51 protein-coding genes and 3 pseudogenes (1 of these 54 running past the window's edge) are annotated in these 57,671 nt (G+C 36.0%); 41 read left to right on the top strand and 13 right to left on the bottom strand.

Features of this window, described 5'->3' with window-relative positions; translation table 11 throughout:
• From hpaI to C7Y47_RS20150, 16 genes are all read left to right on the top strand, one after another.
• Window positions 1-293, top strand: partial view of a 2,4-dihydroxyhept-2-ene-1,7-dioic acid aldolase gene (gene hpaI / locus C7Y47_RS20225; RefSeq protein WP_142510397.1) — the end only. 634 nt of this gene lie to the left of the window's left edge; only the last 293 of its 927 coding nucleotides appear in the window; the start codon falls outside the window, past its left edge; it ends in the stop codon at window positions 291-293.
• A gap of 70 nt (window positions 294-363) precedes the next feature.
• A complete protein-coding gene (hpaE, locus tag C7Y47_RS20220; protein ID WP_142510396.1) occupies window positions 364-1,881 on the top strand; it encodes a 5-carboxymethyl-2-hydroxymuconate semialdehyde dehydrogenase in 1,518 nt (505 codons plus the stop codon).
• A 28-nt stretch (window positions 1,882-1,909) separates the two neighbouring features.
• Window positions 1,910-3,382, top strand: a complete 1,473-nt coding sequence (hpaB, locus tag C7Y47_RS20215; RefSeq protein ID WP_142510395.1) for a 4-hydroxyphenylacetate 3-monooxygenase, oxygenase component — start codon at window positions 1,910-1,912, stop codon at window positions 3,380-3,382.
• Between the two features lie 26 nt (window positions 3,383-3,408).
• Window positions 3,409-4,392: a 3,4-dihydroxyphenylacetate 2,3-dioxygenase gene (gene hpaD, locus C7Y47_RS20210; protein ID WP_142510394.1), complete on the top strand. Its 984-nt coding sequence runs from the start codon at window positions 3,409-3,411 to the stop codon at window positions 4,390-4,392.
• 17 nt (window positions 4,393-4,409) lie between these two features.
• A complete protein-coding gene (locus tag C7Y47_RS20205) occupies window positions 4,410-4,883 on the top strand; it encodes a flavin reductase family protein (protein ID WP_142510393.1) in 474 nt (157 codons plus the stop codon).
• Between the two features lie 21 nt (window positions 4,884-4,904).
• Window positions 4,905-5,801, top strand: a complete 897-nt coding sequence (locus C7Y47_RS20200) for a cytidyltransferase (protein WP_142510392.1) — start codon at window positions 4,905-4,907, stop codon at window positions 5,799-5,801.
• A 33-nt stretch (window positions 5,802-5,834) separates the two neighbouring features.
• Window positions 5,835-7,277 carry an aldehyde dehydrogenase family protein gene (locus C7Y47_RS20195; protein WP_142510391.1) on the top strand — a complete coding sequence of 481 codons (1,443 nt, stop codon included), beginning with the start codon at window positions 5,835-5,837 and terminating at the stop codon, window positions 7,275-7,277.
• 63 nt (window positions 7,278-7,340) lie between these two features.
• The gene (locus C7Y47_RS20190; protein WP_185903548.1) at window positions 7,341-7,694 is read left to right on the top strand and encodes a DUF485 domain-containing protein; all 354 of its coding nucleotides are present in this window, start codon (window positions 7,341-7,343) and stop codon (window positions 7,692-7,694) included.
• Between the two features lie 4 nt (window positions 7,695-7,698).
• The gene (locus C7Y47_RS20185; protein ID WP_142510389.1) at window positions 7,699-9,255 is read left to right on the top strand and encodes a solute symporter family protein; all 1,557 of its coding nucleotides are present in this window, start codon (window positions 7,699-7,701) and stop codon (window positions 9,253-9,255) included.
• Window positions 9,256-9,288: 33 nt separating this feature from the next.
• The gene (locus C7Y47_RS20180; RefSeq protein WP_142510388.1) at window positions 9,289-10,047 is read left to right on the top strand and encodes a fumarylacetoacetate hydrolase family protein; all 759 of its coding nucleotides are present in this window, start codon (window positions 9,289-9,291) and stop codon (window positions 10,045-10,047) included.
• A gap of 34 nt (window positions 10,048-10,081) precedes the next feature.
• Window positions 10,082-10,870, top strand: coding sequence for a fumarylacetoacetate hydrolase family protein (locus C7Y47_RS20175; RefSeq protein ID WP_142510387.1), 789 nt, complete (start codon window positions 10,082-10,084; stop codon window positions 10,868-10,870).
• Between the two features lie 13 nt (window positions 10,871-10,883).
• Entirely contained in the window at window positions 10,884-11,270 is a 387-nt protein-coding gene (locus tag C7Y47_RS20170) for a 5-carboxymethyl-2-hydroxymuconate Delta-isomerase (protein ID WP_142510386.1), read from the top strand.
• A gap of 174 nt (window positions 11,271-11,444) precedes the next feature.
• Entirely contained in the window at window positions 11,445-12,938 is a 1,494-nt protein-coding gene (locus tag C7Y47_RS20165; RefSeq protein WP_142510385.1) for an aldehyde dehydrogenase family protein, read from the top strand.
• A 728-nt stretch (window positions 12,939-13,666) separates the two neighbouring features.
• Complete coding sequence (locus tag C7Y47_RS20160; protein ID WP_255505282.1) at window positions 13,667-14,482, top strand: helix-turn-helix transcriptional regulator; 816 nt, start codon at window positions 13,667-13,669, stop codon at window positions 14,480-14,482.
• Between the two features lie 775 nt (window positions 14,483-15,257).
• Window positions 15,258-16,562 carry an APC family permease gene (locus C7Y47_RS20155; RefSeq protein ID WP_185903547.1) on the top strand — a complete coding sequence of 435 codons (1,305 nt, stop codon included), beginning with the start codon at window positions 15,258-15,260 and terminating at the stop codon, window positions 16,560-16,562.
• A gap of 186 nt (window positions 16,563-16,748) precedes the next feature.
• The gene (locus tag C7Y47_RS20150) at window positions 16,749-18,128 is read left to right on the top strand and encodes an aminotransferase family protein (protein WP_142510382.1); all 1,380 of its coding nucleotides are present in this window, start codon (window positions 16,749-16,751) and stop codon (window positions 18,126-18,128) included.
• A 446-nt stretch (window positions 18,129-18,574) separates the two neighbouring features.
• Here C7Y47_RS20150 and C7Y47_RS20145 read toward each other — a convergent pair whose 3' ends face one another.
• Both C7Y47_RS20145 and C7Y47_RS20140 read right to left on the bottom strand, forming a co-directional pair.
• Entirely contained in the window at window positions 18,575-18,730 is a 156-nt protein-coding gene (locus C7Y47_RS20145; protein WP_142510381.1) for a YjcZ family sporulation protein, read from the bottom strand.
• Between the two features lie 382 nt (window positions 18,731-19,112).
• Complete coding sequence (locus tag C7Y47_RS20140) at window positions 19,113-19,739, bottom strand: exosporium glycoprotein BclB-related protein (protein WP_142510380.1); 627 nt, start codon at window positions 19,737-19,739, stop codon at window positions 19,113-19,115.
• A gap of 517 nt (window positions 19,740-20,256) precedes the next feature.
• On the opposite strand from C7Y47_RS20140, the gene C7Y47_RS20135 reads away from it, so the two are divergent.
• The gene (locus C7Y47_RS20135) at window positions 20,257-20,988 is read left to right on the top strand and encodes an alpha/beta hydrolase (protein ID WP_142510379.1); all 732 of its coding nucleotides are present in this window, start codon (window positions 20,257-20,259) and stop codon (window positions 20,986-20,988) included.
• A gap of 182 nt (window positions 20,989-21,170) precedes the next feature.
• Here C7Y47_RS20135 and C7Y47_RS20130 read toward each other — a convergent pair whose 3' ends face one another.
• A complete protein-coding gene (locus C7Y47_RS20130) occupies window positions 21,171-21,695 on the bottom strand; it encodes a SpoIIIAH-like family protein (protein WP_142510378.1) in 525 nt (174 codons plus the stop codon).
• A 311-nt stretch (window positions 21,696-22,006) separates the two neighbouring features.
• On the bottom strand, window positions 22,007-23,041 hold the full coding sequence (locus tag C7Y47_RS20125) for a YdcF family protein (RefSeq protein ID WP_142510377.1): 1,035 nt from the start codon (window positions 23,039-23,041) through the stop codon (window positions 22,007-22,009).
• A gap of 645 nt (window positions 23,042-23,686) precedes the next feature.
• Here C7Y47_RS20125 and C7Y47_RS20120 point away from each other — a divergent pair.
• Window positions 23,687-24,130 (top strand): annotated as a pseudogene (locus C7Y47_RS20120) (GNAT family N-acetyltransferase).
• A 249-nt stretch (window positions 24,131-24,379) separates the two neighbouring features.
• Here the strand turns inward: C7Y47_RS20120 and C7Y47_RS20115 are convergent.
• The 3 genes from C7Y47_RS20115 to C7Y47_RS20105 form a co-directional block, all read right to left on the bottom strand.
• Window positions 24,380-24,793 (bottom strand): GNAT family N-acetyltransferase, encoded by a 414-nt coding sequence (locus tag C7Y47_RS20115; RefSeq protein WP_255505281.1) that lies wholly within the window; start codon window positions 24,791-24,793, stop codon window positions 24,380-24,382.
• A 318-nt stretch (window positions 24,794-25,111) separates the two neighbouring features.
• Window positions 25,112-25,246 (bottom strand): hypothetical protein, encoded by a 135-nt coding sequence (locus C7Y47_RS25860; protein WP_255505278.1) that lies wholly within the window; start codon window positions 25,244-25,246, stop codon window positions 25,112-25,114.
• Between the two features lie 134 nt (window positions 25,247-25,380).
• Window positions 25,381-26,253: a cation diffusion facilitator family transporter gene (locus C7Y47_RS20105; RefSeq protein ID WP_142510376.1), complete on the bottom strand. Its 873-nt coding sequence runs from the start codon at window positions 26,251-26,253 to the stop codon at window positions 25,381-25,383.
• Window positions 26,254-26,662: 409 nt separating this feature from the next.
• Here C7Y47_RS20105 and C7Y47_RS20100 point away from each other — a divergent pair, with 409 nt between their 5' ends.
• On the top strand, window positions 26,663-27,415 hold the full coding sequence (locus tag C7Y47_RS20100; protein WP_142510375.1) for a GNAT family N-acetyltransferase: 753 nt from the start codon (window positions 26,663-26,665) through the stop codon (window positions 27,413-27,415).
• A gap of 9 nt (window positions 27,416-27,424) precedes the next feature.
• Here C7Y47_RS20100 and C7Y47_RS25065 read toward each other — a convergent pair whose 3' ends face one another.
• A complete protein-coding gene (locus C7Y47_RS25065; RefSeq protein ID WP_185903546.1) occupies window positions 27,425-27,586 on the bottom strand; it encodes a hypothetical protein in 162 nt (53 codons plus the stop codon).
• Between the two features lie 107 nt (window positions 27,587-27,693).
• Between C7Y47_RS25065 and C7Y47_RS20095 the strand changes: the two genes are divergently transcribed.
• The 3 genes from C7Y47_RS20095 (at window position 27,694) to C7Y47_RS20085 (ending at window position 30,043) form a co-directional block, all read left to right on the top strand.
• On the top strand, window positions 27,694-28,032 hold the full coding sequence (locus C7Y47_RS20095) for a cupin domain-containing protein (protein WP_142510374.1): 339 nt from the start codon (window positions 27,694-27,696) through the stop codon (window positions 28,030-28,032).
• Between the two features lie 86 nt (window positions 28,033-28,118).
• Complete coding sequence (locus C7Y47_RS20090) at window positions 28,119-28,802, top strand: VOC family protein (protein WP_142510373.1); 684 nt, start codon at window positions 28,119-28,121, stop codon at window positions 28,800-28,802.
• 248 nt (window positions 28,803-29,050) lie between these two features.
• Window positions 29,051-30,043, top strand: coding sequence for a zinc-dependent alcohol dehydrogenase family protein (locus tag C7Y47_RS20085; protein WP_142510372.1), 993 nt, complete (start codon window positions 29,051-29,053; stop codon window positions 30,041-30,043).
• 78 nt (window positions 30,044-30,121) lie between these two features.
• Here C7Y47_RS20085 and C7Y47_RS20080 read toward each other — a convergent pair whose 3' ends face one another.
• Window positions 30,122-31,117 carry a PLP-dependent cysteine synthase family protein gene (locus C7Y47_RS20080; RefSeq protein ID WP_142510371.1) on the bottom strand — a complete coding sequence of 332 codons (996 nt, stop codon included), beginning with the start codon at window positions 31,115-31,117 and terminating at the stop codon, window positions 30,122-30,124.
• 449 nt (window positions 31,118-31,566) lie between these two features.
• Between C7Y47_RS20080 and C7Y47_RS20075 the strand changes: the two genes are divergently transcribed.
• From C7Y47_RS20075 to C7Y47_RS20055, 5 genes are all read left to right on the top strand, one after another.
• The gene (locus tag C7Y47_RS20075) at window positions 31,567-32,325 is read left to right on the top strand and encodes a formate/nitrite transporter family protein (protein ID WP_142510370.1); all 759 of its coding nucleotides are present in this window, start codon (window positions 31,567-31,569) and stop codon (window positions 32,323-32,325) included.
• Window positions 32,326-32,629: 304 nt separating this feature from the next.
• Window positions 32,630-32,932: a hypothetical protein gene (locus C7Y47_RS20070; protein WP_142510369.1), complete on the top strand. Its 303-nt coding sequence runs from the start codon at window positions 32,630-32,632 to the stop codon at window positions 32,930-32,932.
• A 102-nt stretch (window positions 32,933-33,034) separates the two neighbouring features.
• Window positions 33,035-33,460 carry a GatB/YqeY domain-containing protein gene (locus C7Y47_RS20065; protein WP_132356853.1) on the top strand — a complete coding sequence of 142 codons (426 nt, stop codon included), beginning with the start codon at window positions 33,035-33,037 and terminating at the stop codon, window positions 33,458-33,460.
• 150 nt (window positions 33,461-33,610) lie between these two features.
• Window positions 33,611-34,183, top strand: a complete 573-nt coding sequence (locus C7Y47_RS20060; protein ID WP_142510368.1) for a TetR/AcrR family transcriptional regulator — start codon at window positions 33,611-33,613, stop codon at window positions 34,181-34,183.
• Between the two features lie 81 nt (window positions 34,184-34,264).
• Window positions 34,265-35,221 carry an SDR family NAD(P)-dependent oxidoreductase gene (locus tag C7Y47_RS20055; RefSeq protein WP_142510367.1) on the top strand — a complete coding sequence of 319 codons (957 nt, stop codon included), beginning with the start codon at window positions 34,265-34,267 and terminating at the stop codon, window positions 35,219-35,221.
• Between the two features lie 89 nt (window positions 35,222-35,310).
• Here C7Y47_RS20055 and C7Y47_RS20050 read toward each other — a convergent pair whose 3' ends face one another.
• Complete coding sequence (locus C7Y47_RS20050) at window positions 35,311-37,017, bottom strand: methyl-accepting chemotaxis protein (RefSeq protein WP_255505277.1); 1,707 nt, start codon at window positions 37,015-37,017, stop codon at window positions 35,311-35,313.
• Window positions 36,986-38,635 carry a pyridoxal phosphate-dependent decarboxylase family protein gene (locus C7Y47_RS20045; protein WP_142510365.1) on the bottom strand — a complete coding sequence of 550 codons (1,650 nt, stop codon included), beginning with the start codon at window positions 38,633-38,635 and terminating at the stop codon, window positions 36,986-36,988. The genes C7Y47_RS20050 and C7Y47_RS20045 overlap by 32 nt, the downstream gene beginning before the upstream one ends.
• 515 nt (window positions 38,636-39,150) lie before the next feature.
• Between C7Y47_RS20045 and C7Y47_RS20040 the strand changes: the two genes are divergently transcribed.
• The 3 genes from C7Y47_RS20040 (at window position 39,151) to chrA (ending at window position 42,842) form a co-directional block, all read left to right on the top strand.
• Window positions 39,151-40,341, top strand: coding sequence for a DHH family phosphoesterase (locus tag C7Y47_RS20040; RefSeq protein WP_142510364.1), 1,191 nt, complete (start codon window positions 39,151-39,153; stop codon window positions 40,339-40,341).
• A 383-nt stretch (window positions 40,342-40,724) separates the two neighbouring features.
• Window positions 40,725-41,570: a DUF4179 domain-containing protein gene (locus C7Y47_RS20035; protein ID WP_255505276.1), complete on the top strand. Its 846-nt coding sequence runs from the start codon at window positions 40,725-40,727 to the stop codon at window positions 41,568-41,570.
• A gap of 111 nt (window positions 41,571-41,681) precedes the next feature.
• Window positions 41,682-42,842 (top strand): chromate efflux transporter, encoded by a 1,161-nt coding sequence (chrA, locus tag C7Y47_RS20030; RefSeq protein ID WP_142510363.1) that lies wholly within the window; start codon window positions 41,682-41,684, stop codon window positions 42,840-42,842.
• 685 nt (window positions 42,843-43,527) lie between these two features.
• Here the strand turns inward: chrA and C7Y47_RS26165 are convergent.
• Window positions 43,528-43,620: pseudogene (locus C7Y47_RS26165) on the bottom strand (hypothetical protein); the annotation flags it as partial.
• Window positions 43,621-43,825: 205 nt separating this feature from the next.
• Between C7Y47_RS26165 and hemW the strand changes: the two are divergent.
• The 11 genes and pseudogenes from hemW (at window position 43,826) to C7Y47_RS19970 (ending at window position 56,877) form a co-directional block, all read left to right on the top strand.
• Window positions 43,826-44,971 carry a radical SAM family heme chaperone HemW gene (gene hemW / locus C7Y47_RS20020; RefSeq protein ID WP_142510409.1) on the top strand — a complete coding sequence of 382 codons (1,146 nt, stop codon included), beginning with the start codon at window positions 43,826-43,828 and terminating at the stop codon, window positions 44,969-44,971.
• Window positions 44,972-45,060: 89 nt separating this feature from the next.
• Entirely contained in the window at window positions 45,061-46,089 is a 1,029-nt protein-coding gene (gene hrcA, locus C7Y47_RS20015) for a heat-inducible transcriptional repressor HrcA (protein WP_142510362.1), read from the top strand.
• A gap of 17 nt (window positions 46,090-46,106) precedes the next feature.
• Window positions 46,107-46,673, top strand: a complete 567-nt coding sequence (gene grpE / locus C7Y47_RS20010) for a nucleotide exchange factor GrpE (protein WP_142510361.1) — start codon at window positions 46,107-46,109, stop codon at window positions 46,671-46,673.
• A 75-nt stretch (window positions 46,674-46,748) separates the two neighbouring features.
• Window positions 46,749-48,587, top strand: coding sequence for a molecular chaperone DnaK (dnaK, locus tag C7Y47_RS20005; RefSeq protein ID WP_142510360.1), 1,839 nt, complete (start codon window positions 46,749-46,751; stop codon window positions 48,585-48,587).
• 233 nt (window positions 48,588-48,820) lie between these two features.
• Entirely contained in the window at window positions 48,821-49,939 is a 1,119-nt protein-coding gene (gene dnaJ / locus C7Y47_RS20000) for a molecular chaperone DnaJ (protein ID WP_142510359.1), read from the top strand.
• Window positions 49,940-49,960: 21 nt separating this feature from the next.
• The gene (prmA, locus tag C7Y47_RS19995; RefSeq protein ID WP_142510358.1) at window positions 49,961-50,902 is read left to right on the top strand and encodes a 50S ribosomal protein L11 methyltransferase; all 942 of its coding nucleotides are present in this window, start codon (window positions 49,961-49,963) and stop codon (window positions 50,900-50,902) included.
• A gap of 82 nt (window positions 50,903-50,984) precedes the next feature.
• Window positions 50,985-51,722 carry a 16S rRNA (uracil(1498)-N(3))-methyltransferase gene (locus C7Y47_RS19990; RefSeq protein WP_142510357.1) on the top strand — a complete coding sequence of 246 codons (738 nt, stop codon included), beginning with the start codon at window positions 50,985-50,987 and terminating at the stop codon, window positions 51,720-51,722.
• A 478-nt stretch (window positions 51,723-52,200) separates the two neighbouring features.
• A pseudogene (locus C7Y47_RS19985) lies at window positions 52,201-52,623 on the top strand (transposase); the annotation flags it as partial.
• Between the two features lie 457 nt (window positions 52,624-53,080).
• The gene (locus C7Y47_RS19980) at window positions 53,081-53,902 is read left to right on the top strand and encodes a CsxC family protein (RefSeq protein WP_142510355.1); all 822 of its coding nucleotides are present in this window, start codon (window positions 53,081-53,083) and stop codon (window positions 53,900-53,902) included.
• 507 nt (window positions 53,903-54,409) lie between these two features.
• Window positions 54,410-55,954 carry a BC_2427 family protein gene (locus C7Y47_RS19975; protein WP_142510354.1) on the top strand — a complete coding sequence of 515 codons (1,545 nt, stop codon included), beginning with the start codon at window positions 54,410-54,412 and terminating at the stop codon, window positions 55,952-55,954.
• A 137-nt stretch (window positions 55,955-56,091) separates the two neighbouring features.
• The gene (locus tag C7Y47_RS19970; protein WP_142510353.1) at window positions 56,092-56,877 is read left to right on the top strand and encodes a CsxC family protein; all 786 of its coding nucleotides are present in this window, start codon (window positions 56,092-56,094) and stop codon (window positions 56,875-56,877) included.
• 356 nt (window positions 56,878-57,233) lie between these two features.
• Here C7Y47_RS19970 and C7Y47_RS19965 read toward each other — a convergent pair.
• The coding region (locus C7Y47_RS19965) for an IS30 family transposase (RefSeq protein WP_142509085.1) at window positions 57,234-57,671 on the bottom strand (438 nt) is incomplete at its 5' end.

Here is a 57,671-nt window from a genome sequence, read left to right as displayed (position 1 = left end):
CTATTAGCGCCACAGCAAACGTTGCGCCAGCGAAAGTAGCAGAAATGCACAATGCTTGGGAGGAAGGCGACGCTGAAAAAGCTTTAAATCTTCATTATGAATTGATGACATTAAATGATGTGTTATTCAAAGAAACTAACCCTGGACCAGTAAAAGCAGCGCTGGGCATGATGGGTAAAATTACGCCAGTTTTACGTAAGCCAATGGATTTACCAGCTGAGGCACTTCAAAACGAAATTCGTGAAGTTTTAAATCAATATGGTATTTTATCAAATGCGATTGTCACTAAATAATCATTCAAAATCTAAAAAATTCTCTTACTCCTCGTGACAGGAGTAAGAGAAGAATGGGGAGTGTAATAACATGCAAGTTCAAGTATCTGAGACTCAAAAAAATCACGAACACAAGCAAGTAGCAAATGTAAAACTTTATATTAATGGACAGTTTGTCGACAGTCAATCAGGTGCTTCTTTTGAAAATAAAAATCCATTTACCAATGCAATAAACAACTATATCGCTGAGGGGCGTGAAGCGGATATAAATCAAGCTGTTCTTTCAGCAAAAGAAGCGTTTGTGAATGGTCCGTGGGGCAAGATGAAATTGAAAGAAAGAATGAATTATATTAATAGAATTGCAGATATCATCGATGAGGAGATTGAAGAAATTGCTTTCTTAGAATCATTAGACACAGGTTTGCCAATTAGCCAAACAAGAAATCAAACCGCACGTGCTGCAGAGAATTTCCGTTTCTACGCACGAATGGTTGAGACAAAATTGCATGGCGAATCTTATCCAATGGATGATGAATTCATTAATTATACAGTTTATAAACCATTAGGTGTTATAGGGTTAATTACGCCATGGAATGCCCCATTCATGTTAGAGACTTGGAAAGTAGCGCCTGCATTAGCAACTGGAAATACGGTTGTCCTAAAACCAGCTGAACTTTCACCATTGACTGCAAATAAATTAGCTGAAATTATTCATAAAGCTCAAGTTCCGGATGGCGTCTTTAATATCGTGCATGGCTTTGGAGAAACAGCAGGGGCTGCACTTGTTGCTCACTCAGATGTGAAAGCGGTTTCATTTACAGGTGAAACGACTACAGGCTCCACTATTATTAAAAACGCTGCGGATACTTTAAAGAAAACATCGATGGAGCTTGGTGGGAAATCACCTTTAATTGTATTTGATGATGCAGATCTTGAACGAGCTCTAGATGCAGCAATATGGGGGATTTTCTCATTTAATGGGGAACGTTGTACATCCAATTCTCGCGTATTCTTGCATAAAAATATTAAAGATCAATTTGTTGAAAAATTAAAAGCACGTGTCGCTAACATTAAAATCGGTGACCCAATGGATTCATCAACTGAGCTTGGTCCGCTAATTGAAAAAGGTCACTACAACAAAGTAAAAAAATATATAGAAATCGCTAAAGAAGAAGGTTGTGAAGTAGTTCAGGGAGTGGTTCCGGAAAAGGTAAAGGCAGGTAATTTTGTACCACCGACCCTTTTATTGAATGCAAAAAATGACATGAGAGTATGTCAGGAAGAAATTTTTGGTCCCGTTATGGCCGTAATCGAATTTGAAACAGATGAAGAAGTACTTCATATGGCAAATGACGTATCTTACGGACTAGCTGGTTTTGTATGGACAAAAGATTTAAAACGAGCACATCGTATGGCGGATGCTATTGAAGCAGGTATGCTTTGGATTAACGCTCAAAACGTACGAGATCTTCGAATTCCATTTGGCGGTATGAAAGATAGTGGAATTGGAAGAGAGGGTGGTCATTACGCAATGTTTGAATTCTATACAGAACCAAAGGTAATCCATGTTGCTATAGGTGACCATCATATTCCGCAATTTGGGAAGTAAATAACTATATTTTTAGGGGGAAACAATAATGCCAGCAAAAACAGGAGAGCAATATATTGAAAGAGTTGATCATGCACAGGCAAATATATGGATTGATGGCAAACGAGTAGAAGGGAAGATTTCTGAACATCCAGCTTTTAAAGGAGTTATGAAAACTCAGGCAGAACTTTACGATTTGCAACATGATCCAGACAAAAAGGATTACATGACATATGAATCTCCGACAACTCGTGAACGGGTTGGTACATCTTTTATTCAGCCAAAAACACAAGAAGATTTGGTGACACGTCGCAAAATGATGCAAGAATGGGCGAAATATAATGGTGGCATGATGGGGCGTTCCCCTGATTACATTAATGTCGGGATGATGGCGTATGGTTCAGCTGCAGAAATGTTTGGGAAACAAGACTCCATCTATGCCGAAAATATGACCAACTACTACGAGTATTGCCGTGAAAATGATTTATCTTTAACACATACGTTGATTCAGCCTCAAGTCAATAGGGGCGTAAATTCAGCACAGCTTCCTGATCCGTTTATTGCAGCGCGCATTAAAGAGAAAACGTCTGAAGGGGTCGTTATTAAAGGGGCAAGATTACTTGCTACTCAAGGTGGTATTACCGATGAAATCATGGTATTCCCATCTACTTTGTTAAAACAATCAGCTGAAGAAAATCCATATGCGTTTGCATTTTCTATTCCTAATAACACACCGGGCTTGAAATTTATTTGTCGAGAATCTTTTGATTATGGTAAGTCTCATTTCGACCATCCGTTAGGATCTCGCTTTGAAGAAATGGATACCATTGTTGTGTTTGATGATGTTGTCGTTCCATGGAATCGAGTTTTTGCACTTGGTGATGTTAATGTGTGCAACCAGGCCTACAATGAAAGTAATGCAGTTGTTCATATGACACATCAAGTTGTATCAAAAAATATCGCGAAAACAGAGTTTGTACTTGGTATTCTTCAACTAATGGCAGAGACAATTAATATTGGCCAATACCAACATATACAGGAAAAAATCTCTGAGGTAATTATTGCACTTGAAACGATGAAAGCATATGTCGTTGCTGCCGAAGCAAATGCAAAAGTGGATAGATGGGGCACTATGACACCAGATTTTGCACCGTTAAATGCAGCACGTCATTACTTCCCAAAAATTTACCCTCGCTTTACAGAAATTATGCAATTAATGGGTGCAAGTGGCTTAATGGCGATCCCTTCAGAATCAGACTTTCATTCTGAAATTCGTCCTGATCTTGATAAATATTTACAATCAGCCACTGGAGATGCTTATGATCGTGTGAAACTTTATCGTTTGGCATGGGATGTATGTATCAGTTCATTCGGTACTCGACAAACACTTTATGAGCGCTTCTTCTTCGGTGATCCAATTAGAATGGCTAGTACGCTTTATAACGGGTATGACAAACAGGAATATGTTGATCGTGTGAAGGAATTTTTGAATCGATCAGAAGCGTTAGTTAAAAATAACTAATTAATCGACTAAGGGAGATGAGGAGTATGGATTTCAATATCATTCGTATTGCCAGAACGGTTATAAACGTGAAGGATTTAGACCGTTCAAAAGATTTTTATGTAAAAGCGCTCGGGATGATTGAAACGGAAACAAAGGATGACTGTGTTTATTTGAGAGGGCTTGAAGAACACACACACCACAGTTTGGTTCTTAAAAAGTCCGAGACGTTAGGGGTACACGCACTCGGTTACAAAGTAGAAAAAGAAGAACATCTTGACCGTCTAGCTGAATTATTTCAAGCAAAAGGCTTTAAAACAAAGTGGCTTAAGGAAGGTACTCAGCATGCTCTTGGACGTGCACTGCATGTACATGATATTTCAGGGATGCCCCTTGAATTTTTCTGCAAGATTGAAAAAGCAGAGCGCTTACTTCAGCGCTACGATTTATACAGCGGTGCCCGCATTCAGCGGATTGACCACGTAAACTGTGCTGTACCAGATGTAGAAAAAGCTTACAACTTCTTTATCAACGAGTTAGGCTTTGCATGTTCTGAATATACAACGATAGAAGATGGAAGTATCTGGGCTGCGTGGCTCCACCGCAAACAGACTGTGCATGATCAAGCCTTTATGAACGGAGATGGTCCGCGTCTTCATCACTTTGCTTACTGGCTACCTGATCCACTTGCTCTAATTCACTGCTGCGATGTTTTAGCTTCTCTTGGCTATTCACAGAACATTGAAAGAGGGCCAGCACGCCACGGCTTATCCAATGCGTTCTTCTTGTATTTAAGAGATCCAGATGGATACCGCATTGAGCTGTATAACGGAGATTACTTAACAAGTGACAATGATTTCGAGCCAATTCGATGGGATTTAAACGACCCACGTCGTCAAACATTATGGGGTGCAAAAGCACCGGACAGTTGGTTTAATGAAACATCTCCGTTTTTAGATATTGAAACCAATGAACAAATTCAATCCAAGGCACCAAACCTTGCACAGCGTAAACCAGAACTTGTTATTTAAAGAATGGAGGAATTTTAATGGATGATCGTACATTTCGAGATGCGATGGGTAAATTTGCAACCGGCGTAACAGTTATTACAACGGACATTGATGGAGAGCCTCATGGCATGACAGCAAATGCCTTCATGTCAGTGTCGCTAAACCCAAAACTCGTACTAATATCAATTAAAGAAAATGCAAAAATGCTCGATAAAATTAACCGCTCCGGTAAATTTGCGGTAAATATTTTATCGGAAGATCAGCAAGAAGTTTCTATGTTATTCGCTGGTCAAATCAAAGAAAAGCGTGAACCTGAATTTGACCGCCTAAACGAAATCTCGGTAGTAAAGGATGCGCTAGCAAATATTGTGTGCAATGTATATGGAAAGCAAGTAGCTGGTGACCATACGCTGTTCCTTGGAGAAGTAGAAAATATTGTCCTTCGTGAAGGAAATCCTCTGACATTCTTTGCAGGAAAATATGGCCAGATCATTGCACCGCAACTAACTTAACATAAAAGGGGAGGGCAAACGATGCAGACAATTACTATCAAAAGTTCAATTGATAAATCAACATTCACTGAAATGGAAGCTTGTGTTTTGGCTCTCGGTTTTTTTGATGGCGTTCACATCGGTCATCAAAAAATTCTTGAAACAGCAAAACAAATTGCTTTGCAAAAACAATGCGCCTTTGGTGTTATGACGTTTTATCCGCACCCAAAAGATATACTCTTTCCTCATATGGAGCCAATGACTTATTTAACTCCGCTTCCTTTGAAAGAAGATCGATTTGAAAAGCTGGGTGTTGAGAAGTTATTTGTTGTTGAGTTTAGCCCTGATTTTGCCCGTCTCTCTCCTAACGATTTTGTTGAACAATACATTATTGGACTTGGATGTATACATGTTGTAGCCGGCTTTGATTATCATTATGGCTATAAAGGACTCGGTAATATGAAAACGTTAACAGAGTATAATCCCGGAAGTTTGGACGTAACGACTGTTCCAAAAATCCAACATTCTGATGAAAAAATTAGTTCAACAGCAATCCGAAAATTGCTTGATGAAGGTCATGTGCAAATGATTCCTATGTACCTTGGTGATTTTTATGAAATTAATGGGGAAATGAATCAAAGTTCTCTTTTTCACAAAAAACATCAGTTTCTTAACTTAATAGTAAAAAAGAGATACCGAATGCCTAAACCTGGTATTTACCATATTCAAGTTGAAATAGATGGTATTAATTATGATGGAACTTGCCACCAAATATCTAGTAATGAGCATCACGCTTCATTGTTAATACAATTAAAAGATTGTTCTGTATTCCCATCCAAGAAGCGGATGAAGGTAAAGTGGCTAGATTATAAATATGGCAAGCAGAATGAGTCATACGGCATGAATGAATACATGAAAAAAGATGAGCTAGTGATCTAATTAATAGTAGGCTATAACAGAAAGGAGTAGACTATGAATTTAAAAGTACAAGTAAGAAAGAAAAACTTATACATTGATGGTCAATGGCAAGAAGCCACTGAACAGGCAGCTCTAACATCTCCATATTCTGGAGATGTTATTGCATATATTCCTAAGGCTAATGAAAAAGAAGTGAATGAGGCAATTGAAGCTGCAGTTCGTGCAAAAACAGTAATGGCGAAAATGCCAGCTCACGAACGTGCAGCTATTTTGGAGCGTTTGGTAGCTTTGTTAGAGAAGCGTTTAGATGAAGCGGCAGAAATTATCGCTTTAGAGGCAGCTAAACCAATTGCTACTGCAATCGAAGAAGTGAAACGGACAATACAAACGTATAAATTTGCAGCTGAAGAAGCAAAGCGAATTCATGGAGAAACACTTCCATTGGATGCTGCACCAGGTGGAGAAAAACGAGTAGCATATACGGTGCGTGAACCTATTGGGGTTATTGGAGCGATTACTCCATTTAATTTTCCAATGAATTTAGTTGCCCATAAAGTTGGTCCTGCCATTGCCGCAGGAAATACAATTGTATTAAAACCAGCAAGTCAAACGCCACTATCTTCTTTCTTTTTAGCAGAGTTGTTACAGGAGGCTGGTTTGCCGAATGGAGCTCTTAATGTTATTACTGGAAGCGGAAGAGTCGTGGGGGATAAAATCGTGACCGATGATAGAATTGCAGCCATTACATTTACGGGAAGCCCAGCTGTTGGGATTGGTATTCGAAACAAAGCAGGACTGAAGCGTGTGACATTAGAACTGGGTTCAAATGCAGCCGTTATTATTGATAAAGGGATCGATATTGATTCGATTATTAATCGTTGTGTGAAGGGAGCCTTTTCTTTCCAAGGTCAAGTATGTATATCATTACAACGAATTTATATTCATGAAAGTTTGTACGAAACATTTGTGCAAAAATTCGTTGAAGCAACTCAACAACTCAAAATTGGTGACCCTTTAGATCCACGTACAGATGTTTCAGCGCTTATTTCAAAAGAAGATGTGGAACGTACTTTAGATTGGATTCATGAGGCGACACAACATGGTGCAGAAGTAGCAACTGGGGGAATCGCCAAAGGAAATATTCTATTGCCAACGGTCATAGTAAATGCAGCGTCTTCTTTAAAAGTTTCGTGTCAAGAAGTGTTTGCTCCAATTGTTATCATCAATAAAGTTCAAGCAGTAGAGGAAGCAATTGAGCAAGTAAATGATTCGCGATATGGTCTTCAAGCGGGGATTTACACGGATAATGTTCATACAGCGTTAACTGCAGCTGAAAACCTTCATGTTGGAGGCGTAATGATTAATGATATTCCAACGTTTCGTGTAGATAATATGCCTTATGGAGGTGTGAAGGAAAGTGGAATGGGAAGAGAAGGAATAAAATATGCTGTAGAAGAAATGACAGAGCTAAAACTAGTGGTTTTTAATAGAAATTAAAAATCGAAGAATTAGAAGCATTTAAGAACCCTATTGAATTATTAGGAAAGAGGTGCTATCAATTTGGAGCTAGTAAAAGAACAGAATAGTGTAAAAAAAGACATCGAACAACAAGATAACAAACAAATAGATTATGACAAAATTTCCACTTCAGAGGATTTTAAACAACTACTTTTAGATAAGAAAAAGTTTATTATTTCATACACAATTTTTTATTTGGCTTATTCACTAGCTTTACCATTCCTAGCCTTGTTTACAAATATATTAAACGTTCAAGTAATAGGAGACATTACGTTGGCGTGGATTTACGGTATTTCAATTATCTTTATGTCATTTGGGGTATGCAGTGTTTATGTAAAGAAGTCTGCCGAATTTGACGAAAAAGTAAAGCAAATCCTAGTAAAAGAGGGGCTGTAGACATATGGGATGGGATATTATTCTTCTTTTTGTACTCATGTCAATAGGGGTACTTTTCATTACGTACTATGCTTCCAAAAAAACAAAAACGGCAGGTTCTTTTTATACAGCTGGAGGTGGTCTGACTGCTAGGCAAAATGGACTTGCTTTAGCTGGAGACTTTATGTCTGCATCTACCTTTTTGGGGTTAATTGGAGCCTTTTCTTTAACGGGATATGACGGATTTTTCCTCATGTATGGTGCCCTAGTTTCGTTTCTAGTCATTTTATTTTTAGTTGCAGAACCATTAAGAAATCTTGGGAAATATACGTTAGGTGATATGATTACTGCTCGATTTAAGTTTAAACAAGTACGAGGTGTAACTGCCTTCAATACAATAATCATTTCAGTTTTTTATATGCTTGCACAGCTCGTTGCTGCAGGAGCTTTATTCAAATTATTATTAGGTATTCCGTATAATATTTCAGTCCTTATTGTTGGTGTTGCTATGTTAGCTTTTGTTTTATTTGGAGGAATGACCGCAACAAGCTGGGTTCAAATTATTAAAGCAGTTCTTTTAGTAGGTGGAACCTTTATTTTGTTTGTCATGGTTATGTGGAAATTTAATTTTAATTTTATTGGCATTTTTACGGATATGAAAACCGCCACTCCTTTTGGAATTGATTTCTTAAATCCAGGTTTAAAATATAAAAACGGTTGGGATGCAGCTTCTTTAACACTTGGGCTCATTCTTGGGACAGCAGGCCTACCCCATGTATTAGTTCGCTTTTTAACTGTACCTAATGCTCAGGTTGCCAGAAAGTCAGTTGTTTGGCTTATGTGGATTATGGGCATGTTCCATATTATGGTCATTTTCCTTGGGTTTGGCGCAGCGAAGCTAGTTGGAACTTCGAGTATTATAGAGGCTAACCCAGCAGGGAATATGGCAGCGCCATTATTAGCAAAGTATATTGGCGGAGATTTTATGTTTGCTTTCATTTCTGCGGTTTCTTTTGCTACTATTCTCGCAGTGGTTGCGGGAATTGTAGTTACGGGAGCAACAGCATTTTCCCATGACTTTTATAACGAAATTTTAAAAGACGGGAAAGCAACCGAAAAACAGCAAATGTTTATGGTACGTCTTGCATCGATTGTCATCACTGCTATCGCCATTGCTGTATCACTATTTTTGCAAAATTTTAATGTTGCCTTTGTAGCATCAATCGCTCTTACATTAGCAGCGAGTTCGAACTTACCAGTTATTTTATTAACTATTTTTTGGAGAAAGTTCAACAAAACTGGAGCAATCTTTGGGATGCTTATTGGATTAATTAGCACGATTGGTCTAGTAATGTTAAGTCCAAATGTTTGGAATCCAGAACCAGGTGTAGCCTTATTTACTGGTAAACCTATTTTCCCTCTTGCATCACCAGGAATTCTTTCAATACCATTAGGTTTCTTAGGTTGCTATATTGGTACATTAATAGGGGCCAGTAAGTCAAAAAATGTAGAGGATAATTTTTCAGAAATTATCGTTAAGGCAAATATAGGTAATGATGTTAAAGGTGTAGCTAATCATTAAGAATTTACGAATTTAAGAGAGGAGTGAATCGTTATGAGTAAGGCAATTATTAAATTTAGTGAAACCCTTCATACAAAAGGAGTGGAAGTAGATCCTCAAAGCAATACAATTATTCTCGGTGATAGAAATTTAACCTTAGGGCAGTCCTCTTTGGAGGCGCCAATTTCGGGTACAGTATATGGGGCTTTATTAAATTATAGTGGCGAGCTTAAGGCATTAGGTTCATCGTTAACGAAAGAACCTTATAACCAGCCTCCCAAAGCGCCTGTCTTATATATAAAACCGGTGAACACCATTACTGGATTTAAATCTTCCATTCCATTACCCAAGGATACATCACATCTGCAAATAGGTGCCTCATTAGGCATTGTCATTGGGAAAAAGGCTACTCGTGTAACAGAAGAAAAAGCTTTAGATCATGTATTAGGATACACCATTGTAAATGATGTGAGTATTCCGCATGAGAATTTTTATCGACCAGCTGTTAAACAAAAAGCGAGAGATAATTTTTGCCCTGTAGGTCCATGGATTATTGAACGCGATGCAATCTCTGACCCTAATAACTTGACGATTACTGTATTCGTTAACGATGAATTAAAACAAAAGAATACAACGGCCAATTTAATTCGTCCTGTATCACAATTAATTTCTGAAATTTCGGAATTTATGACGCTATATGGGGGAGATGTTTTACTGGTTGGGGTACCTGAAAATCCCCCGCTTGTGAAAGAGGGAGACCTGGTACGAATTGAAATCGATGGAATCGGTTATTTAGAAAATACAGTTAAATGAGAATCTCATTGTTTGGTAAAGGAGCGCGATTATTATGAAACATGCACGTGTAGTATTTCAGGATGTTATTCATCACGCAATTGAAACAAATGATGGTCACCTGAAACTAGATAATGGACAAATTGTTTCTGAAGAGGAAGTTGTCTGGCTACCACCTGTCCAACCTAGAACCATTTTTGCTTTAGGACTAAATTATGCAGATCATGCAAAGGAACTTGCTTTTCAAGCACCAACAGAACCTTTAGTTTTTCTAAAAGGTCCTAATACTTTTATTGGTCATCGAGGTCAGACTTACCGACCGGCTGAGGCTACCAATATGCATTATGAATGTGAACTTGCAGTTGTCATTGGTCGTTCCGGGACAAACATTAAACAAGAAGATGCTTATGATTATGTAGCAGGATATACCGTTGCAAATGACTATGCCATCCGTGATTATTTAGAAAACTATTATCGTCCGAACTTAAAAGTAAAGAATAGAGATACTTGTACACCGATCGGTCCATGGCTAGTCGATGCAAAAGATATTGAAGATCCTATGAAGCTTACATTGCGTACTTATGTAAATGGAAAAGTGACGCAGGAAGGCACAACGAAAGATATGATTTTTAGTATTCCGCAATTGATTGCGTATTTAAGTAGTTTTATGACATTAAATAAAAACGATATTATCCTTACTGGAACGCCTGAGGGCTTAGTTGATACAAAGGAAGGAGATGAAGTCATTACTGAAATTGAAGGGGTAGGACGACTAGTAAATACCATTATTAGTGAAAAACATTTCTTAAGAACTGAAAGTGATAACGCCATTTTTAGTCAGTGAAAGGGATGAAAACATGCCGCATTTTATTGTTGAGTATACCGATAACATAAAGAAAGAAGCAGACATTCCAAATTTGCTAAAAAAAGTGAATGATGTTTTGATTAGCCGTAGTAATCTTTTTCCGACTGGAGGGATTCGATCAAGAGCAATTGAACTTCAAGATTACCGAGTAGCAGATGGAGCAGAAGATGATGCATTTGTTCATGCTATATTAAAAATTGGGGCGGGAAGATCGACTGAACATAAGAAAGAAACTTGTGACGAACTTTTCGAAGTAATCAAGGATCACTTTGCTGATCTATTTACTAGTCGATATCTGGCATTATCGATGGAATTGATTGAATTCAGTGAGGAAGGAACTTACAAGTATAACAATATTCATAAGCGTTTTAAAAAGTAAGAAGGCTGTTAGCCCTATCTGTAATTCGTTCCCATTCTTTTGTTTTTTTCTATTAGCCATTTTCATCCTGATAAGGGTAGTTCCGCTTTTTACAATAAAAAACAATTAACACCACCTACAATTTAGATTACATCGCGTTAAGTATAGATTTTCATTTCTGGAAGGGGACTTTAAATGACAAAGAACCAGGCTTTAGATGTGAACTGCATTGAATGGGCAAGTAAACTAAACAAAAGTTATATTGGAGGTCAATGGGTAGAGGGGGGGAGTAAAAGAACGTATTCAATAAAGGATCCATATGATCAGTCAACTATTACATCTGTAGAATTAGCGAATGTAGAGCAAATAAAAGAAGCTTATCACAAAGCAAAAGCAGCACAAAAGAAATGGGCTAAATTTACTTCAGAACAAAGAAGAGAGGTTTTAACGAAAGCATTAGACTATTTAGAGAAAAATAAAGAATATATTTTGGAATTAATTACACGAGAAACAGGTGGAACACTACTTAAAGCTCATATTGAGTTTGGCTTTGGGGTTAGTGACATTAAAGATTCTATTAAGATGGTTGATGAAATATACACACCCAAAAATTATGCATCTACTACACCAGGAAAGGTTAGCCGTGTATATCGATTACCTTTAGGTGTTATTACGTCCATCACACCTTTTAATTTTCCATTTAACATGGCAACAAGAACAATTTTCCCTGCCATTGCTCTCGGGAACAGTGTTGTTCATAAGCCAGATCTCCAAGTTGGAATAGTTGGTGGGCAAGTTTTTGCAAAGGCTTTCGAAGAAGCAGGACTTCCTGCTGGAGTGTTTAATTCAATTTTAACCGATCTTCAAGAATCAGGAGATGAATTCCTGTTAAATACGAATTCTTCGTTTATCAGTTTTACAGGATCAACTGCAGTAGGAAAACATATTAATAAGGTAACAGGCGGAACATTAAAACAAATGGCATTAGAACTAGGAGGCAATAATCCTTTAGTAGTTTTAGGAGATGCCGACGTAGAACAAGCAGTGAGAGTCGCCATCTTCGGGAAATTTTTGCATAGTGGCCAAATCTGTGCGATTACAAACCGAATTATTGTTAATCGAAATATTTATGATGAATTTGTTGCTAGATACGTAGAAAAAGTAAAGGGATTAACAGTAGGAGACCCCAAGGACCCTAACACAATTATTGGACCTGTTATAAATGAAAAACAAGCTGATAAAATTATGGATTTAGTTAATAAAGCAAAGGAAAGTGGATTAAAAGTTGCCGTAGAAGGTGACCGTACAGGGAATGTTATTTCTCCATTTGTATTTGTTGATGTACCTAATGATTCATGTCTTGCATCTTGTGAAATCTTCGGTCCTGTTGCACAAATTATTCCGGCTGAAAATGATGAAGAGGCCATTCGTTTTGCTAATGACACGGAATATGGATTATCCTCTGCCATTATAACTAGTGACTTAGAAAGAGGGGAAAGATTAGCCCTTGAGATCGAATCTGGTACAACACATATAAATGATATGCCTGCAGTGTTAGAAGGAAATGTACCATTTGGTGGAGTGAAACAAAGTGGAATTGGGCGTTTTGGATATGAATGGATTGTAGATGAGTTTACTGTTGCGAAATGGGTATCTGTACAGACGAGTAAATTAGATTATCCGTTTTAGGATGGCAGCGAACTTCAAATTACTTACAGCTCGAATTAAAGATTTGAAGATATTTCTCAATAAATTATAGAACCGGTAATAAACCTGTTGTTAGAAAAGCCTGTAACCTTGAGTTGATAAGGAATACAGGCTTTTAAATTAGTGATCGATAATGTTTATGAATGGGAAAGCGCTCTTAATGGCTGTTTTAAAATTTTCCTGCTATTTGTTTTTGGATATTCATCTAAAGAATTAAAGAATTTTATATGGAGTCAAATGTAATTTACAATATCTATTGGAATTTTTTATCGAATAAAAGGCCTTTAATTGGAACAGGAACTCCAAAACATTTGCTTCAAATACATTGGGGTATGAAGAAAGAACTTCTTCAATTATTGAGTCTACCTCTAGATTTACAATAAAGAAATAGCCATCTTCAAATAAAAAATTAGAAACAATGAGGGAGGATGATTAATTATCGAAATTTTCTAAAAGTCCCGTTGATTATTTTTCCTTTTTTATTACACTAATTTTTACGAACGTTCGTAAAGAGGTTTTTTTTCAAGTTATGAATTAGGTAATCCAAGAAGAAATTTCTTTTCTGAAAGAAATCTTTCAACAACATTAGCAACTTTCATTCAAAGTAAACCGTTGATTTAGCTGTTCTTCGATTAACCGAGGAAATTATCACATATTAAGCATCGATTTGTAAGCGTTTACTAATTTGTGTTAAAGGTGGTATAAAGTTGATGAATCCTTTAAATTCGAAAATAATTAGTTACTTGCCGTCTCAGCCTGACTTTGAATTTCAGACAAATTACTATACTGAACAAAAAGTTAGAATTAAACCAAATCAACCATCTATTCTGTTTTACCAATTTAAAATGGGAGGGATAAGTAATCAAATTTCTGTTATCCCGGATGGGTGTATCGATATTCTCATTAATTGTGATCAGCATTACGGTAATATTTGCGGAAGCGTTACTAAAAGTAGAGTGATTAACCTTCTCCCAAACAGTACATACTTTGGTATTCGTTTTCTGCCATGCCTAGATATTAAGAAACTAAAATTCGGTATAAAAGACCTTACAGATAAAGAAATTTCCTTAAATGAAATGTTTCCTGTAAATACGAATATTTTAGAACGGGTAGTAACCGGCGAAAGTTTTATGGAGAGAGTCAATATATTCAATGAAATATTGGGAAGTCAAATTTTTGAGATTGATAAATCATCTAAACTAATAAAACAAGCATTATATAATATATACGCGACAAGAGGTAATATTACTATAACTCAACTGGCAGAAGAAGTAGGATATTCAACTAGATATTTAAGAAAACAATTCGAAGACCATATTGGTATTTCCCCAAAATTATTTAGCCAAATAGTAAGATTTCAATCATCCCTAAATATGCTTCTGAGGACAACCCACTTTACGTTAAATGATGTTATTCATGAGAATGGTTATTATGACCAAGCCCATTTAATTCATGAGTTTCGAAACTTTGGATGCATGACACCTTATCAATTAACTGGGCAAAAAAGTTGCCTGAAAACCAGCTAAATAATGTTTGTAAAGCTAAAGCAATTACTTATGTAGTAATTGCTTTTTTTAGTGCACCCGGTATGCGCATAGTTGAAGAATTGGTGGATAAAAATTTGAAATGTTCCGATTTTTACAATATCAAATTATCTTAATCTGATAATCTGTAATTAATATAAAGAGTGCTTATTTTTCCTACTACAGCTCAAAGGAAAAATTGGCAATCAACCAAACAAAAGAGGGGAGTCAGATAAATGAAAAAATACGAACTGTTTATAAGTGGTAATTGGGTTGAGGTTGTATTAGGCAGAACGTAAATGCCGTATTACCCGAGTCCTAACCAGAAGTTGTGGACCTTACAGAGCTCCTAGGAAGGCTTTAGGCCGAGATGAAGCGGATGCCCTGGAAAAAGCAAATGACACTTTTTATGGGTGCTAGCATCTGGGGTTTGGATCAATGATTTAAAGCGTGCTATCGAATGGCCCGTGTTATAAAAGTAGAAACAGTTTGGGTAAATGTATACAGTTTTTTTAAACCATGCAACATCTTTCGAAGGGATAAAACAAAATGGTTTCGAACGTGAACTAGGAGTGCCGGCTATGGGAATGTACAGTTAGACAAAACATACCTAGGTTGATGTGAATAAAAAAGTTTTGAATTGGTATGGAGGGTAACGCTTTGTATAAATAACAAAATTATAATAACGCCAATGGGGGTAGGGATTATAGAAACACAAAAGTCAAGAGAGAACATTCAAATTTTATCAGATGGGCAAAGTCTAAAAAGAAGTTTAAAGATGCGAGATTTAGTTATTTTTGGTCTTGGCTTTATGGCACCAGTTGCAGCGATGTCAATGTTTGGAATTATCACATTGGTATCTCAGGGCCATTCTGTCCTCTCATATGTTCTTGGTTTTGTTGCAATGTTATTTACGGCGTACAGTTTCGGTAAAATGGTTGAAGCTTACCCAGTTGCGGGCTCAACCTATACCTACGCCCATCAAGCGCTACACCCTAAAATAGGATTTATAGCTGGATGGGGAATGCTCCTTGATTATTTGTTGATACCCATGCTAACTTTTTTGATCAGTGCAAGTTTTGCAAACGCCCTTGTACCAAGCATCCCGGTTTGGGGTTGGGTTCTCATCTTTGCTATCCCAATCACGTTTGTAAATATAATTGGAATTGATATAGCTACTAAGTTGAATTCAGTTTTAGTGCTCTTCATGATTATCGCGGTGATTGCCTTCGTTTTCAGCGCAAGTCACTTTATTATAACGGGTGATTTATCGTTCATAAACTATAAGGCAATTTATGATGGTGATACATTTTCCATAGGAGCAGTTATTGGCGGGGCAGCTATAGTTATTGTCGCTTACTTAGGTTTTGATGCTATTACAACCTTGGCTGAAGAGACGAACGTAGAGGGAAATAAAATTGGTTTGGCCATTATGTTTACCTGTGTCATTCAAACGGTATTTTATGTTTCCGTCACTTATTTAGCAGTGATTCTTGTAGGAAACTATTTAGCTATTGATAATCCCGACACAGCCTTCTTCAACGTTTTAGAGAAGATAGGGGGAGGGTTCCTCCAGACTTATATTACACTTACGATTATCGCATCTGGAATTGCAAGCGCTTTAGCTAGCCAATCAGCTTCAAGTCGTCTGCTTTTGGGGATGGGACGTGACAATGTCATCCCTCAAAAATTTTTTAGCTTTATCCATTCAAAGTATAAAACACCGATTAATAATATTTTATTAATGTCAATAATCGGAATTATTGGTGCAGTATCTTTGAATTTGCAAATTGTATCCGACTTAGTTGCATTTGGTGGATTATTAGGATTTGCTTTCGTGAATATTTGTGTAATTAATCATTACTATTTAAAAAATAAGCAAAAAAATATCGTTAAATATTTGATTATTCCGTTAATTGGGATGTCGGTTTGTCTTTATATCTTGTGGGGGCTTTCAACAGCTGGGAAAATGGTCGGATTTATCTGGATGGGAATTGGTGTTTGTTATTTAGCGATACGATCTATGTATTCAAAAGAATCCAAGAAACTCATAACAGATATAGAAGGGCAGAATATTAGTTAAATAAAATAACAATCTTTATACCCATTCAGAAAATATCGTGAGCAAGGAGAGAGACAAATAATTATTGGTGTACCAAAGGAAATGAAAAAATGTGGCTATTTATATATCCCTATTCTTGGAAAGATTTGTTGATATCGCAACTTAGGAAAGCTTGATTATATTAGTCTATTAAAGGAGGAATAAAATATGCAATACGTTACAAAGCGAAAAAACCTAAGCAAATTGGAATTATCAGAACTTGATAAAAAACATTATTTGCATCCAACTACACCGCCGAGAGCTCATTATTTATTAGGGCCTTCAACAATCTTTACAGAAGGCAAAGGAATTTATTTGAAAGACATAGAGGGGAAAGAGCGTATTGATGGGGTTTCGATGCTTTGGAATGTTAACCTTGGCTATGGAAATGAAGAGCTTGCTGAGGCAGCAAAACAGCAGATGTTAAAACTTTCTTACAGCTCTTCATTCAGCGGACAATCCAATGAGCCCGCTATCCTTTTAGCACAAAAAGTGGCCTCATTAGCACCTGGTGATTTGAATGTTTGCTTCTTCACATCGGGAGGCTCGGAATCTAATGATACAGCATTTAAATTAGCCCGTTTTTATTGGAAAGTAAAAGGCCAGCCAGAGAAAACTAAAATTATTTCTCTTGAACAATCATTCCATGGGGTTACAGTAGGTGCCACAAGTGCTACCGGAATCGAGGGATTCAACAAATTTACGACTTCCAATGCTCCGAACTTCCTTACAGCTGCAGCGCATGTTTTGAATGCAGAACTTGGTGACAAAAGTGATCCAAATTACTCGCGTTCTATTCGTGGGATAATTGAATTAGAAGGATCCGACACTATAGCAGCTGTCATTCTGGAGCCAATCCAAGGTGCAGGCGGGGTAAGGTTCCCTCCTGACGGATACCTTCAAGCTGTTCGCAAACTTTGTGACGAACACAACATTTTGCTTATTGCAGATGAGGTGATTTGCGGGTTTGGAAGAACCGGAAAGACCTTTGGTGTAGATAATTGGAACATTGTTCCGGACTTTTTATGTGTTGCAAAAGGAATCTCAAGTGGCTACGCTCACCTAGGGGCTGTAATTATGAGAGAGCATGTAAGAGAAGCATTTATTCAATCAGATGAAATGATGTTCCATGGATTCACATATAGTGGACATCCGATGGCTTGCGCGGTTGGCTTGAAGACACTTGAGATATTAGAAAGAGATCAAATTATTGAGAATAGTAGGCTTCGCGGTGAACAGTTATTAAAAGGACTTAAGTATCTCGAAAGCAATCATAAACATATAACGAATGTAAGAGGTCTTGGACTACTGGCCGGTATTGAGCTAATTAAAGATCCAGAAAACGGCATCTCATTTGACCCTTCGGTACATGCCGCAGCTCTGTATACTGATATATGCATGGACTTAGGGCTGCAATTACGTTACTTCGATTGGAAGGGAACAAATACGGTTGCTCTTGCTCCACCGCTTATTATTACAAGCCAACAGGTTGAAGAGATTATTAACAGAATGTCTGAGGCTCTTAAAAGGTTCGAAAAACAAATTTAATTCACCCTAGCTAAATCTATTAAGACTATTAATAGTAAAGTACTATATCTAACTTCCTGAAGAGTTCAATGCTCATTTTATCAATGCTGTTACTTAACAGATAATAGAAGTTGATCATTATTCAATTATAGGACGCTTTTCCTAAGTATAGGAAGTGTCCTTTTTCATGTATTTTAATAATTACATAATTCAGTAATTTATTATTACCCATGATCCGATCCTTGAATATCCGCGTATGAGAAACACTCTCCTCGAACAGAATAGATTCTAGATTAATAGAATTCGACAGCTGAACGCCAGTAATGGTCATGTAAACATCGACTATGTTAATGCATAGATCCTAAAAAGTAACTGCACAAGATGAGGAAAGAAACGATTAAAGGGTCACTAGGCAGGAAGCGACCCTTTAAAGAGGTGAGAAAGACTGATAGTTTTGTACGGATATGCTAACAGTTTTCATTATTTATGAAAGTAGCGCCGATAATAATTAGAAGAATGAATAGAACAACAATCAGCGTAAATGATGAACCGTTGCCACGGCTATAGCCACCATAACAGCCACAGGAGTAATTAAAATTACCTACATTTCCATAGTATCCCATAAAAATCCTCCTTTCTACAATATATAGTATGTAGGCTGTAGAGAAGGAGTGGGGTATTCATCCAGTCAAATAAAGCTAGCAATATTTTTGTGGGATAAGAAAAAAAAGGTCACTTGGGATTGGAGTGACCCTTTATACAAAAGGAGGATAATTGCTTTACATTACTATTACTATGAAGTAAAAGTTATTTTGCATAGTGAATAGCCTGTGAAATATATTAAAAATAAACACTGTAATGAAATAAGATACTGCAGCTTAGCTTCTGCTGAAAGAAGTTAAATTTCTTGTTTATATATATGAAATCGCAGCACCCCAGCTACTAATATAGGAATGGAGATAGCATGTTCATTTGTAAAACTTCCACTTCATCCAATTAGAAGTTTTAAACAATAGTAATTCCTGCACTTGCAGTACCAAGAATAAGGTCAACTGTAGTATCTCCTGGTAATGAAGAAATATAAAATACCATTAATAATTGGTCACCTGGAGCTACTGGTACTGGTGGAATATTAGCGGATGCAAATACTAAAAGACCTAAAGGTATAGGTTCTGTAATTGTTGGCGCTAAATCAACACTAGCACTTGTACCTGTAAAACTATTACTTCCTATAGGGGCACGAAAAATTTGAGCACGGATTGTGACAGATCCTGATTCAACCTGTCCCCCTAATGCAGTATATGAGGCTGAAATAGCAGTAATATTTCCTGCACGTGGGACGGTGAAGGCTTCAGTTAATAGTCCAGTTAAATTAATTGTATTATTTGCAATAGGTACAAGGTCTATAGCAGTACCAAACCCTATAAGACTAGCAAGATTATTGCCGAGTATATTTTCAACTACAGTTTGTGTATTTCCGGAGGAAAAGGGAATTATTGAACCGCCGTTGTTTTCTTCGCTGTTCTCGATTTCTAAATTTATACAATTTAAATTTTTAGCCACAAATGGTCCAAAGTTATCACATTCTTTTCTCGTTGATAAACAATTACAATTATCTTTATTAATACACATAAATTTTTCTCCTTTCATCGCTATGATATGTCCGAGAAAGTAAGGGAGGAGGGCTATTAACTTGATAATAATACTCTTGTAATGCATCTCTTGCGGTAGGCGTTTATCGAACTAAATGAACAAGAAGATGCCTCTGTAGTTGTATTAATCGTTTATAGAAATAGATAAAGCATCTACTTTTTCTACTATAGCTACTTTAACATTAAGAGCTATATTTGTTATTTGTAGGGGCATAAGAATGTTGAGCGATTCTGTGAAGAATAAAGCGCACAGTGAACGTCCAGTACGGTTTTAAACTGGCTGAATGAGCGAAATACACAGACATATAAAACCCCTTATAGGATTTTCATGAGCTAGTTCCAAACACTAAGAGCGTTTTAGCCATTTTCTAATTGCCATATTGAAATTAGTGTGATGGTCTTCCACAATCTAAAAGACAGGTACTTTAGATAATTGGCTACTTGGGTAAAGTATCTTTATACTGAGAATTAGTATTTATGTAGAAAGGTTTGGTTTTATGATAAAGATACTTCCTGCTAAAGAAATTTACCTAAAAGGCAATAATCACGCTGTATTACTTTTACATTCGTTTACAAGCCATACTAGAGATATGAAAAAGGTTGCTATTGAAATTCATAAAAAAGGTTACACATGCTATGCACCACTTTACCGAGGACATGGCTGTGCTCCAGAACAGTTACTACAATATAATGTAAATGACTGGTGGCAAGATGTTGTGAATGCATATCAATTTTTAATTAGCGAGGGATGCCAAAAAATTTCTGTTATAGGTTTGTCTATTGGCGGGATATTTACATTGAAACTTGCAGAGATAGAAAAAATAGAGCGAGCAATTGTATTATCAGTACCGATCGATAGAGAGCCAGAACGACTAAAAAAAAGAATTATAAATTACGCATACAATTACAAAAAAGTAGAGGGGAAGTCTACATTTCAAATTTCTCAAGAAATTGATATGTTTAATCAAATGCCCTTAGATACATTAATTGTATTTCAACAATTCATTAAGTCTACCATTCAAAATCTTGATAAAATATTAGTTCCAATTGCAATTTTTTATGGTGAACAAGACGATGAATTGTACTCACATAGCGCTAATGTTTTTTATAATAATGTCAATTCAAATGTAAAAAAGATAAAAGGTTATAAAGAATCCAAGCATTTAATGACATTAGGTAAAGATCAAGAAGAACTAGTAAAGGACATTTTGGAATTTTTTAATTGTTGAAGTGTAATCTTTATAAAAAGACCACTTCAAATGATGTCATATCCCAAGCTATATGTAGAAAATACAGCTCGATGTTATTACTGAAGAGGGGGCTGTAGTCTTTGAACAGTATTTCCACTAAAAAAGATCCCTTCGTGGCGCAGTTTTTCGTAAATAAAATGAAGACCCCCTTTTTCCATTTTTTAATAATTATTTGCACCGAATTTTACTTGCACATTGGCATCCTCGCATTCTTTTTTTACCAGATAAATAATTTCATTTGCTCGAGATTTTGATAATTTATTTGCCACCACAGTTACGGAAATGTTTGCTCCTTCTATTCGTACTAAAGCATCGGGAAAGCCTAATGATTTGATTTGCATCTCAAGTATTGCCTCTGTAGATTCTTCCTTATGGAGAGTATCGATTTCCATAGACGCTGTATTTTGTTCGTCAACAAAATACTCACCTGACGTTATTTTTTGCGTTAACTTTTGGCGAAGTTGATTTCTTTCGTTACTAACTTGTAGGCGAGTTTCTTCAAATAAAGGGCTAGAAGAAGATACTTCCTTCGAAACAGTCTGTATTGCAGCTTTTTGATCAGCTTCTTCTGTCAAGGTAATAGCCTCTTTTGATTGTTTTGGTGAATCCAACAAAGAAAACACTGAAATAACCGCTACTAGAGTTAATAATGCAAGAAACCAAGACGATTTTTTTTGTAAGTGCATTCACTGTCACTCCCTCAATAATCTAGTTAAACACCACTATGCAACTTTTCAATGTCTGTTTTATGAGAAATTTATTTATAAATATGCTGACAGTTAAATGAAAACAACTCATTTTGTCTATCCGATTTGTCGAAGCAGTTTAAATTATCAAAATGAAGTTTGGTCTTCGCATTAAAATAGGTGTTATGTACGAAAGTATTGTTACATGTTCTATTTATGGCTACAGGAGGAAAACATCTACTGTCAACGACAAATAAAAGGGTACTAGAAATTACAATTCAGTACCCTTTGTTGATCATTTTTTTATTTAACTATAAGAATAATAAGCCAAATAAAGAAAGGAGTAGAGAAATTCCAAGAATTGTCCCAACAATTTTCATATGTCTTTTTCGCCCCATTACAATAATTGCAACATATTCACGAACCATTGCGTTGGGCCAATAATAAAATGCTGTTTTTGAGCCGATACCTTGGCTATTCAAGCCAGCTTGTCTAGCGTATAGACCAGAACGGAAAAGGTGGAAATTATTCGTTGTAAAGATGCTGTTGTATTTACCATCTGGTTTTAACGTATCCATAATCCGTTTCGAAAATAACATATTTTGATAGGTGTTTACAGAACGATTTTCTTGCACAGTATGCTCAAGAGGAATGCCTTTTTCAACAGCGTATTTTTGCATCGCTTCCGCTTCAGGCAGATTTTCATCGGGACCTTGTCCTCCAGAGAAAATAATTGTTGGTGGTGCGTTAACCGCTGCTTGTTTTTGATAAAAATCAATAGCTTTATTAATTCTACTTGCAAGAAGTGGTGGTACTTTATCGTTAATTAAACCACTGCCTAGCACGATGATAAAATCTTGGTTATACTTTGGTTTATTAAACTGATAGAGAAAATATGCAGATAGAAAGTTGGATAAATGAATCAAGAAATAACAAGCAATAAGCGATATTCCTCCAAAAACAGGCTGAAATATATTAGATAACAAACTGGATGGACTAATAATAGGCATGACAATAAATAATAAAATAATAATAGCTACAATTAATGTTAAGGAATTTGCTAAGCGTCTTCCTTCCCTTTTCATTAAAATTCTTGCATTAAGAAATAGGCCGAACATTAAAGCTACAATTCCAAAAGGTATCATAAAGAAAAGGGCTATTAAAGGAATAATAACTAAAAGCTTTATAGTATTGTTTTCAGATGCTAAAGAAACAATCGTACAAAATAAAAGAAATGAACAGAAAAAAATATTAAATAAAAAGCCATTTACTATCTTTCTGGGATCTTTCAAGTAAGAATACAAAAAAATAAAAAATAGGATAAGCGGAATAATCCCAAAATACATAAAAAACCTACACCTCGCCTATATAGTATTGATCGTTTTATTTTTAAACTCCTATATATTAGCATAGATTTTTGAAATTACATTCTTTTTTCGTAATCCTTACATAAATCTTAAAAAATATTGTTAATTGACAGATTGGAATAAATATATATTTTTGTAAAAATGGAATGATTATCATAAACTAGAATAGGGATGGTTCATCACCAAAATTTGTGGATGACTTTTGTTAAAACGTCTACTATGTAAATAGTTGATTGGAGTGGAGACTGGGCGACTCCTCGGGGATCAGCGATAGAGGAACGAAGGCTAAAAGCATCACATCCTGTGATAACGCCTTCGTGACCAACATCGTGTTGGCCTGAGACTCTGCAGCGCAGCGGATGTTTTCTGTGCGAAAGCGAAGCTTCAGCAACAAATGTTTTCTGTAGCGAAAGCGAAGCGTCAGCAACAAATGTTTTTTCTGTGCGAAAGCGAAGCGGCAGCACCAAATGTTTTCTGTAGCGAAAGCGAAGCGTCAGCAACAAATGTTTTCTGTGCGAAAGCGAAGCGGCAGCAACAAAGCGCCAGTCGGAACGGAATCCAACCACACGTTTTGGTGATAATCCATAGGGATCAATAATTTACATATTTAAGGAGTGAACTAAATTGATAATTATGGAAACAGAAAGGTTAGAATTGCGAGAATTACAAGATGACAATATTTCTGTCCTTTACTCCATTTTTTCTGATGCTGAAACTATTATCCGTCTCCATTTAATTTAGAACAAACAAAAAATTGGATTTTTAAAAAAACAAAGATATCAAGAAGATGGATATGGCTTATGGGCAGTATATTTAAAAGAATCGAATGCATTAATTGGAGATTGTGGCCTCGTTAAACAAGTAGTAGATGGAAAAACTGAAGTTGAAGTGGGTTACCATATTCATAAAAAATATTGGTCTAAAGGATACGCAACTGAGGCAGCTAAAAGTTGTGTGGAATATGGATTTTCACAGTTAGGACAAGATAAATTAATAAGTATTATTGAACCTAAAAATGGACCATCAATTCGTGTGGCTGAAAAAAATGGTTTTATGAAGGAAAAGTAGACATTTATTTTTAATAAAATTCATCATATATATTTAGTACAACGATCAGAAATTTAACTTCCCTTCAGCAAATTTTTTTGAACGTAAGTGAAATGACAGTTACAATTATTTTCTGTATCGAAAGCGAAGCGACAGCAACACACGACTGAGTGACCAACATCTCCTGCTGACGCTACGCTTTCTCGCAAAAACATCTGTTCATTAATTTTCATTCTTCGTTTCAAATAGTTACAAGGAAATTTTGTAAGCCTATGATAGATTCTTTTTTAAATAGTAGTGTTTATAATCTCTTCCGACATTGTCCAATGTACCGTAGATTTGATATCCGTGATTTTGATAAAAATCTAAAGCCTGAAAACTTAAAGTATCGACCTTTATGAAATCACATTTGTTATCTAAAGCAATTTGTTCAATTTCTAATAACAATTTAGATCCAAGCCCTAATCCACGAATATCCTCATCGATCATAAGTGTATGTATCTCTAACCAATTCCAACAAACTTCTCCCAATATGCCACCACGGATTTGATCATTTTCATCTGTAAGGAACAGGTTGATTTCTTGATATTTGCCTCTTAGATCTTTTGGGAAATGATTTAAATTGTATTCGTAAAGCTTATGATTAATTAAAGATTTTTTACGTTCATTTTTCTCTTGAGAAATGTTGTATTACATTCCTTTTTTCCTCCTCTTTTATAATAGGAAATTTCGTTACCAAACCAGATGATACTATTTTCATCAATAATGCTCTTCAGTAAAAAGTTTGGCTTCCCCAAGATTTTTTGCCAAAAAGATTGAGCCTGTTTGTATCCACTATCTAAGCAAAAACCTTTAATATTTTTACTCTCTGGCGTAGTGAATATTTTTTGAAGTAACTTTGATCCTATTCTGTTAGATCTTCTTTTATCGTTTTTTGAATCAAGTTATTTGCTACTCCATATTCAATTGTTCCAATAATTTCCTCAGTGTCCTTGTCAATTGTTAACCAGAAAAATCGCTTCTCTCCTTGACTTTCCAAATCCCATTGTAAAGTACATAATGCTTTTTTTCCCAGTCGTCTTTTTGACCATCATAGAGCCCTGCAAGACCTTCTTTTGCAAAAGTATATGTAATCAACTCATGCAACTCTTCAGTGCCTGTTGGCAGGGGACGTCTAAATAGCATCGTCCTTTTAATAAAAGAAAAAAGTTAAATGTATTTAGCGATAAAACAAATAACCAGGTACTTTTAAAAAAACCTGGTTATTGGCATCATTCATTTACTTTTTCATTCTCCGGTTCTAGGTGAATCAGAATATTGGCTTGATGAAAGTGGGTATTAATCTTTTCTTCAATACGATCACATAAATTATGAACGGTTTCAATGCTTTCATTTGATGCTACGACTAAATGGAAATCGATGTATTCTTCCGCCCCAGAACGTCTAGTTCGAAAATCGTGATACTCAATATATTCCTCTTTAAATGATTCAATAATTTGAATAATTTGTTCTTCCTCTTCCATAGATAATCGTGCATCCATTAAAGGAGGAAATGTTTCTTTCATCAGTTTGAAAGCTTCCATCATAATATAACTTGCTAATAATATTCCGATGATCGGATCTAAAATGTACCAACCAGTTAAATGGACAATCAATAAACTCAATGCAACACCCAATGATGTATAGACATCTGTAAGTAGATGCAGTGCATTTGATTTCATGGCAACAGAGTTAGTATTCTTTGCAGTTCTATAAACAATTTTTGATACAAAAAAATTAATCAAGGCGCCAAATAACATGACCAGTATTCCTAAAACTGGGAGTTTTATTGGTGTGGGAGCGATAATTTTATGAATACACTCGTAAATAATCCAAATCCCAGCAACAAAAATTAAAAGTGTTTCAATTGTTCCTGAAATATTTTCAACCTTTCCATGTCCGTAGGGGTGTTCTTTATCGGCTGGTTTACTGGAAATCCGTACGGAGAGAAAGGCAATAAAAGAGGCGAGTAAGTCTAGAAGTGAATGGATTGCCTCCGATACAATTGCAACTGATCCTGTGAACAATCCAACGATAATTTTTAATATGACAACAGTAGAATTACTTAAAACTGATAAAAATGCAATTTTTGATGAATTCACCAGAAATCACCTCCTGATAATATGATACCAAGTAAACTTTGAGTGGGTCTATAGCAACGTTTTTTCCTAACTCCGATTAAATGACAAGTGTGAAAAAAAGTTGTATAAAGGAAAAATATATAACCATCTTTTTAATGCATCATACAACCGTGTTTGGGTTAAAATCGTATGCTAATAAAGCGAGAAAAGAATAATGACTATATTATGTGAAAATGCGATAAGGTTTACTTAAGAAATTAAAGTGATAAATTTAATTCCAAGGATTAAATATCAATATAGATAATTGTTCGTTTTTGGTCGTGAAATCCAGATAATAGATAATAAAAAAGAAAAGAAATTGCTATCCATTTTCTACCTTCGATATACTAAAATAGTAGTATCAAATTAGATTAGTAAAGAGGCGGATAGTAAAGTGGATTATATTCAAATTACTAGAAACAATATTGAACAGGAACATATATGTTGCGCACTCGGTTCAAAGCAATACGAAGAAGCGGTAAAGAAAAAGAAAGAATGGTTGATGAACCGTATGGATGAGGGGCTAGTTTTTTATCGTTTAAACGCCCGGGCAAAAGTGTTTATTGAATATTTACCGGCAAATCAAGCTTGGGTTCCTATCGATGCACCGAATTATATGTATATCAATTGCCTATGGGTTTCAGGGAAATTCAAAAATCAAAACCATGCAAGACAATTGATTGAAAAGTGTAAGGAAGATGCATTAGCGCAAAGGATGGATGGCATCGTCCATATAGTAGGAGAGAAAAAGCTTCCATTTCTAAGTGATAAGCGTTTTTTTGAACATTTGGGATTTGAAATGGTAGATCAAGCAGCACCTTATTTTCAGCTAGCTGTCTATAAATTTAACGATTGTGCCGACGATCCTTCCTTTAAACTGCATGTGAAAAATGCTTTATCTAATAACAGTGGTATTGTGATATACTTCACTGCCCAATGCCCTTTTGCAGTTGGCGTTATAGATGATTTGAAAAAATTGGCTGAGAAAAAGGGCATTCCTTTTCATGCATATCAACTAAGGACGAAAGATGAAGCACAGAATGCACCTATCATATGGACAACCTTTGGATTGTTTTACAATGGTCATTTTATAACACATGAAATACTGAGTGCAAAGAAGTTCGAAAAAATTTTAAATACTTTATGAAAAGGGGATTTATCTCCTTTTCATGAACATTAAAATTAGCGCAAATAAACAAATGCCTACAATAGAACCTAGAGTAAACGACCAGGAAAAATAATCGAAAAAGATATAGGCAATTAATAATGCCAGCACATAGCCGAGAGCAGTGCCCAGCAATTGTTTTTTGATAGTCAACGATCCCACTCCCTACTGGGTAATAGTTAAAATACTTATTTTATATTTTATAGAAATATTAGGAAAATATCCATAATAATCAAAATAAAAGGAAGGTGATATCAGTTTTGAAAATTAGCAAACAGTATGCAGAACATTACAGCTGGGGAGAACAAGGTGATGGTTGGCATTTAGTGAAGAATAATGATCTCAGTATTATTCATGAGCGTATGCCTGCTAAAACAGTAGAGGTAAATCATTATCACCATCATGCACATCAATTTTTCTTTGTACTATCTGGAACAGCAACAATGGATATCGCCGGAGAACGAATGGTGTTACAAAAGAATGAAGGAATTGAAGTGCCGCCCCTTAAACCGCACCAGATGCGTAATGATTCGGAAGAAGAGGTAGCGTTTTTAGTCATTTCACAACCAAATAGCAGAGGGGATCGTATCCAACTATAAAGTAATTTTCATTATTTTGCATGAGGTGGATATTTATTTTAGTAAGTATAGTAAATGCTAACAATTGCAAAGGAGATGTTTTACGAATGAAGATTACAAAGGTGACACTATATGTGTATGATGTACATAAAATGAAGGAATTTTACTGCAATCATTTAGGATTTTCATTAATACAGAATACGGATAATTTTTTTGATATAGCTGTTGGTGAAAGTGTTGTCACTTTTGAAAAAATACCGTATTTGGTAAAAAAACAATATCATTTTGCGTTAAATATTCCATGTAATTTATTTAAACAAGCGAAAAGATGGGTAAAAGAATATGCAGAATTATTATTTTCAGAGGGACAGGATGAAGTATATTTTGATACATTAAAGGCTCATTCTTGTTATTTTTATGATCCGGAAGGAAATATTATTGAGCTCATTTCAAGGCAGGAAGTAAATCCAAAACAAGATGTAGAGTATTTTTCACCCGAGAATGTACTAAATATTGCCGAAATGAATTTAACGACGGATGCTATTTATTCAGTAGCTGATAGTTTAAAAGAATACGGTATAACTCCAATGAATCATAACAAAATTCGCTCAAATGCTCTCACGTTTATGGGGAATTATGAGGATGGAGCAAATTTACTTTTAGGACCAAGTGAACGTGTTTGGTATTTTTCTAACAAAAAAGCAATTGTTAGTCCTATTAAGATAGAAATCAATAAAAGCTTGCAAATATGTATGACCGAAGACGGTGATTTTACCATTTCACAGCTTTAAAACACCATCAGACCATTAAATCTCCTTATAATTGTCATTGAATAAAAAAGTATATTTATTCGAAAAGTGATTAGGGGGAATATTTAATATTCGCAATAGCTAAGAAATTAAGCGGGAGAAAAACCGCTCATAAAAGCCCGATTGCTGAAGACGAATAATCGGTGAGGATAAGGAAAACCCCTCCGGAAGGTTTCATGTTGGAGTAGTTGCAAAAAATGCTAGTAATCAATGATAAAGGAGTTAATTTTTTGAAAGCAAAAAGCATTAAATTATATGAATTTGGAAGCCCTCGGGAAGTTTTAAAGTTTGAAAATAAAACGATTCACCCCCCTCAAGAACAAGAAATTCTTGTTCGAATGCTGGCACGACCTATTAACCCTTCAGATTTAATACCAATATGGGGGAGTTATGCTCATCGAATTTCTTTACCAACTATTCCAGGCTATGAAGGGGTTGGTATTGTAGGGGATGTAGGTCCGTATGTTTCTCAGGATCTTATTGGAAAGCGTGTATTACCTTTACGAGGAGAAGGAACTTGGCAGGAGATTGTAAAAACAAGTGCAGAATTTGCAGTGCTTATTCCAGATTCTATAGATGATTTTACTGCAGCGCAAATGTATATCAATCCAATGACAGCTTGGGTAACTTGTACGGATATATTACAATTGCAGCCAAATGATGTTTTATTAGTGAATGCTTGTGGGTCCGCAATTGGACACATATTTGCTCAGCTAGCAAAATTGTTAGGTTTTCAACTAATCGCGATAACGAGAAATAATAGACATACGGACGATTTAATTCAGCTTGGCGCTTCCTATGTAATAGATACTTCAGTAGCACCGCTCTATGAGACAGTAATGGAACTAACAAATGGCAATGGGGCCAATGCCGCTATTGATTCTATTGGGGGAACAGCAGGCAACGATCTTGCCTTCTGTCTGAAAGCTGGAGGGAATTTTTTAGCGATTGGTCTTTTATCAGGTGTACAAGTGAATTGGCAAAGAATCGTTAAAGAGGCAAATATAAAGGCAAATATGTTCCATTTACGTCATTGGAACAAGCAAGTCTCGATAGAAAGATGGCAAAGTACATTTCATCACTTAATCAATCTAGTTAATAGTGGTAAGTTAAAAATGATGGCAGTGGATTCTCATTATGATTTGTTAGACATTAAAAATGCGATAGCGGCCGTTGAATCGTCTAACAATACTAAAGGAAAGATTTTTTTAACAAGTTATTGATACGAACGAAGGGTAATGCATTTTACCCTTCGTTTTTAGGGTGTCTAAGCTACTGCGTATTCTTCGATGCGCTTGTTTCTAAAATAAATCTGTAGATAAATATCGTAGACCAGTATCGGGTAGGATAACGACAATCCGTTTCCCTTTGTTCTCTGGACGTTTTGCAAGGGCTGTGGCGGCAAATAAAGCAGCACCTGATGAAGTCCCTACTAATATACCATCTGACTTTGCAACAGCACGTGCCGCCTCATAAGCTTGTGCAGTTTCCACTTCGAGTACTTCATCAATTATTTCTAAATGAACATTCGATGGCACGCGAGCCTCGTCAGCATCGGAGAAGCGGTGAACACCTGTGATTTCAATGATATCTGGATTATCAACTGTTGCAATGGAATTAACAGCAGGCTCTACACCAATAATCTGAATAGCTGGATTTTTAGATTTTAAATATGCACCAGCACCACTTATCGTACCACCTGTGCCAATTGCTGCTACAAAAATATCAATTTGTCCGTCCGTATCCTCCCAGACCTCAGGACCAGTTGTTACCTTATGAATATTTGGGTTGGCCTCATTATCAAGCTGATTTAAAAATACAACATTTTCTTCGTGTTCAACGACTGTTTCTCGAAATACTTTAATCGTTTCAACAAAGTCACCATCTGTTTCCTCAAAGGCAGCTACCATTTCTGGGACATCTGAAAATGGTACAACCTCCGTTCCGTATGCCTTAACTACCTTTGTTCGCTCTTCACTTACACCATCCTGCATGTAAATTCGAAGCTTATAGCCTTTTGCAGCTGCAATTGCTGCTAGACCAATACCTGTATTGCCACTAGTTGTTTCAATTATTGTTTTATCCTTTGTCAACACGCCACGAGCTTCAGCATCCTCAATCAGCGCTTTAGCAACACGGTCCTTCACACTATTAGCAGGATTAAAATACTCTAGCTTTACAATGATTTCGGTTTCTAGCTGTTGCTCTTTTACATACTGATTTAATGCTAAAAGTGGTGTATGACCGATTAATTCTGTAATAGATTGTTTAATCTTATTCGTTACAATTTGACCCATCCCAATCAACCCCTTAAATTTAACCTACTTAACAAACTTTTTTTGTAGGAATTAGTGGAATCATATCAATATAAATCCATATAAGCAATAAAATCACTAATAGAAGTATTAAATGTAGCAATAGAAAAAAATAATTAATCAAATCTACAAAATAATTTTTCTTGGTTTAGTACTACGAGAAATACGGATTATTCTTGACTATGCTCCTATGCGAAAGCGAGTAACCGGAAATACAAATTGATGTCTTCACAGAAAGTAATAGTGCATGATTATATGTATATTTGGAGGAATTTACTTTAAATTTGCTAATTAACGATATTTTGGAATAATAATTTGTTAAAATGTAAGCCTTGTATAAAAGTTGGTTAGAGTGGAAACCGATGACTACTTGAGACCAGCGTTAAAAATGAGTTATTAAATTAGCTTGATGTTGTTTGGGAGATGAAAGTATGAAAGAGACAATTTCTTCAGTTTGTATAACAGCTGAAACAAAAATTAACATGATGAAGCAAAAGCCTGCTAATTATTTATTGTTAGCTATTTTTGGTGGACTTTTTATCGGATTTGGAATTTTGCTCATCACTACTATAGGGGGCTTATTAAGTCCGGCTGGGGTACCGAGTACGAAGATCGTACAAGGGTTATCATTTGGTGTGGCACTTAGTATGGTCATGATGGCTGGAGCCAATTTATTTACCGGTGATAATCTAGTTTTAACGGTTAGTACACTATCAAAAAAATCATCACCATTAGAGATGTTGGGCATTTGGACATTTAGTTACATAGGAAACTTCTTTGGTTCTCTGTTAGCAGCCGCATTATTTTTTTACTCAGGGCTAGCAGGCGGAGACATAGCAACTTACATTGAAAAACTAGCTACAGCTAAGATGAGTGGTAGCTTCGTTGAACTTTTATGTCGGGGTATTTTATGTAATTTGCTAGTATGTTTGGCCGTATGGTGCACCTATAAATTAAAAACAGAGACTGGAAAATTAGTGATGATTTTCTGCTGTATTTTCCCATTTGTCACAATTGGATTTGAGCATTGTATAGCAAATATGACATTGTTTTCTCTTGCGCTCCTCATACCTCATGGTGAACTAGTATCGTTTAGTGGAGCCATGTCAAATTTATTACCTGTTACAATAGGTAATATTATTGGTGGAGCTGTTATTGGTTTTGTGTATTGGGTAAATGGCAGAGATTAATTAAATCACTAGATATTGCTAATGCAATCAGTTTCATTGGAGTAAAATACTGGTGCCATGGCAATTTGAGAAGTGATTGTAAGGACCTGTTTATATAACAGGAATATAAAGTGATACGATTATATCAAGTGAAATTAACGGATGAAATACTTGACAAATTCCATCTCTTAATACTTTGACTTTAAGATAAATCGTAGATAGAATGATTGGTAGAGTTGCTTATGTAACTCTACCTATTTTTATTGTGATTAATGCGTGAAATTAATAGATAATGTAATATATATAAGAGCGGAGGAACTCAAAAATGGAACAAGAAGTCAACCAACATACGATTCTTCAAGCAATTTTAGAGCTTTCAAAGCAAATGCAAGACATGAAAGCAGATCTTCAACAACAAATCGAAGCAGTTGAGAAGAGATTAGAAGAAAAAATTGATGTAGCTGAGAAACGACTGGAAGAAAAAAACGAAGCGTTGGAAAAAAGATTAGACAAAGTTGAACAAAATTTAAGTCGAAAAATTGATCTTGTAGATGCAAAATTTGATATTATATCATCGGATTTAATAACGACAAAAGCTGAAGTAACTATGCTTAAACAAGTAAAATAGTATTAATTATGCCTCGGCATAATTTCGTGACACACGCTACGGTATCCCTAAAGGTTACGGTATTTTTTTATGGTATAATGATGCCACGAAGGAGTGAAAACATTGTTAAAAACAGAGGTATTTGAACAATTAAAACAGGCAATGAGAGAAAAGAATGTATTAGCAAAAGGCGTATTATCGCTTTTGAAGTCTGCTCTAGATTTAGCTGAAAAAGAAAAGGGGGAGGCTTTATCGTCTGAAGAGGAAATGGCTATTATAAATCGTGAAGTGAAGCAAACAAATCAGGCTTTAGAGGGTGCTCAAAATGCAGGGCGAGCTGACTTAATTGAAAAAGAGGAAGCAAAATTAGCACTTTTAAAATCATTTTTACCGAAGCAATTAACTGAAGAAGAAATTGCAGAAAAACTTGTGGCAGCAGGCATTGCAAAAGGAATGAACATGGGGGAAGCAATGAAAATTGCAAAACCTTTGTTAACTGGTCAGGCTGAAGGCGCTGTTATTTCAAAAGTTGTGAAGAGTTTAATTTAAAGTTGTTAGAAACAATCTCCTACTCTCAAGTGGTAAGAGATTGTTTTTTAGCTCCCAAAATTATTTTTGTTCAATGTTAGTGTCATATTGAACAAAAATGAAAACAACTATATACTATTTATTAACCACTGGTCAATAAGGGGGATAATTATGTCGCCACGTAAGCCGTCAACAAAAGATTTGACGAAAGAAATGATTATAAATGAGGCTCATAAGCAATTTATCGCGAAGGACTTTCACCAAGTATCAATGCGTAGTATTGCGAAAGAGCTAGGTTGTAGTCATGGGGCTATTTACTATCATTTTAAAAATAAAGCAGAAATATTTTATGCGATTTTAGGTGATTATTTTTCTGAACTAAATAATACTTTAGATGAAACAGTGAATGGTCCTGAAGATCATAACACGAAACTGCAGAATGTTTTTGTAGGTTATATGGCGTTTGGTTTAAATAATCAAAGCCAGTATGAATTAATGTTTATGATAAGAGATAGCGAAATCGATGGGCTTTCACAAGAGGCAGCGAACCTTAGTTATGAAAAATTTGCACAATCTGTACAGTCCTTATCAAAGACTGAACTGTTAATTTCAGATATACATTCTACATTCATTGCTCTTCATGGATTTGTTGCACATTATCGTCATTATGTAAAAAATTATGAAGAAGCGAAAGAAGCAGTGGATGCTCATGCAAAATTTCTTATCAAAGCTTTAACTATTTAAAGAGTAGCTCTAGTAAAAAAATCTAGAGCTTTCATTTCAAAGTTATTTGACCAGTGGTTAATTAACGAAGGGGGAATTAATTTGCAAACAGCATTGGTTATTGGGGCATCTGGTGGTATGGGATATGCACTAGTAAATGAACTAGTAAGTCGAAATATACAGGTGAAGGCATTTGCTAGAAATAAAGAAAAGTTAGTTGCACTTTTTCAGCATCACAAAAATGTAGAAATCATTTCGGGTGATGTATTTAATGAACAGGATTTGATGAAAGCTTCAAATGGTGTGGATATTATTTTTCATGCTATTAGCTTTCCATATCAAGATTGGGAAAAACTCCATATGCGATGTGTAGACATGGTGATGAACATAGCAGAAAGGAGAGGAGCGAAAATTGCACTAGTAGATAATATTTATGCCTATGGAAGACAATCAACAAACCCTGTAATAGAGCAAGCTAAAAAGGAACCACAAACGAAAAAAGGGAAAATTCGTTTAATGATGGAAAATAAATTAAAAAACAGTAATGTACCCTCGTTAATTGTACATTTCCCGGATTTATACGGACCAAATGCAGAGAATACAATACTCTATGAAACGTTAAAAAATGTAGCGCAAGGTAAAAAAGCCAATTTTGTAGGAAATATGCAGGTGAAAAGGGAATTCCTTTATACAGTTGATGGCGCAAAGGCTATGGTTGAGCTTGCTTTACGTGACGACACATATAATCAGAATTGGAACGTGCCAGCCGTTCATCCAATTACAGGGGAAGAACTAGTAAAAATTTTACGTGAAATTACAGGTTTCAAAAAAGGCATTCGTACAGTTTCTAAAGGCATGATCCAATTTATTGGAATATTTACCCCTGATATGAGGGAAGTAGTCGAAATGTTGTATTTAACCGAAGAACCAGTCATTTTAAGTGGAGAAAAATACGAAAAGGAGATAGGCGCTTTACCACGTACTTCATATCGAGTAGGGCTAGAAGAAACGCTTGCCTGGATGAACAAGAGAACATTAAAATTAGAGAAGAACTTTTAAGAGTTAATGAAAAAATCCGCATAATCTTCTAAAGGTAAAACTAAAACTTACCTTTAGAAAATATAGCGGATTTTTGTTATTAGTTATTCTTATAATTTGAATTTTTGTATGATATTACGAAGTTCCTGTGCCATCTCAGCTAAATTATTTGAAGACGCCGTAATCTCCTCAATACTAGCTGACTGCTCCTCGGAAGCAGCAGCTACATTTTGAATGTTTCCTGATGCTTGAACGGCAATTACACCAACTTCCTCTACAGAAATTGCAATGTTGCTAACCCCGTCATTAATATTGGAAATGATATTATTGACAGAATCCATTTCTTGAGTAAGAGAAGTAATATGCGAATATATTTCTTTAAAGGCTTCACCTGATTCATTAAACGTAATTGAGCTTTCTTCAAGGTTACTGTTACTAATTGCCATAGATTTTACAGCTTGCACAGACTCTTCCTTAATCGTTTCAATACGTGTTCGAATACTGTTGGTTGCCGCTAATGATTGGTCAGCAAGTTTACGTACTTCTTCAGCTACAACCGCGAAGCCTTTACCATGCTCACCAGCACGTGCCGCTTCAATAGAAGCATTTAGAGCGAGTAAATTTGTTTGATCTGTAATCTCATTAATTAAGGTTACAATGTCGCCAATCTCATTTGAGTATGTGCTTAAACGTTCCACAACTTTTGAAGCCTCTTGAATAGCATTAGATGTGACAACCATCTTTTCTGTAGCACTTTGAATCGTCGTATTGCCTTTTTCTGAAATAGAAGAGGCACTAAATGCTTTAGTAGTGACATCATTCACGCTCGATACAACTTCTGACATCTTTGTGGAGATTGTCGTAATATGACTTTCTACTTCTTCAATAGAGGAAGTTTGTTTATCTGATCCTGCAGCTACATCTTGCATTGAAGATGTAATTTGTTGAATTGAGGCACTTGTTTGCTCAGAACCTGCCGATAATTCTTCAGACATAGCAGCTACTTGCTCAGCATTTTCAGCAATTTGTTGAATAAGTGAGCGTAAGTCTTCTGTCATATTTTCAATGCCTTCAGAAAGCTGTGCAATTTCATTAGAACCCTTTATTTGAAGTGGTTCAACGGCTAAGTCTCCTTGTGCTACCTTACCAACATAGTTAGTCATATTTTTAATTGGTTTTATAATCCCTTTACTAATGAAATAAGCCACAATAAAGCCGAATATCAAAAACATCACGGTCATAATGATACAAGTCCAAAGAGTCTTGGTTTGAAGTTTAGAAATGAAGGAAGCGTCCATATCTAAACCAAAAAGAATATCCGTATCTTTAAATGGTACAAAAATGGATTTATGAATACCGTATTCATCTTTATAAATATCACTAGATTGAACGGTTCCAGTATTTAGCGCTTCATTCATGTCCTTAGTAAAAACATAGCCCTCTTGATAATCATCTTTCTTACTTAATGCCACAATATGTTCTTTGCCATTTGCACGTGAAAGAACGTAAGCATTTTGAATATCGTACTCGTTCATTGTTTCATTTAACTTATTTAATATTCCTTCATATTTATCCTTATCGCCGTTATCTGCAGCTTTGACATCTTCTTTATCTATATCATCAAAAATTGTTTGAGATATTACCTCTAATGATGTCTCAAATTGTGTAATAACAAAATTATCGATAATCTGATAAGACGAAATAAATAATACGATACTAAATATGACCGAAATAATAGCAATTGGAATAGTAAAACTAGCAATATATTTATAGAGTAAAGAGCTTTTAAATTTTTTGACTATACTCAACTTTAACATCCTCCAATACTTTCACCTTTTGTTGTAAAAAATGAATCATATCACTAATATGTTCCGTCTCTGTATAAGGAGAGATTGAAAAGAATTTTGCGGCAGCGACTGGAATTTGTTGTTTTGTATCACTAGTGTTGACAGTGCAAACTCGTGTAGTATCACCGAAAAATACTTCGTCGCGACCTTCTCCTATAATTTCAAATAAAGAAGCGTTAAGGCCATTAATATATTCAATCTGATCTTGTGTATAGCTACCTGATTGTTCAGATTTCCAATTAAAGCCTTCAGGATACAAACGAAATGCTGTAACTGGTCCAATATTAGACTCATTGACTACTTGTAACATTGAAATTTTCTCTGCTAACTGCGCACGGAATGCTAAATTTACACGCACATAATTTGCTAATATTTGTTGGTAACCTTCTTTCCCAAACGCCTGTAATGCAGCGTAAATAGCAATTGAACTACCCATACGAGAGCACTCTAATGTATAACCTGTATGATAAGAACCATAGCCTCGATTACCAACATAAGGTGTGTCGAAGTCCTCAATATCTAAAAGCTGTAAATGTTTCCCTTCTTTTATTAAGAATAAGCTTGTTAAATAAGGCGTTTGACCAAGCTTTTGGAAGTCGAAGCAAAGGCTATCTGCAATAGGTAGATATTGCATACGTTCTTTAATTTGTTCCAGTGCTTGTAAAACAGTAGTCTCTAACTGAAGTGGATTTGCCTTAAAATCATAATCGTTGAAAAATGCGTAAAAACCACCTAAAGCTGAATCAGCGTGAATATGTATAGGTTTTAATGAATGTTTTTGTTCAAGGTCAGTTGTAACTTTTTTGATTGCTTGTACATCATCAATGGCAAATTGATCTGTAGCGCCTGTTGTAGCAACTACGTACACTGGAATACCACCATTTTCGATCACTTCAGTCATACGCATACGTAAATCTTCGATATCCATTGAATGGTCTTTGCCAGCTTTAATACGAATTAAATGTTTGCTACCGATGCCTACTGCTTCAATTGATTTTAATAAGCTGTAATGTGCATTTTCTGAAGCAAAGCAATATAAATTATTTGGTACGCCATCTTCTTTTGCGTTAGGGAATTGTTTAGCAATCGCAAGACGAAGTCCACTGAAAACAGCCCCTTGTCCACCCCAAGTTGTGTAACCAAAGCTTTGAGTATAGTCGTAGCCAACTAATTTCGACATCATTGCTACTACCTTTACCTCACATTCTGCGGCAGCAGGTCCGTATACATCCCATAGATTGTTACCGTTAAGCAGCGCATTTGTGAATTGTCCTAATATACCAGGAATGCTAGCCATTGGTAAAACATTTGTTACAAAGTTACGTGTATGGTAAGGATGTCCTTGCATCAATTGCGTTAAATCATTCACAACCTGATCAAGTCCGACACCTGAAGTTGGTACTTGATTTTCTTGCATTAACTCTTTATAGAAATTGTCAGAGCGCTCTTTCATTGGTCCAAGAGTTGTTGTTTTTGGGTTTTTTAACTCATCTAATGATGTAACAATTTTCTCTAATAGGGATAAAAAATTCTCCCTTTGTTCGATATTACCATCTTCGCTTTGGAATAATTGTTGGATTTTTTTCATGTTCATCATCCTTTTTAGTTCGTTTTTCCTCTATTTTTTTATTTAACAAAAATAGGTCGTTTTACTAAAATTATAATAACATATTATAACAAAAAATGAATTTATATTTTATAGGATGGTTAATTTCAGTTATTTCCAAATAATCTGATTTACTAGGAGTGAAATATATGGAAAAATATTATAATAGATTATGTTTGTAAATGTTGGATTTAAAGGGTTTTATGTCTTTATATATAAATTGTTACAAAGTGAATGATGGAAAATTGCTTTAAGGAGGTAAATTTTTTTACAATAAATACTATTCTAAAAATAATATTGATTTATTTAAGAGTGGTGAATATTTTAATGCTTTATGACTATTAAGCGAAAAAAATATATATTAATTTACTTTTAATCAAAAAAGATTCTACATAAGTTTTTCATCTGTCTAGTGATGGGGAGCATATCACATAAACACGTCTTACAATACCGATAATTTTTTCAATGATAAACCATACTAATATTGAGGTGAAAAAATGTATAAATTGCTATCGCATAATGATTTAGATGGAGTAGGCTGCGGGATTTTAGCCAAGCTTGCCTTTCAAGATCAAGTGAAGGTTAAGTACAATTCAATTTCAGCGTTGGACCGTGAAATTGAGTATTTTTTAGACAATAACGAACAAGATACGTTTTTATTTATTACTGATTTATCTCCAAACGAGGAAAATGAAAGGAGGTTAAATGACTATTATATCGCAACGGGTAAAGTTCAATTGCTTGATCATCATAAAACGGCTTTTCATTTAAACGATTATGAATGGGGTAAAGTATCAATAGAAGATGAGAAGGGCAATTTAACATCCGCCACGTCTTTACTTTATCAGTATCTTGTTACACATGGATTTTTAGAACAAAGGAATGCCATCACAGAATTTGTAGAATTAGTGAGACAGTACGATACGTGGGAGTGGGAAAAGAATGATAATCAGCAAGCACGTCGACTCAATGCACTCTTTTTTTTAGTATCAATCGAAGAGTTTGAAGAAAAAATGCTTGAACGTTTAAAGACTAGCGAACATTTTGACTTCAATGAATTTGAAAAGAAAATTTTAACAATGGAAGAGGAGAAGATAGCACGGTACATCCGTCGAAAGAAAAGGGAGTTAGTGCAAACATCGATCGGAGAATACTTTACAGGTGTGGTTTATGCAGAATCGTATCATTCAGAGCTTGGTAATGAATTGGGAAAAGAAAATGTACACCTCGATTTTATAGCTATATTAAATATGGGTGGCAAAAAAATTTCATTTCGTACGATTCATGATCACATAGATGTTTCGGCAATTGCAGCAGAATTCGGAGGGGGAGGGCATCAAAAAGCAGCGGGTTGCTCTTTAACAGATGAAGCTTATGAGCAGTACGTGGCACAAATATTTCATATAGCACCAATACCAGAGGATGCGAAACGAAATCGCTATAATTTAAGGTTCTCTTCTTTTGGGACAATGTATAAAAACCTTAAGGGAGAATTTTTCCTCCTATATTCAATAAGTGACTTTGATTGGGTAATTGAAAAAAATAAACTTCCATTAGATCAAATCTTTACAAGTTTTTATGAAGCAGAATGGTTTTTAAAAAGAAATTATCAAGCATGGTTAGTGAAAGATGAGTTATTTGTAGATTATTTAATGGAAGAAGCCAAAAAGGTTCGTCATCAAGAGTAAGGATAAAGGATAAAGGATTTACGCACAGTTTTGTGTGTGAATCTTTTTTTACTCTTGGGGAGGTGGATGTCGATAAAATTCAGAAGTTGGGAGATAAAACGTGAAAGTTAATCGATAAAATTCAAAAGTTGGGTGATAAAACATGAAAGTTAATCGATAAAATTCAAAAGTTGAGCGATAATTCTTGAAAGTGTTCGTTAAACTAAAAAGGTGGTTGCCGTACTAATTGTTTTAAACACATAAAAGGAATTTAAATTATTTCTATAGATACATAGTGAAATCAGCCAAACCTTGACATCGTTAGAGGTTATATAATGTCCAATTGAAAACTACAATAAATAAAAAGCATTTGTGATGACATACTTTCTTAAAATGAGGTGTACATGGTGTCCAATGATATGCTTCTTGTCGAGAGTGAGCCTAAGGAAAATCGGGGGCGGAAAATATGGTTTATTGTTGTATTGCTTTTATTGGTAGCTACTTGTGTAATTGTTTATTATTTTTTGTTTAAGAAGGATTTAAATTTTGAAGCCTACAAAACAGTGATCGATAAAACTGCTGAAAATAGTCTCGGACGTTTAACATTAAATGAAATAATTATTGATGATAATCAAATACTACTGAATGCTACCTTTAAACCAGTAAAAGGCTTAAATTTCGACTACCGAATCTTTTTCTTTCCACAGGTTTTTGTGAATGGAAAAGAGTTCACGGTTAGAAATGGAGGACAGACTATCCAACAATCTGATAAAACCTATACAATTTATAGTAGTGTGAAATTAAGTGAACTACCAGATGATAAAATATTAAACTTAGATATTCGTTATAACGACTGGAACGGCGAAAAAAAAATTGACGTGCCGTGGGAATTTCAAGTGGAAGCTTCACAAGAGCAATTACAAGAAGATAGAAAGGTCTTCCCTGTTGAGAAAAAAGTAAAGCTTTTAGATGGTCAGGAAATAACAATAGAGGAGGTTGTTTCTACACCTATATCAACAACAATATACTTTCATTCAGAGAAAAGCTTACTCAATGAAGCGTTGCATTTTAAAATCCACTCAGTAACAGGGGAATCTTGGCCATTTAACGTAGCATATCCTTTGAATGAAGAGTATACAAAGTGGGGTGTTCGCCTCGATGCATTGTATTTAACGGGGAAGAGCTATGAGCTTATTCCGGTAGCTGCAAATGGAAGTGAGCTTGGCTCTGCCGTCAAGATTGGAGATTAAGATCGAAAACATGACTCTCATATTTTTTTAAAACTTTACAATATCTTAAACCAAAAGGTTGATTACCCCTTGTACTATAAATATAGACGACATGGAAAGTAGTTGAAAATATTGCGAAGGTTATGGGAGATTTTTTTAGTTTCGCTTACATTAGGTTGTACATCTTTTGGTGGCCCCACTGCACATTTAGGGTATTTTCAAAATGAATATGTTCAGAAGCGTAAATGGTTATCTGATTATGACTACAGTCAGCTTGTTGCACTCAGTCAATTTTTACCTGGGCCAGCATCGAGTCAGGTAGGGATGGGGATTGGCTTATTAAGAGGCGGTTTATTTGGGAGTATTGTGTCATTTGTTGGTTTTACATTGCCGTCAGTTTTGCTACTTATGGCATTTGCGTATTTCTCTGTACATACAGAGATGGATATGGGGTGGATTCATGGTTTAAAATTGGTGGCGATTGCGATTGTTGCACAAGCTATTTTTGATATGTCAAAAAAATTAATCCTTAGTATTCGCCATCTTATAATCGCTTTGTTGGCACTGGTGGCAGTGCTTTTGTGGGTCCATCCACTTGCTCAAGTGACGACTATTATTGTAGCTTCTTTTCTCGGCTATCAATTTTTTAAGAAAATCAATCAAAGAGAGAATCCAGAAGAAACGGTTGTACCTATTTCAAAAACGACAGGTAAATGTTTTTTAGCACTGTTTGTAATACTTCTTGTTGGTTTACCAATTGTTAGCCCACTCATTCAATATGAATGGTTTACGATCCTTGACAAGTTTTATCTATCAGGTGCATTAGTGTTTGGTGGAGGTCATGTCGTATTGCCTTTACTAGAGGCACAGTTTGTCCAAAGTGGGTTAATAAGTTCTTCAGATTTTTTGGCAGGATACGGATTGACACAGGCAGTCCCAGGTCCATTATTTACCTTTGCTTCCTACATAGGTATGGTCATTGCTGGAGTACCTGGGGCCATTATCGCAACGATAGCTATTTTTTTACCGGCATTTTTGCTAATAATAGGGGCAATGCCTTTTTGGCTAGCTCTTAATCGTTTCGCCGGATTAAGAGGGGCGATGGCTGGTGCAAACGCAGCAGTTGTTGGAATATTAGCCGCAGCTTTTATTCATCCGATTGTGACACAGACAATTCAAAATGGTCTAGACATACTACTTGTAGCCGCTTTTTTATGGTGCTTGATGAATTGGAAAGTTCAACCTTATTTGCTCGTACTAATTGGCATTTGCGTAGGAATTGTATGTTATTAAGGATACAAAAAAATCAAAACCATTATTGCATTGCTGTTGATTTTTTTGTGAAATGAATTGAAAGCTTAAATAAACGCTTCTTTTCGAATCGCTAGTTTCTTCATATAATGCTGTAGAGATTGGCGAGAAATATTAAATTGTTAGCAGCGGCTGAAATATTGCCGTTACACTGCTTTAGAATTTTGCGGATATATAGCTCCTCGTTTGTATGTACAGTAGAGTTAACACTACATTTGGTTTTCCGGGAGACTACATCGTATATGAGGAAGTAAGTAGAAGTATTGGCAAAAAGGATGATGAACAGAAAAAATTTCCAGTGAAATTTTAACACCAATGCTAGTGGATGGATTCACGACTGTAACTATTGGAAGTGTTGTTATTGCGAGTATATGAGTGTCGATAGTATAAATATTGGATATTGACAAGATGTGGGTTATCCAAAAGAGAAAATAGTGTGCTTGAGGAGCCTTCAAGCATACTATTTTTTTGCTTTTAAGAAATTTAAGGGGTCTATTTCTTGCTATTTCTTCTCGCGAAAGGACGTATAGCCAAAACCACATTCAGTATAGGAAAATCGTTTTCATGTTAGAACAATGATTATATGGATGGGCTGTAAAATTTATATTGCCTTTCGTTTGTTTGCTGCTGGTATTCCTAACTCTTTACGATATTCTCTAATTGCTGTTCATACAGAAATTGTCGCAAGTTCAAGTGTTGTATATTGTAGTAATTCAAAAGATGTGTGTAATTGAGGTGTCATCATCATTTTCTGTTGCGGTTGTTGCTTTAAAAATTATGTCCATCATGATTACTCCATTTCTTGTTTTTAGTTAGCACAACACAAAGGTGTGAATTTTCGGATAATAACGTTAAAGTAACATAGTTTTGATTTAGTTATTTTCCTAACTTGATTCATGGCGTTCCGTGCCGCTATTGTTTATAATGAGGAAATGGAAAAGACTAACGAGAAAGAAGGGATAGTTATGGCACGAGGTGTTTACATTCATATTCCTTTTTGTCATCAAATTTGTAATTATTGCGATTTCAATAAATTTTATTTTAAAAATCAACCAGTGGATGAATATATAGAAATGCTTGGCAAGGAGATGGAGCTTGCGACAAAAAAATATCCCGAGAGTTTTAAGCAAATCGAAACGATATTTCTTGGTGGCGGTACACCAACAGCACTATCACCTAAACAAATAGACAGACTTCTTGAGCTTATTCGTACGTATATTCCGATGGACAATGTGACAGAATTTACATCAGAGGCCAATCCGGACGAGCTTTCAGAAGCAAAAATGCAAGCATTGTTTGACGGTGGTGTAAATCGCTTAAGTATGGGTGTACAATCCTTTGATCAAGAGTTGTTAAAGAAAATTGGTCGTACTCATAGCAACAATCATGTTTATGAAACAATTGCCTTGGCGAAAAAGGTAGGCTTTAGAAATATTAGTTTGGATTTAATGTACGGGTTGCCGGGTCAGACGATGGCACAATGGAAGGACACCTTAGAAAAAGCGTTCGCTCTTGAAATACCACATTATTCGGCTTATTCACTAATAGTGGAGCCAAAAACGATTTTTTATAATCAATACACAAAAGGGAAGCTCCATTTGCCAACTGAAGATCTTGAAGCGGATATGTACGATGTGCTAATGAACCAGATGGAGGCGCATGGACTTCAACAATACGAAATAAGTAACTTTGCTCAATCTGGTTTCAGTTCTAAACATAATAAAATATACTGGGAAAATGATGAATATGCAGGATTTGGTGCTGGTGCTCATGGGTATTTAGCGGGTCAGCGTTATTCAAATCATGGACCATTGAAAAAGTATATGGATGCAGTAAATGCAGGGGAACTACCAATTGTCTATGAGCATGTTGTGACAGAGAATGAGAAACGCGAAGAGCAAATGTTTTTAGGTTTGCGTAAAACAGAAGGAATTACACACTCTATATATGAAGAAAAATTTAAAGAATCAATGTATAGGGATTACTCATATGTCATAGAAAAGTTAGTTTCAGAAGGTCTTTTGGAACAGGATACTAAAGGAATTCGACTTACGCGAAAAGGTCGCTTTGTAGGTAATGAAGTATTTCAACAATTTTTACTAGAAGATTGAGCGATATCGTTGACATAAAATGTAGGATTTGATAACTTAATAATAGTATTAGCACTCCTCTTAGTTGAGTGCTAACAGAGGTGATAATCATGCTAACAAATCGGCAATTACAAATATTGCAAGCTATCGTAGATGACTTTATTATGTTTGCACAGCCGGTAGGTTCTCGCCAAATCTCCAAAAAGCAAGAGATTACATTTAGTCCAGCCACAATTCGAAATGAAATGGCGGATTTAGAGGAATTAGGCTTCTTAGAAAAAACGCACACTTCCTCTGGTCGAGTGCCTTCGGAAAAGGGTTATAGATTTTATGTAGATCATTTGTTGAATCCCCAAGGCATTAATTCGAGGGATATTCAGCAAATCCAATCAATTTTTAACGATCGCTTAGTAGAAGTAGAGCATATTATCAGAAAGTCAGCCAATATTTTATCAGAACTGACCTCGTATACATCGATTCTTTTAGGACCAGATGTTCAAAGACATCGAGTAAAACGATTTTCAGTTGTGCCACTTTCTAGCGATACAGCAGTAGCGATTATCGTAACGAATAACGGGCATGTTGAAAATCGCATGTTTAGTTTACCGCCTAATTTTACCGCTACTGATTTAGAGAAAATGGTTAATATCTTAAATGAACGACTAGTTGGTGTTTCATTAGAGGATATTCATAAAAAACTCGAAGCTGAAGTGCTAACAGTATTACACCAGCATGTTCGATCAGCGGATGATTTTATTCACGCTCTCGTGACAGCGACGATGCATAATTCAGAAAGTAAAATTTTCTATGGTGGTAAAACAAATATGTTCAACCAACCTGAATTCCACGATTTAAATAAAGTCCGAATGATTTTGGACTTAATGGAAACGACTAGCCAAGTGCAGTCACTCTTCCATCCTAATGAATCGGGCATTCACATTCGTATTGGTTCAGAAAATAAACAACTAGAAATGGAAAACTGTAGTGTCATTACGACCACTTATTCTATTGGTGAAGATCAGCAAGGGGCTATAGCAATTATTGGTCCAACACGAATGGATTATAAACGTGTTGTTGCTTTACTAGACGTAATGCGCTTGGATTTAACACAAGCCTTTACGAAGAATCGTAGTGATTGATAATGAGGAGGATAAAAGTGACGGAAAAAACTGAAAACAAAGACCTTGTACAGGATTTACAAGCTGAAAATGTGGTAGAAGAAACAGAAGTAGTAGAAGAACAAAAAGCGGAATTAACAATCGAAGAACAGTATGAAGCAAAGCTAGCTGAGTTACAAGCAAAGCTAGACGACGAGGAAAATCGTCATTTACGCTTACGTGCTGACTTCGATAATATTCGCCGCCGCAATCAACTTGATCGTGAGGCTGCTGAAAAGTATCGCGCTCAGAGCTTACTGTCTGATTTATTGCCAGTAATTGATAATTTTGAACGTGCCTTACAAGTTGAAGCGACTTCTGAAGAAACTGCTTCCATCGTGAAAGGTATTGAAATGGTGTACCGTTCTCTGATAGAAGCTGCTGAGAAGGAAGGCTTACAGATTATTAAAGCTGAAGGGGAGCAATTTGACCCTAATATTCACCAAGCTGTCATGCAAGAGCAAGATAGTGAAAAAGAGACGGGTGTTGTCTTACGCGAGCTTCAAAAAGGCTATATGTTAAAGGATCGTGTATTACGCCCAACAATGGTATCTGTAAACGAATAGACTTAGTACTATTTAATTTATTACATTTAGATAGAAAACGCATCATTTGCGTTTAAATAATAGGAGGAAATTTTTATGAGCAAAATTATCGGTATTGACTTAGGAACAACAAACTCTTGTGTTTCTGTACTTGAAGGCGGAGAACCAAAAGTAATTCCAAATCCAGAGGGGAACCGTACAACACCATCTGTTGTTGCGTTTAAAAATGGCGAACGTCAAGTTGGTGAAGTAGCGAAACGTCAATCAGTAACAAATCCTAACACAATTATTTCTATTAAATCTAAAATGGGTACATCTGAAAAAGTTAAAGTGGAAGATAAAGAATATACTCCACAAGAAGTTTCTGCAATGATTCTTCAATACTTAAAAGGCTATGCTGAAGACTACTTAGGTGAAAAAGTAACAAAAGCAGTAATTACTGTACCTGCTTACTTCAACGACGCTCAACGTCAAGCTACTAAAGATGCTGGTAAAATCGCAGGTTTAGAAGTAGAGCGTATTATCAACGAACCAACAGCTGCTGCACTTGCTTATGGTTTAGACAAACAAGATACAGATCAAAAGGTATTAGTATTTGACCTTGGTGGCGGTACGTTTGACGTATCTATTCTTGAATTAGGTGACGGTGTATTTGAAGTATTAGCAACAGCTGGTGATAACAAACTAGGTGGGGACGATTTCGACGATGCTATCATCGAGTATCTTGTAGCAGAATTCAAAAAAGAAAACGGCATTGACCTTTCTAAAGATAAAATGGCTATGCAACGTCTTAAAGATGCGGCTGAAAAAGCGAAAAAAGACTTATCAGGTGTAACATCTACTCAAATTTCTTTACCATTCATTACTGCTGGTGAAGCTGGTCCATTGCACTTAGAAATTGCTTTAACTCGTGCAAAATTTGACGAAATTACATTACCATTAGTAAACCGTACAGTAGGTCCAGTACGTCAAGCATTATCTGATGCAGGTCTTTCAACATCTGAAATTGACCAAGTAATCTTAGTTGGTGGTTCTACACGTATTCCAGCAGTACAAGAAGCTGTACGTAAAGAAACTAATAAAGAGCCACACCGCGGTGTAAACCCTGACGAGGTTGTAGCGATGGGTGCTGCTGTTCAAGGTGGCGTATTAACTGGTGATGTAAAAGACGTAGTTTTACTTGACGTAACTCCACTTTCATTAGGTATCGAGACTATGGGTGGCGTATTCACAAAATTAATCGACCGTAACACTACGATCCCAACATCTAAATCACAAGTATTCTCAACTGCAGCGGACAACCAACCAGCAGTAGATATTCACGTACTACAAGGTGAACGCTCAATGGCGGCAGACAATAAAACATTAGGCCGCTTCCAATTATCGGATATCCCACCAGCACCGCGTGGTGTACCACAAATCGAAGTAACATTCGATATTGATAAAAATGGTATCGTATCTGTTAAAGCGAAAGACCTTGGTACAAACAAAGAACAAACTATTGTTATTCAATCTGATTCTGGTTTATCTGATGAAGAAATCGAGCGTATGGTAAAAGATGCTGAAGCAAATGCTGAAGCGGATACTAAACGCAAAGAAGAAGCAGATCTTCGCAACGAAGCTGACCAATTAGTGTTCCAAGTTGACAAAACAATTGCTGACTTAGGCGAACAAATTACAGAAGATGAGAAAAAATCTGTTGAAGATGCTCGTGATGAACTGAAAAAAGCGCTTGAAGCTGGCGAATTAGAAGGCATTAAATCTGCTAAAGAAAAACTAGAAGGCGTATTACAGCCATTAGTTATGAAAGTATATGAACAAGCTGCAGCAGCTGCTCAAGCAGCTCAAGGTGGCGATGCTGGTGCAGATGCTGGCGCTGGTAAAAAAGATGATATCGTAGACGCTGATTTTGAAGAAGTAAAAGAAGATAAATAATAGTAAGTAACACAGTTGAGTGAAGAAGCCAAAGACCGCTTGCGGCTTTGGCTTTTCTCTTTATCTTAGATATATCCACTCACAATTAATCGTCTAGATGCATAGGTTATGTGCGAGAAATGTGAAAAAACATATATGCAACATTTTTAATGAATATTTAATAATAAAATAGAGGCAGTTTTTTAAACTGCGTGATACAATAGATTTTATGCAAAAAGAGCGGAGTGTGAATCATGGAGAAACGCGATTACTACGAGGTGCTTGGTTTAACGAAATCGGCTTCTAAAGATGAAATTAAAAAAGCATACCGTAAATTATCAAAACAATACCATCCTGACCTTAATAAAGAGCCAGGTGCAGATGAAAAATTCAAAGAAATCGCTGAAGCTTATGAAGTTTTAAGTGACGATCAGAAAAAAGCACGCTATGATCAATTTGGCCATGAAGATCCAAATGCAGGCTTTGGTGGTGGCTTCGGGGGCGGCGGCTTTGGCGGCTTCGAGGATATTTTCAGCTCATTCTTTGGTGGTGGCGGTCGCCGTCAGGATCCGAACGCACCACGCAAAGGTGACGACCTTCAATATCGTATGAATATTACATTTGAAGAAGCAATTTTCGGGAAAGAAACAGAAATCGAAATTCCGAAAGATGAATTATGTGATACTTGTCACGGTTCGGGTGCAAAACCAGGTACTAATCCTGAAACATGTTCAACATGTCAAGGTGCGGGTCAAGTAAATCAAGCTGTAGATACACCTTTCGGCCGTATGATGAATCGTCGAACTTGTACTACATGTCATGGTACAGGTAAAAACATTAAAGAAAAATGTTCAACTTGTCGTGGCGAAGGAAACGTTCAGAAACGTAAGAAAATTAAAGTTAACATTCCAGCAGGTGTGGATGATGGTCAGCAAATTCGTGTGTCTGGTCAAGGAGAGCCAGGTATAAATGGCGGCCCGGCGGGGGATTTATATATTATGTTCCGCGTTCAAGGACATAAAGAGTTTGAACGTGATGGCGATGATATTTATTACGAACTAAAACTGACATTCCCACAAGCAGCTCTTGGTGATGAAATAGAAGTCCCAACGGTTCATGGAAAAGTAAAACTACGTATTCCTGTGGGAACACAGTCAGGTGCGCAATTCCGTCTAAAAGACAAAGGTGTCAAAAATGTACATGGCTATGGTACAGGAAATCAATATGTAACAGTAAAAGTTGTAACGCCAGAAAAATTAACTGAAAGACAAAAGCAATTACTACGTGAATTTGCGGAAATCAGTGGTGACATTCCTGAAGAACAAGGAAGCTCACTATTCGATAAAATTAAGAAAAAATTCCAAGGTGAATAATTAGAGGAGCTGAAGAGCTACGTGAAGTGGTCAGAATTATCCATTCATACAAAAAATGAAGCGGTAGAAGCAATTTCGAATATTTTGCATGAAGCAGGGGCAAGTGGTGTAGTTATTGAGGATTCTGCAGAATTTGCGAAGCCACGAGAGGATCAGTATGGTGAAATTTATGCGCTAAATGAAGCGGATTTTCCGAGAGATGGTGTTATTGTTAAGGCGTACTTATCGGAGTCTAGTTTTTTAAATGAAACAGTCGAAGAAATTAAGGCGGCTATAACAAATTTAACGAACTTCAACATCGATATTGGTGAAAATGTTGTATCGATTGTGGAGGTTAACGAGGAAGATTGGGCAACAGCATGGAAGCAATATTATCATCCTGTAAAAATTTCTGAACGCTTTACGATTGTACCAACATGGGAAGAATATGTACCAGTATCAACAGATGAATTAATGATTGAATTAGATCCTGGTATGGCCTTTGGTACAGGAACACACCCTACAACTGTTATGTGCTTACAAGGGCTTGAGAAGGTTGTAAAAGAGGGCGATACGGTTATCGATATCGGTACAGGTTCAGGCGTTCTATCAATTGGTGCAGCTTTACTAGGAGCTAAGAGCGTACATGCACTTGATTTAGACGAAGTAGCTGTTCGTTCAGCACAAGAAAATGTTGCATTAAACAAAGTAGATGATAAAGTATCTGTATTCCATGGAAATCTATTGGATACAGTTAAGGAACCAGCTGATGTCGTTGTGGCTAATATTTTAGCGGAAATTATTATGTCCTTTACTGACGATGCATTTTCAGTTGTTAAACCGGGTGGATTATATGTCACTTCAGGCATCATTGGCGCGAAACGTGATGATGTAAAAGTAGCACTAGAAGCTTCAGGGTTTGTAGTCGAAGAAGTATTACTAATGGAAGATTGGGTAGCGATCATTGCCCGTCGACCACAATAAATTGATTGAGGAAGCGCCAAATCGTGAGCCGAGTGCTGGCGATTTGGCGTTTTCTCTTCTTGCTATAAAGGAGTATGGTAACATGCAACGCTATTTTATTGAGACGACCATTGAGGAAGCACGTATTAGTGGAGAGGATGCGCGACATATTGAACGAGTAATGCGAATGAAAGAAGGCGACAAAATCGTTGTAGTTGCACAAAATACCGCTCATATATGTGAAATTGTAGCCTTCGAAGCCGATGAGGTACACGTTCAAACTACAGGTGAAATTATTCCTTCTCCAGAGTTACCTGTTCATGTAACAGTGGCATGTGGTTTGCCAAAGGGCGATAAACTAGAACTTATTACGCAAAAGGCAACGGAGCTTGGAATGTTTGCCCTAATGCCATTTGAAGCAGAGCGTTCCATCGTTAAATGGGATAAAAAGAAGGGTGCCAAAAAGCAAGAGCGGCTACAAAAAATTGCAAAAGAAGCAGCTGAGCAATCCCATCGTACACATATCCCAGAAATTTATGAACCAATCTCTTTTAAACAGCTACTAGAACAAGTTGGCCGTTTCGACGCCGTATTTATAGCAGATGAAGAGGATGCAAAAGCACAACAACGCACAAGATTTGCGGAGAAGTTAAAAAAAGTGTATGACAAGAAGTCGAAATCCGTTCTTATTATCTTTGGTCCAGAAGGTGGCATTGCTAGAAAAGAAGCAGATGCACTGCTTCAAGCCGGTGCCCAAACGATGTCATTAGGACCCCGCATTTTACGTGCAGAAACAGCGCCACTATATGCACTGTCTGCAATATCTTATGAATTTGAATGAAATAGGCATTTAGCCTTGTCAAAAGAGCCTTTTCAAACAATGGCTGTGCATGGGTAAACTGCAATGTAATGACGTGTAAGTGCAGTCATTGCAAGGTTTGAAGGAATAGGAAAAGACCACAATCAATGACTGTTTTTTATTAATAATCCTAACAAAAAGAGCCGATTCAAAAAAAATTGAATCGGCTCTTTTACATTGTAGTCCAAAACAGACTCGTTAAAATAGGTTTAATTTTTTAGTAAAATCCCCATTTAAATATTTCCCTATTATTATTGACATTCATTTTAGTTTTTATTTAGGAACTTGTAAGAAATAATTATTTTTCAAAGTCGTTGTTGTTTTATTGGTAGTTGAGTTAATTTCATAATCCAAATCCCTTTAGTATCAAGGGTTCTGAAACAATAAAAAACGGGCACATCCCCAAATTCGGTATAATGGTAGCGTCTAAACTAACCCTACTGAATAAGGTGAATGCCCTATGACTATTGTAAAACAAATGAGCCTATTTGACATCCAAGAATTAATGGAAATGGAAAGTTCCCGTCGTTTTGATGCGATTTTTGCCACTTTCGACGTACAACCTATTTTTCAGTTGTTTTCAAAAAAGACATTACGTGGTGCCCCACGTGAATTAAATTACGGTGCGATGATTCAATCCCTAATTATTCGCATAGTAGAGCGTATTCCAACGATCAAGGGTTTAATTAAACGTTTGGTCAACGATCCTTTATTCCGTTTGGATTGTGGTTTTCTTGTTTCGGATATTGTGCCTTCTGAAGCGTCTTATTCTCGAATGATTGATGTCATTAGTCAATCCGATGTACTTGAAGTGATGCAAGATACATTGATACAAATAGCCATGACAGAGGGCTTTCTACATGATGAACATCTCGCCATAGATGGATACCGATTTTGGGGAGAAGCCCGTTTTTTAGTGTTTTATCTCCCGTGATGAACTGAAGTAAATATCTTAATTATTTATTTGTGTCATTGCTTCTATGATCTATTCTGCAACCTTAATTGCTACAGGACTATATACTATTTCCTTTCCTGAATGATTTAGTATTTGTTTACATGAAGTAGGTAAAATACCAATTACCGTTTCAATAGTAGTTTAGTTAGTTGGGTTGGATTCGGCATTTTTCGTATTATGGGAAAAAGTAAGTGAATAATTCAGCGATTTAACTGTGAGGACCGAGTTTAAAGAAAAGCTTTAAAACACAAGTAAGACTCAACTCAAAAATCCCATTTTTATTATAAGTAAATAAACTAGTATACAAGTCCATGTATAGTTTTAAGTTCTTCATATTCTACTATAGAGCGCTCCTAATACTAAAAAATGAAAAGAGGGAATTTTTTTGAGTGATCAATTAGATATTCAAGTTAATCAAGTCGAACCTTGTCCAGTAACATCAACAGAACAAATACCATTAACTACTGAGGTTACTCCAGTAGTTGCTACACCGTTAGTGACGCCAACTATTAAAGTTCCGGTTGTACTTGCAGAACCAACACTTCAAATTGTTGTAGAGTCGGATATTACGCTTACACCTGCAGCAACTGAAATCAAAAGAGTGAAAAAAAATGTATTCCTAAATCAAGTAAAACTAGTGCCTGTTGCTTTTGCGCGTATTGGCACTACTGACTTTTTTGCGGTAACAAGAGCTAAATTATTTGTAGCAGGACATATTCGTAAAAATATAGAATATGCTACAGCAGCATGTAACGCGGCACTCCAAGATAGAATTGCCGATGTTCCGTTTTCAGGTTTTACAGACCTTACGTTCCCACAAACACTTGGAGGCCCTACTCCGATTTTAGGAATTTCTGAGTTTGCCGAAGCGAACTTCCTTAATGAAACTACGCAAATGGATGCTCGATTGGATAAAGCATTCTTCCAAAATCTAGTTAAATACAATGAACAACCATTTGGCGAGTTAGTAGCTGCAAACTTCTTTGAACTTGATTTTTCACCAGTTATGGCAACACCAGAAGGCACTTTCGACACATTACGTGAAAAAATCGTGCTAGAGCTTACAGTAAAAGTACTGCAAGTTCAACAAATTCGTCTTGGAGCAGGCACTAGTGTTATAACTCCTGTTCTTACAGGGCTTACTCCTCCAGTTAGTCCTCCTACTCCAACTCCTACTCCAACTCCTCCTTCTAATCCTTGTTGTTAATCTCGGATTTAGAGGAGCAAAATAGACAATAACGGGCATTTCGTAGGCACTAAAAAAATCTAAAATTTTTGTTGGCAGTTGAAAGTTCGGTTAAATCGAACTTTCAACTGCTTTTTGTATTAAAGGATCTATCAAATAATGGAGTTGAAAACAAAATAATGGATAGATAAAATTTTGGATGCTATCGTCTCTCAAACACATGGGTATCTTAATTGCTAACTGAATTGGAAAGTGCTCTGTGACAAAAGAAAAAATAAAGCATAAAATGGATTGTAATTAGTGCAATACCTAGATCAAAATAAAAGTAGCTCATAATCGTTTGACAATATTTTAAAAAAAGGGGCATTCATTAAAAGCTTTACACATCTATAAATATATTCGAGCAAAAACAGGAGAAAAAGTGTTTAGCTGTTTTTTCCTGAAGAAAACGATTTTGAACATGTTTCTCTTATCGTAGGATTTTATGGATCAAATGTTTCACAATAAACATTATTTGGGAGTGGACGAATGCAAACTCCATGGATTAACTATAAAGTGATGAAAGAGATAAGTTCCGAACAAAAATATAATTGTCAAATTGAACCCATCGAAATGGATCAAGCATCGCAACAGAATTCTCCTTATTCCGATTTTATAAATGATTTCCTTGATATAGAAAAAGAAAGTGAATCTAGCCTTGCATCACATGTAGATTCCAATTGTGAACTACTTATTCCTTCTGAAACGAATGTAGGGGATGAAATGGATACTCCTCTTAATACAGACGATGTAGAAGAAACCAAGCCTGTGGAAGAACAGAATTATGTATCTCCTATAGATTCCAATTGTGAAAAACTCATTCCTTCTGAAACTAATGTAGGGGATGAAATGAATGATCCTCTTGATACAGAAGAAGCAGATGAAACCAAGTCTGTGGAAGAACAGGATTTTGTAGCCCATCTAGATTCCAACTATGAACTACTTATTCCTTTTGAAACGAATGTAGGGGGTGAAATGAATGATCCCCTTGATTCAGAAGATACAGATGAGACCAAGCCCATGGAAGAGCAGAATTTTGTAGCTTGTTTAGATTCCGTCATTCCTCCTGAAACTAATATAGAGGATAAAATGAATGATCCTCTTAATATAGAAGATGCAGAAGAAACCAAACCTTTGGAAGAACAGGATTTTACAAACCGACTAAACTCCAAACGTGAAACTTGTAGTCCTTCTGAATCCGATGCTGGGAAGAAAATAATTTGTCTTATTGATTCAGAAGAGATGGAGAATAACAATTTTACAGATCGTGTTCATGCATTTCCTGGGACAGTACAAGGGGAAGTATATTCTAAAACCAAAAAAAGCCCATTCTCTACTCACGTAGAAATTGATGATTTTCTTCATGCTCCTATCTGTGGGGAGGTTGTTAAAAATACATTTGATTTTCTTGATCCAAACAATCATCTTACTCCGCAATTTGAAACCAAACTATTTAGTACTACAACGGATTATCCTGAACAACCTGATTGTCGTTTGGTTCACTCAAAAATTAATCAAATTACATTTTTAATGAAAACTGATACTTATGATAAAAATAATCAGAAGAGTAATCCGTCTAAATCAGTTGTTGTTCCCTTACATAACACACAATCAACTAAAAAAGGAGAAACCGATTATCACACTTACAGTTCCGGTGACTTTATGCACATTAGAGCGCCAGTTGTAGTAGGGGAATATAAAATAGAAATATGCCTTGAAGAGAAGATCGTATTTGAAAAAGGAATTGAGGGGGTTAAAGATATCTTGAATGAGGTAGTATTAACCAATTGTAGATTCGTTCCTAATCAATTTTCTCAATCATTAGGTAATGGGACATGTTCAGCATTGAGGGGGAATTTATTTATTGAAGGTTATATTCATCAGAGTATTGAATATACAGCATCCCACATTGGGAAAGCAGTACCTGCACAAAATGAGTCATTAATTCATTCAAATCAAATGTGTCAAAACATTGTATTAGAAATAATCATTCATTTGCTACAAGCACAAAAAATTCGAGTGCCTAAGATCTAAAGGATACTTAAGCATATATCTCTGCTCAAAAAACTCTTTTTTAAAAAAACTAGTGTATATGTCCATATATGGATTAAATCCCTACATATTCTAACGATATGAGTACTCTCATAAAAAAAATGAAAAGAGGGAACATTTTGAGTGATCAATTAGATAATCAAGTTAATCACGTTAGTAAAGCCGAACCTTGCCCAGTGGCATCAACTGAACAAATACCATTAACTAGTGCTATTACTCCAGTAATCGCTACACCGGTTACGGCTCCAACTATTAAAGTTCCAGTTGTACTTGCTGAACCAACAGTTCAAATCGTTGTGGAGTCGGATATTTCGCTCACTCCTGCAGCAACTGAAATCAAAAGAGTGAAAAAAAATGTATTCTTAAATCAAGTTAAATTAGTACCGGTTAGCTTTGCGCGTATTGACAACACTGACTTTTTTAAGGTAACAAGGGCTAAATTATTTGTAGCAGGACATATTCGCAAAAATATAGAATATGCTTCATCTGCATGTAATGGGGCACTTCGTGATAGAATTGCCGATGTTCAGTTTTCTGGTTTTACAGACCTTACTTTCCCACAAACACCTGGAGGCCCTACTCCGATCTTAGGAATTTCCGAGTTTGCCGAAGCGAACTTCCTTAATGAAAAAACGCAAATGGATGCTCGATTGGATAAGGCTTTCTTCCAAAACCTGGTGAAATATAATGAACAACCATTTGGCGAGTTAGTAGCTGCAAACTTCTTTGAACTTGATTTCTCACCAATTATGGCAGCACCAGAATGTACTTTCAGCACACTGCGTGAAAAAATTGTACTGGAGCTTACTGTAAAAGTTCTGCAAGTTCAACAAGTCCGCCTTGGAGCTGGCACTAATGTAATAACTCCTGATCTTTTCGGACTTACTCCTCCTACTAGTCTATGATAATCTCTAGTTTTTAGAGGAGCAGAACAAGTAAAGGTAGTTCTCTTTTAAAAATGTATTTGGAAAAACAACAACTATGTAATATTTAATGGGCACTAATAAAAATCCAATATTTGAGTAGGCAGTTGAATGTTAGGTTGCATCTAATTTTCAACTGCCTTTTTATAATTTTATAACCAATGGAATTGATTTCTTACATGGGTGTTTTAGGAGGAGCTAGAGGGTTGTTAAATGATGTAGGGAATAGCAGGGCCTTAAAATAAAATGGAGCAAAAAGGATTTTGGTTTTAGTGGAACAGCCTATGAACAAGCAGGTACTCAATACTATAGTGCCTGTTTTTTTATTCGATGATTTGTCAAATTAAGTGCAACAATTGCTCATTAAAAGCCTCGTTTGCAGTCTTCCAACCAAGACATTTTCTTGGTCGGTTGTTGATATAGTTTAATGATTCTGTTAGTTCTTCTGGTGATACTTCTTCAAAATTTGTTTTCTTAGGGAAGAACTCGCGAAGTAATCCATTCCCATTTTCATTACTTCCGCGCTGCCAAGAAGAATAGGCATCCGCAAAATAAACATCAATTTTCAAGTTATTTTCTAACACTTTATAGCAGCTAAATTCTTTACCTCGGTCTGTTGTGGCTGTTTTTATAGCGCCTTTGGGTAATTTAGTATGAAGTAGACGTACTGCTCTTTCCATTGATTGAGCTGAGCGATCCGGTATCAAAAAGCCAACATACCACCGTGTCATTCGCTCAATAAATGTTGCTACACAACCTTTTGCTTTCCCACGTCC

The sequence above is a fragment of the Lysinibacillus sphaericus genome (genome assembly GCF_006864135.1).
GTDB lineage: Bacteria > Bacillota > Bacilli > Bacillales_A > Planococcaceae > Lysinibacillus.
The sequence above is the reverse complement of the archived record's forward strand: the minus strand, read 5'-3'. Positions and strand labels throughout refer to the sequence as shown.

Coding starts and splice junctions, on each gene's coding strand:
- hpaE (WP_142510396.1), top strand. CDS start 364: ATGCAAGTTCAAGTATCTGAGACTCAAAAAAATCACGAACACAAGCAA.
- hpaB (WP_142510395.1), top strand. CDS start 1,910: ATGCCAGCAAAAACAGGAGAGCAATATATTGAAAGAGTTGATCATGCA.
- hpaD (WP_142510394.1), top strand. CDS start 3,409: ATGGATTTCAATATCATTCGTATTGCCAGAACGGTTATAAACGTGAAG.
- C7Y47_RS20205 (WP_142510393.1), top strand. CDS start 4,410: ATGGATGATCGTACATTTCGAGATGCGATGGGTAAATTTGCAACCGGC.
- C7Y47_RS20200 (WP_142510392.1), top strand. CDS start 4,905: ATGCAGACAATTACTATCAAAAGTTCAATTGATAAATCAACATTCACT.
- C7Y47_RS20195 (WP_142510391.1), top strand. CDS start 5,835: ATGAATTTAAAAGTACAAGTAAGAAAGAAAAACTTATACATTGATGGT.
- C7Y47_RS20185 (WP_142510389.1), top strand. CDS start 7,699: ATGGGATGGGATATTATTCTTCTTTTTGTACTCATGTCAATAGGGGTA.
- C7Y47_RS20180 (WP_142510388.1), top strand. CDS start 9,289: ATGAGTAAGGCAATTATTAAATTTAGTGAAACCCTTCATACAAAAGGA.
- C7Y47_RS20175 (WP_142510387.1), top strand. CDS start 10,082: ATGAAACATGCACGTGTAGTATTTCAGGATGTTATTCATCACGCAATT.
- C7Y47_RS20170 (WP_142510386.1), top strand. CDS start 10,884: ATGCCGCATTTTATTGTTGAGTATACCGATAACATAAAGAAAGAAGCA.
- C7Y47_RS20165 (WP_142510385.1), top strand. CDS start 11,445: ATGACAAAGAACCAGGCTTTAGATGTGAACTGCATTGAATGGGCAAGT.
- C7Y47_RS20160 (WP_255505282.1), top strand. CDS start 13,667: ATGAATCCTTTAAATTCGAAAATAATTAGTTACTTGCCGTCTCAGCCT.
- C7Y47_RS20155 (WP_185903547.1), top strand. CDS start 15,258: ATGCGAGATTTAGTTATTTTTGGTCTTGGCTTTATGGCACCAGTTGCA.
- C7Y47_RS20150 (WP_142510382.1), top strand. CDS start 16,749: ATGCAATACGTTACAAAGCGAAAAAACCTAAGCAAATTGGAATTATCA.
- C7Y47_RS20145 (WP_142510381.1), bottom strand. CDS start 18,730: ATGGGATACTATGGAAATGTAGGTAATTTTAATTACTCCTGTGGCTGT.
- C7Y47_RS20140 (WP_142510380.1), bottom strand. CDS start 19,739: ATGTGTATTAATAAAGATAATTGTAATTGTTTATCAACGAGAAAAGAA.
- C7Y47_RS20135 (WP_142510379.1), top strand. CDS start 20,257: ATGATAAAGATACTTCCTGCTAAAGAAATTTACCTAAAAGGCAATAAT.
- C7Y47_RS20130 (WP_142510378.1), bottom strand. CDS start 21,695: ATGCACTTACAAAAAAAATCGTCTTGGTTTCTTGCATTATTAACTCTA.
- C7Y47_RS20125 (WP_142510377.1), bottom strand. CDS start 23,041: ATGTATTTTGGGATTATTCCGCTTATCCTATTTTTTATTTTTTTGTAT.
- C7Y47_RS20090 (WP_142510373.1), top strand. CDS start 28,119: ATGAAGATTACAAAGGTGACACTATATGTGTATGATGTACATAAAATG.
- C7Y47_RS20080 (WP_142510371.1), bottom strand. CDS start 31,117: ATGGGTCAAATTGTAACGAATAAGATTAAACAATCTATTACAGAATTA.
- C7Y47_RS20075 (WP_142510370.1), top strand. CDS start 31,567: ATGAAAGAGACAATTTCTTCAGTTTGTATAACAGCTGAAACAAAAATT.
- C7Y47_RS20070 (WP_142510369.1), top strand. CDS start 32,630: ATGGAACAAGAAGTCAACCAACATACGATTCTTCAAGCAATTTTAGAG.
- C7Y47_RS20060 (WP_142510368.1), top strand. CDS start 33,611: ATGTCGCCACGTAAGCCGTCAACAAAAGATTTGACGAAAGAAATGATT.
- C7Y47_RS20050 (WP_255505277.1), bottom strand. CDS start 37,017: ATGTTAAAGTTGAGTATAGTCAAAAAATTTAAAAGCTCTTTACTCTAT.
- C7Y47_RS20045 (WP_142510365.1), bottom strand. CDS start 38,635: ATGAAAAAAATCCAACAATTATTCCAAAGCGAAGATGGTAATATCGAA.
- C7Y47_RS20040 (WP_142510364.1), top strand. CDS start 39,151: ATGTATAAATTGCTATCGCATAATGATTTAGATGGAGTAGGCTGCGGG.
- C7Y47_RS20035 (WP_255505276.1), top strand. CDS start 40,725: ATGGTGTCCAATGATATGCTTCTTGTCGAGAGTGAGCCTAAGGAAAAT.
- hemW (WP_142510409.1), top strand. CDS start 43,826: ATGGCACGAGGTGTTTACATTCATATTCCTTTTTGTCATCAAATTTGT.
- hrcA (WP_142510362.1), top strand. CDS start 45,061: ATGCTAACAAATCGGCAATTACAAATATTGCAAGCTATCGTAGATGAC.
- dnaK (WP_142510360.1), top strand. CDS start 46,749: ATGAGCAAAATTATCGGTATTGACTTAGGAACAACAAACTCTTGTGTT.
- dnaJ (WP_142510359.1), top strand. CDS start 48,821: ATGGAGAAACGCGATTACTACGAGGTGCTTGGTTTAACGAAATCGGCT.
- C7Y47_RS19990 (WP_142510357.1), top strand. CDS start 50,985: ATGCAACGCTATTTTATTGAGACGACCATTGAGGAAGCACGTATTAGT.
- C7Y47_RS19975 (WP_142510354.1), top strand. CDS start 54,410: ATGCAAACTCCATGGATTAACTATAAAGTGATGAAAGAGATAAGTTCC.